The following is a 56,926-nucleotide window of genomic DNA, read 5'->3' as shown; positions in this document are numbered from 1 at the left end:
CCGTGCTCGCGGGTGACGGCGTCGGACGACAGTGTCGTGTCGGTCATGGCGTGGCCCTTCGGGTCGTTCGGTCGCGGGGACGAGTCGATTCTACGCCCGCCTCGTCCCCGCGGAGCCGATCAGACGGTGCGGCGGTTCAGACGTTCCAGTAGCAGGGCCTCGGAGACCAGCGCGTTGCGGAACGTCTCGAGGTGCAGCGACTCGTTCGGGCTGTGGGCACGGGCGTGCGGGTCCTCGACACCGGTCACCAGGATCTGCGCGCCGGGGAACTCCCGCACGAGGTCGGCGATGAACGGGATCGATCCGCCGATGCCGACGTCGACCGCGCCGACGCCGTACCCGTCGGCGAAGGCGGCGCGAGCGTCCTCGACGGCCCATCCCCCGGTATCGACCAGGAACGCGTCGCCGCAGTCCACGTCCGTGAACTCCAGCTGCGCGCCGAAGGGCGCGTGGGCACGTAGGTGCGCCTCGATCGCGGCGAACGCTTCCGCCGCCGGCTGTCCGGGCGCGACGCGCGCGCTGATGACGACACGGGTCTCGGGCGCCAGGGTGTTCGACGCGGCCTCCACGGGCGTGGCATCCCATCCCGTGATGGTGATGGAGGGCTTGTTCCAGATCCGGCTGAGGATGCTGTCGCGGCCGATCGGCGACACACCGTCGAGCAGCCCGGATTCCGCGCGCAGGGTCGCCTCGTCGTACTCCGGCGTCTCGGCGTCGCGCACGGCGAGGCCCTCGACCGCGACCGCGCCCTCGTCGTCCCACAGCGTCGCGAGGAGCTTGACCGTGGCGAGCATGGCATCCGGAACCGCGCCGCCCATCATCCCGGAGTGGGACGCGTGCGCGAGAGTACGGACGGTGAGGGTGAACCGCGCGTTCCCGCGCAGCGACACCGTCAGGCCGGGGGTGCGGTCGTCCCAGTTCCCCGAGTCGGCCACGACGATGACGTCGGAGCGGAGGACGTCGGCGTGGTCCGCGAGGAACTGCGCGAAGGAGCGGGAGCCGTACTCCTCCTCTCCCTCGATGAACACGGCGATGCCGAGGTCGAGGTCGTCGCCGAGAGCATCGGCGAGGGCGCGGATCGCGCCGACGTGCACCATGATGCCGGCCTTGTCGTCGGCGGCTCCGCGTCCGTAGAGACGGCCGTCGCGGACCGTGGGCTCGAACGGGGGCGAGTCCCAGAGCGCCTCGTCGCCCGGCGGCTGGACGTCGTGGTGGGCGTACAGGAGGACGGTGGGGCGGCCGTTGCGGGCCGGACGGGATGCCAGGACCGCGGGCTGTCCGAGTTCGTCGGCGCCGGCGATCGCGGCGCGCGCCACATCGACCCGCTCGAACACACCCGTGCCGCGGAGCAGCTCGGCGACCGCCTCGGCGCTGCGGGCCACCCCCGACTGGTCGAACGCGGGCCAGGCGATGGAGGGGATGCGCACCAGCGCACCGAGGTCGGCGAGGGCTGCGGGGATGCCGTCGGACGCGGTGGCGCGTACGGCATCCTGCCGGGACAGGTCAGGGGTCATGCGGGTAATCTTAAATCTCCGATCCAGTGAGCTCTCGAGGTTATCCGTGGCCAAGTCCCCCGCCCCCGTCCCCAACGACACCCCCGTCGCGTCGGATGCGACCGCCGCGGGCAAGGGGCGCGCGACACCGTCTCGGGCCGAGCAGGAGGCCGCGCGCAAGCGTCCCCTCGTGGCCGACACCAAGGAGGCGAAGGCCCGCGCCCGCGCCGACCTGGCCGCGCAGCGCGAGAAGGCCCGCGTCGGCATGGCCGCCGGCGACGAGCGCTACCTCCCGGTCCGCGACAAGGGTCCGCAGCGCCGCTTCGCGCGCGACTTCGTCGACGCCGGGTGGCACCTCGGCGAGGGCGTGATGCCCTTCATGATCCTCGTCATCGTGCTGACGCTCGTGCCGAACGGTTTCTTCCAGTACTGGTCGTTCGTGGCGCTGTGGATCTTCATCCTCTTCGTCATCGGCGACATGATCATCACCTCGATCCGCGTGAAGCGGGCGGCCAAGGCGAAGTTCGGCGAGGACCGACTCGAGAAGGGTCTCGGCTGGTACTCGGCCATGCGCACCGTGCAGATGCGGTTCATGCGCCTGCCCAAGGCTCAGGTCAAGCGGGGCCAGTACCCGGCCTGACCGCGACTCTTCGACGGCGGCGTGTCCTTCGGGGCGCGCCGCCGTCGTCGTATTCCGCACCGAGGCGGGGGCTACGACCCGCGCACCGCGCGTCCGCTGCGGCCGACCGTGCGAGTCAGCCGCGAGCGGCGAGCCCGCGGTTGATCTGCCGCGCCCACAGGGGGCCGCGGTAGAGGAACGCGGTGTAGCCCTGGACCAGGGTCGCCCCGTGGGCGAGACGCTCACGGACGTCGGAGGCGGTCTCCACTCCCCCGGCCGAGATCACGACGAAGTCCGCCGGGACCGCCGCGCGGACGAGATCCAGGACCTCGAGGGCGCGCTGCTTCAACGGCGCGCCCGACAGCCCGCCGGCACCGGCCGCCTCGACCGTCGAGGCCGGCGTCCGCAGCCCGTCCCGGGCGATGGTCGTGTTGGTGGCGATGATCCCCGACAGACCCACGTCCACGGCGAGTCGGGCGATGTCGCCCACCTCGTCGTCGGCGAGGTCGGGAGCGATCTTCACCAGGAGGGGGGTGGCGCCGGCGGCCTCGAGCACCGCGGTCAGCAAGGGCCGCAGCGTCTCCACCGCCTGCAGCCCGCGAAGACCCGGGGTGTTCGGCGACGAGACGTTGACGACGAGGTAGTCGGCGAGCGGTGCGAGCAGGCGCGCACTCCGGACGTAGTCGGTCGTGGCATCCTCGACCGCCACCGCCCGGCTCTTGCCGATGTTGACACCGATCACCGGACGCCGACGCGATCGGCGGAGAGCCCGTAGACGGCGTGCGGCGACGTCGGCACCTTCGTTGTTGAATCCCATGCGGTTGATCACGGCCCGGTCGGCGACCAGGCGGAACAGGCGCGGCTTCGGATTGCCCGGCTGCGGCAGGGCCGTGATCGTCCCCACCTCGACGTGCCCGAACCCCAGGGCGCGGAGACCGCGCACCATCGTCACGTTCTTGTCGAACCCCGCGGCCACGCCGAAAGGCGACTCGAAGGTCAGGCCCAGAGCCCGCACGCGCTGAGACGGGTCGGCCGCCGTCGCGGTCCGGACCGCGGATGCCACCGGACCCACGCCCGCCGCGCGGATGACGAGAGCACCGAGGTGGTGCGCGAACTCGGGATCGAGGCGGCTCAGGACCGAGCGGAAGAGAAGGGGATACATCCCCGCCAGGCTACTGGACGTCGTCGAGCGCCGCGGGCTCGACCGTCGGCCGGGAGGCGTGGTCGGCGCGCAGCTGGGCGATGGCCGCGTCGAAGTCGTCCAGCGACTCGAACGCCTGGTACACGCTCGCGAAACGGAGGAACGCCACCTCGTCGAGCTCCCGCAACGGCCCCAGGATCGACAGGCCGATCTCGTTGGCCTCGATCTGCGACGACCCCGTCTGCCGGATCGCCTCCTCGACCTGCTGCGCGAGCATGGCGAGATCGGCATCCGTCACCGGCCGCCCCTGGCACGCCTTCCGGACGCCCGACATGACCTTCTCGCGGCTGAAGGGCTCGACGACGCCGGACCGCTTGATCACGTTCAGGCTCGCGGTCTCGACGGTGGAGAATCGGCCGCCGCACTTCGGACACTGCCGGCGCCGACGGATGCTGAGCCCGTCATCGCTCGTACGGGAGTCGATGACGCGGGAATCGGGGTTGCGACAGAACGGGCAATGCATGGGAGACCTCGATCAGTCGGCGAAGCGCGCCGTGACGGCCTCGCCGTGCGCGGGCAGGGCCTCGGCCTCGGCGAGGGTGACGATGGACTCGTGCACCGCCTCCAGGGCGGCCCGGTCGTACTCGACGACCTGCTGCGGCCGGAGGAAGGTGGCGGCCGAGAGACCCGCACCGTAGCGGGCCTGCCCGCCGGTGGGCAGCACGTGATTGCTGCCGGCGAGGTAGTCGCCGAGGCTGACGGGCGTGTACGGGCCGACGAACACCGCGCCGGCGTTGACGTACTCCTCGGGGCGCGGGTCGGCCAGGTGCAGTTCGAGGTGCTCGGGCGCGTAGGCGTTGCTGAACTCGGTGGCCTGGGCGATGTCGTCGACCAGCACGATCGCCGACTGCGGCCCGCCGAAGGCCGCCCGGACCCGCTCGGTGTGGCGGGTACCGGCGACACGGGGCTCGAGCGCGGCGCGGACGGCCTCGGCGAGGTCGGCGGAATCGGTGACGAGGACGGCCGAGGCCTGCTCGTCGTGCTCGGCCTGACTGACGAGGTCTGCGGCGACCAGTGCGGCGTCGGCCGTCCCGTCGGCCACGATGAGGATCTCGGTCGCGCCGGCCTCCGAGTCCGTGCCCACGCGTCCGGCCACGGCCCGCTTCGCCGACGCGACGAAGTTGTTGCCGGGACCGGTCACCACGTCCACCGGGTGCAGATCCAGCGACGGGACCCCCCAGGCGAACGCGCCGATCGCGCCGGCCCCACCCATCGCGTAGACCTCGCTGACCCCGAGCAGCTTCGCCGCGGCCAGGATCACGGGGTGGACGCGACCGCCGAACTCGGACTGCGGCGGCGAAGCGAGCGCCACCTCGCGCACGCCGGCGACCTGGGCGGGCACGACGTTCATCACGACGCTGGACGGGTAGACGGCCTTGCCGCCCGGGACGTAGAGACCGACACGCCGCACCGGCTGCCAGCGCTGCGTGACCCGCGCCCCGGGGCCGATCTCGGTGACCACGGGCGCGGGGACCTGCGCGGCGGACGCGGCGCGCACGCGACGGATCGCCTCATCCAGGGCGGCGCGGATGCCGGGATCCAGATCGGCGAGGGCCTCGTCGAGGTGCGCGGCGGGCACGGCGATGGCGTGACCGCTGACGCGGTCGAACGTCTCGGCCTGCTCGCGGAGGGCCTCTTCGCCCCGGCGGGCGACGTCCTCGACGATGCGCGCCGCCGTCGCGAGCGCCTCATCACGGGCCGCGTCGGCACGGGGAACCACGGCGAGGAACTCGGCCGGCGAGAGCGCGCGACCGCGCAGATCGATGGTGCGGAGCATTCCTCCAGGCTACCGCCCGAAGGCGAGCCGCCCGCCGTGCGGCGGGCGGCTCGCAGACGGTGATCAGCCGCGCGTGATGCCGGTGACGTCGTGCAGGTATCCGATGCGTCCGTCGTCGTGGCGGACGACGAACGTCTCACCGCGGTCCTCGATCACGAGAGCCCACGCCGTGGGACCGACGCGGAAGATCGGGGTGCCGTAGTCGTCGACGACGTCGCGCTCCTCGGGGGCCAGCGCCCAGAACGCCTGGGGCTGCGGGTGCCGCGGAGCGGCCTCGTGCTCGCGCGGGCGATCGGCGGATGCCGGGGATGCCTCCGCACCGATCACGTCGGTGTCGTGGTTGTCGCCGTGCGTCGGGAACACGGAGGTCGCCGGCTCGGCGTCGGTGCGCGGAAGGTCGGTCGATCCCGTGTAGCTCCCGGGCACGGGGCCGTGGTCGTCCTTCGCCTCGTGACCCTCGGGAGCGGGAGCGGGAGCGGGCGCCGACGGCGTCCGCACCGGGCGAGGACGCGCCGGACGCTTCGCCACCCCCCGGACCGGGCGGGCGTTGCGGTGCGCGGGCGCGTCGGGACGCTCCTGGAAGTCCTGCTCGAACGGCGGGATGATCGGCGCGAAGACCGTGAGGACGACACCGGCCAGCGCGAACACGGCACCGACCCAGACGACCCAGGTGCGGGTCCAGAGGCCGGTCTCGGCCGCCACGGACACGGCGTCCCAGACCCACGCGACCCACACGAGAGCGGCGACCGAGAAGGCCACCGAAGCGAACTGGTCGATCCCCAACGACCCGACCCGTCGGATGCCTTGGGGAGACAGCCGGCGGAGCACCAGCAGCCCCACCGCGATCGTCGGGAGGGCGACCGTGGGGATCCACCACACGCCGGACAGCCAGACGTTGTCGCCGCCGCCGAGGACGCGGACGTTCGCGGGCAGGTTGTTGGTCGGGAAGAAGGAGACGAGGAAGATCACGGCCCAGATCCCGAGCAGAGCGATCTCGCGGATCGAGAAGGGGCCGACGCCGTACTGCGGTGCGGTGTCGGCCGGTGCGGACGCGTCGCGCGGAGCGTGTGCGGTGTGCTCGTCGGCGTCGGGCAGCTCGGTGTGCGTCGAGCGGCGGGCGTTGACGTGCGTGCGTGCACCCACCTGCTGCCCAGAGGGCGCGTCGTCGTCCACGTCGCGGTCGACCTCACCGGTGTCGGCGGTGGGGCGCGCGCTCCGCGGCTCGTCCGCGGCATCCGGGGCGACCGCGGGAGCGTGGCCGTTCTCTTGGTACACGGAGTCGTCCTCCGCCGCCGAGCCCGCGTCGTGCGCGGACAGGTCGTCGTAGCGATCGGTCACGATGGTCCTTTCGTTCGGGTGCCTCGGCACCCGTCGTCACTGTGAGACTGGCCGCGTCGTCCCGGGGAGGACCCCGGGTTGACAGCACGGCCGGGGCGTCAGCCCAGGCAGTTCGGGCCGAGCAGGCCCTTGAGCTCTCCGAAGAGATCAGCGGTCACCCGCACCGGCATGGGCACCTCGAAGACCTTGGCGGTGCCACCTTTGTGGAGCTTGAGAGTCACCTCCGTGTCGCCGGCGTGCCGACGCAGCATCTGGGCGAGTTCGCCGACGAGCGTTTCGTTCGCCCGCTGCTCGGGGACGACCAGTGTAAGACCGCTCATCGCGTCGAAGCCCTCGAGGTCGGGGACGAACGCCGACTGCGCGTGGAGGTTCAGACCGTCGTCGCGACGCGACACGCGGCCGCGGACGACGAGAATCGAGTCCGCCTGCAGCACGGGAGCGAACTCGGCGTAGGTCTTGCCCATGAACATCACGGTCACCTCGCCGTTGAAGTCCTCTACGGTGACCATGCCATAGGGGTTGCCGCTCTGCTTCGCGACGCGGTGCTGGACGCTGGTGAGCAGACCCGCGACGGTGACCTGGTCACCGTCCTGCACGTCGTCGGAGGCGAGCAGGTCATGGATCGACGTCGACGCGTGCTTGGCGAGGGGCACCTCGAGCCCGGCCAGCGGGTGGTCCGAGACGTAGAGCCCCAACATCTCCCGCTCGAACGCCAGCTTGTCCTTCTTGGTCCACTCCGGACGTTCGGGGACCTTCGCGTCCTGCTGCGGCTCGTCCCACAGCGAGTCGAAATCGAAGCCCACCTCGCCGTTCGCCTCGCGGCGCTTGTCGAGCACGGCCCCTTCGCAGGCGTCCTCGTGGATCTCGACGAGCGCGCGGCGCGTGGACCCGAGCGAGTCGAACGCCCCCGCCTTGATGAGGGATTCCACCGTGCGCTTGTTGGCCACGTGCAGCGGCACCTTGGACAGGAAGTCGTGGAACGAGGTGTACTTGGCATCCTGACGCGCCGCGACGATCCCGTCGACGACGTTGGTGCCGACGTTGCGGACGGCGCCCAGACCGAAGCGGATGTCTTCGCCGACGGCAGCGAAGAACCGGATCGATTCGTTCACATCGGGCGGGAGCACCTTGATGCCCATGCGGCGGCACTCGTTGAGGTACACCGCCATCTTGTCCTTGGAATCGCCGACGCTCGTGAGCAGGGCGGCCATGTACTCGGCGGGATAGTGGGCCTTCAGATACGCCGTCCAGTACGACACCAGACCGTAGGCGGCGGTGTGTGCCTTGTTGAAGGCGTAGTCGGCGAACGACTCGAGCACCTTCCACAGCGTCTGCTGCGCCACGTCGCCGAAGCCGCGCTCGGTCATGCCGCCGAAGAAGATCTCTTTCTGCTTATCGAGCTCGCTCTTCTTCTTCTTGCCCATCGCGCGCCGGAGGAGGTCGGCTTGACCGAGGGTGTAGCCGGCGACCCGCTGGGCCACGGCCATGACCTGCTCCTGGTAGACGATCAGGCCGTACGTGGTGTCCAGGATGTCGGCGAGCGGCTCTTCCAGCTCGGGGTGGATCGGCTCGATCTCCTGCTGCTTGTTCTTGCGCAGCGCGTAGTTGATGTGCGAGTTCACGCCCATCGGGCCGGGACGGTAGAGCGCCAGGACCGCCGAGATGTCCTCGAAGTTGTCGGGGCGCATGAGGCGCAGCAGCGACCGCATGGGTCCGCCGTCGAGCTGGAAGACGCCGAGCGTGTCGCCGCGCGCGAGGAGTTCGTAGGATGCCGCGTCGTCGAGGTCGAGGTCTTCCAGCACGAGGGGGTGTCCGCGGTTCGCCTCGATGTTGTCGAGCGCGTCGTTGATGATCGTGAGGTTGCGCAGCCCCAGGAAGTCCATCTTGATGAGCCCGAGGGACTCGCACGCGGGGTAGTCGAACTGCGTGACGATCTGGCCGTCCTGCTCGCGGCGCATGATCGGGATGATGTCGATCAGAGGCTCGCTCGACATGATGACGCCGGCGGCGTGCACACCCCACTGGCGCTTGAGGTTCTCGAGTCCCAGGGCGGTGTCGAACACCGTCTTGGCCTCGGGGTCGGTCTCGATCAGCGTGCGGAACTCGCTCGCCTCCTTGTACCGCGGGTGCTCGGGGTTGAACATGCCGTCCAGCGGCATGTCCTTGCCCATCACCGCGGGCGGCATGGCCTTGGTGAGCTTGTCGCCCATGCTGAACGGGAACCCCAGGACGCGGCCCGCGTCCTTGAGCGCCTGCTTGGCCTTGATCGTGCCGTATGTGACGATCTGCGCGACGCGTTCGTCGCCGTACTTCTCGGTCACGTACTGGATGACCTCGCCGCGACGACGGTCGTCGAAGTCGACGTCGAAGTCGGGCATCGACACGCGGTCGGGGTTCAGGAATCGCTCGAAGATGAGGCCGTGCTGCAGCGGGTCGAGGTCGGTGATCTTCATCGCGTACGCGACCATCGAGCCGGCGCCCGAACCGCGGCCCGGTCCCACGCGGATGCCGTGGTCCTTGGCCCAGTTGATGAAGTCGGCGACGACGAGGAAGTATCCCGGGAACCCCATCTGGAGGATGACGCCGGTCTCGTACTCGGCCTGCTTGCGAACCTCGTCGGGGATGCCGCCCGGGTACCGGTCGTGGAGCCCGGTCTCGACCTCCTTGATCATCCAGCTGTCTTCGGTCTCGCCGTCGGGGACCGGGAAGCGGGGCATGTAGTTGGCCGAGGTGTTGAACTCGACGTCGCATCGCTCGGCGATCAGCAGCGTGTTGTCGCACGCTTCGGGGTTGTCGCGGAACACCTGCCGCATCTCGGCGGCGGACTTGACGTAGTAGCCGTCGCCGTCGAACTTGAAGCGCTTGGGGTCGTCGAGCGTCGAGCCGGACTGCACGCACAGCAGAGCCGCATGACTCGTGGCGTCGTGCTGGTGCGTGTAGTGGAGGTCGTTCGTGCCCAGGAGCGGGATGTCGAGCTCTTTGGCGAGCCGCAGCAGATCCGACATGATGCGGCGCTCGATCGACAGACCGTGGTCCATGATCTCGGCGAAATAGTTGTCTTTGCCGAAGATGTCCTGGAACTCGGCGGCGGCCGCCTTGGCCGCGTCGTACTGCCCCAGGCGCAGGCGCGTCTGGACCTCGCCCGAGGGACACCCGGTCGTCGCGATGAGGCCCTTGCTGTACGTCTGCAGCAGCTCGCGGTCCATGCGGGGCTTGAAGTAGTAGCCCTCCATGCTCGACCGCGACGACAGCCGGAACAGGTTGTGCATGCCCTCGGTGGTCTCGGACAGCAGCGTCATGTGCGTGTACGCGCCGGAACCGGATACGTCGTCGCTCTGCTGCTCGGGCGTCCCCCACCGCACGCGCGACTTGTCGGAGCGATGGGTGCCGGGAGTCACGTAGGCCTCGATGCCGATGATCGGCTTGATACCGGCATCCTTCGCCGTCTTGTAGAACTCGTAGGCGGCGAAGGTGTTGCCGTGATCGGTCACCGCGATCGCCGGCATGCCCAGTTTCACGGCCTCCTGCACCATGGGTCCGATGCGCGCGGCCCCATCGAGCATGGAGTACTCGCTGTGCACGTGAAGGTGAACGAAGGAGTCTGCTGCCACCCGTCGAGTGTACGTTCCTCCCCCGACATCGGCCTGGGTTAGCGTGGGCGCGTGCCCACTCCCGACTTCGTCCTGGAACTGCGCCGCCACGTCGGCACGATGCCCCTGCCGCTGGTGGGAGTGACCGCCGTCGTCGTCCGGGGGGACGAGCTCCTCCTGGGCCGCCGCAGCGACACGGGCCGGCTCACGCCCGTCACCGGCATCGTCGATCCCGGCGAGGAACCCGCCGACGCCGCGGTCCGCGAGGCCGAGGAGGAGGCGGGTGTCCGCATCCGTGTCGAGCGGCTCGCCTGGGTGCATCAGATCCCCCGCGTCACCTACGCCAACGGCGACCGGAGCGACTACCTCGACCTGACGTTCGCGTGCACCTGGGTCGACGGCGAGCCCGAGCCCGTGGACGGCGAGATGACCGAGGTCGGGTGGCATCCCGTCGCGGAGATCGACCGGATACTGGATGCCGAGATGGCGGCGCGCGTGCGCGCGGCGCTCACGCCCGGACCGGCCAGGTTCGAGGGCGGCCGCTGACCCGTCGCCTCAGGCGCCGTCGCGCAGCACGTCGAGGGCGTGCTGCAGATCGGCCGGGTAGGGCGACTCGAAGCTCGCCCACTCCCCCGTCGCCGGGTGGGCGAAGGCGAGCCGGTGGGCGTGCAGCCACTGGCGCGTGAGACCGAGCCGGGCCGACAGCGTGGGATCGGCACCGTACAGCGGGTCGCCCGCGCACGGATGCCGGTGAGCAGCCATGTGGACGCGGATCTGGTGCGTCCGTCCCGTCTCGAGGTGGATCTCCAGCAACGACGCCCGCGGGAACGCCTCGAGGGTCTCGTAGTGGGTGACGGAGTCCTTGCCGTCGGGGGTCACGGCGAACTTCCACGAATGATGCGGATGCCGCCCGATCGGGGCGTCGATCGTTCCGGCGAGCGGATCGGGGTGCCCCTGGACGACGGCGTGGTAGATCTTGTCGACGGTCCGGTCCTTGAAGGCCGCCTTCAACACCGTGTAGGCCCGCTCGGTCTTGGCCACGACCATGAGACCGCTCGTGCCCACGTCGAGGCGGTGGACGATTCCCCGCCGCTCGGCGGCACCGCTCGTGGCGATCCGGAATCCCGCGGCGGCCAATGCACCGAGGACGGTCGGCCCCTCCCACCCCACCGACGGATGCGCGGCGACCCCGGACGGCTTGTCGACGACGACGATGTCGTCGTCGTCCCACACGATGCCGAGGTCCGGCACGGCGACGGGGACCACTTCCGGGTCGCGCTTGGGCTCCCACTCGACGCTCAGCCACGTGCCCGCGCGCAACCGATCGGATCGACCGACCGTGCGCCCGTCGACGGTCACTCCGCCGGCGTCGGCCACCTCGGCCGCGAACGTGCGCGAGAAGCCCAGCATCTTGGCGAGGGCCTGGTCGACGCGCGCCCCCTCGAGCCCGTCCGGGACGGGAAGACTCCGCGAGTCCATGTCAGCGGACGCCGGATTCGCCGGACGTCTCGACCGCGTCGTCGGATGCGGCGGCGGACGCGCGCGATGCGCGGGTCTCGCGGGTGCCATCCAGGCGGAGACCGAACAGCACCAGCAGCGCGACGGAGATCATCATCGACACGATGAACACGTCGGCGACGTTGTAGATCGCGGGCATCATCCACGGCGTCGAGATGAAGTCGACCACGTGGCCGACGGGGAACCCGGGCTCGCGCAGGAGGCGGTCGGTGAGGTTTCCGAGGACACCGCCGAGCAGCAACCCGAGCACGATCGCCCACAGACGGGACCGCACGCGCGTCACGGCGAGGAAGACGATGATGACCGCGACGACCGCGAGCGCGATCGTGAAGATCCAGGTCACGCTCTCACCGAGGGAGAACGCCGCCCCCGGGTTTCGAACCAGGTAGAACTGCAGCGCTTCGCCGATCACCGGCACGACACGCTCCGGGGGGAGATTGTCGATGGCGATCGTCTTCGCCAACTGGTCGGCGGCCAGCACCACCGCCGCGAGAATCGCGACGAGGGCGCCGGCCGCCGCCGAACGCAGAGGAGATCGACTGCGCAAAGAGTCGGCCTACAGACCGATCGCCGACACGGGCGTGGAGCCCGACGACGAACCGGCCGTGTCGAGGTCGCGGAGCTGACCCTCGATGTAGGAACGCAGCTGCGAGCGGTAGTCGCGCTCGAAGTTGCGGAGCTCGGTGATGCGACCCTCGAGCGTGGTGCGCTCCTTCTCGAGGCGGGCGCGCTCTTCGCGGCCCTGCTTCTCGGCCTCGGCGACGATGGATGCCGCCTGGGCCTGAGCCTCGGAGATGAGCTGGTCGCGCTGGGCCTTGCCCTCGGCGACGTGCTCGTCGTGCAGACGCTGGGCCAGCTCGATGATTCCGGCGCTCTGGGCGGCGGGTGCCGCGTCGGACTCGGCGGCGGGAGCCGCGGCCGGAGCGGGGGCCGGCACCTCGGTGACGACGGGCTCCTCGGCCTGGGGCGCCTCGGCGGCGGGAGCCGCGGGGGCTGCCTCACCGGACTCGAACGCCGCGAGCTTGGCCTTCAGCTCTTCGTTCTCAGCGATCGTCTTGCGCCATTCGACGACGATCTCGTCGAGGAAGTCGTCGACCTCGTCGGGGTCGAAGCCCTCCTTGAAGCGCACGTGCTGGAACTGCTTGGTGACGACGTCATCGGGGGTCAGTGCCATGGTGTTTCCTCTTTCGAGAGCTCTGAATCGGAACTGGGGGGTGTCGCACCGGGGCACACCGCTTCGGAACAGCATAGCCGTCGCCCTTCTCCAGTGTCGAAGGGCGACGGCTGTGCAGGGGTCAGAGTGCCGCGAGCGACCGCGTGACGCTGAGCAGCAGGAAGCAAGCGAACATCGTGATCGCGAACGCGAAATCGATCGCGATCCCGCCGATGCGAAGCGGAGGGATCACACGCCGAAGGAGTCGGATCGGCGGGTCGGTGACGGTGTAGACGATCTCGGCCACCACCAGCATGGCGCCGCGGGGACGCCATTCACGGTTGAACATCGGGATGTACTCCAGCACGAGACGCGCCAGCAGCAGAACGATGTAGATGAACAGGAGCGCGCTGAGGATGGAGCCGACCAGGCTCAGGACGGCCACGATCGATTACTGGGACGCGAAGGGCGCGGCCTCGGGGTCGGCCTGCGCGATCGCACCGTCGCCGGACACGGCGATGTTCTCGGGCGAGAGCAGGAAGACCTTGCTCGTGACCCGCTCGATGCGTCCGTACAGACCGAGCGACAGGCCGCTCGCGAAATCGATCAGGCGACGCGCGTCGGCATCGCTCATCTGCGACAGGTTGATGATGACCGGGATCCCCTCGCGGAAGTTCTCGGCGATCGTCTGCGCGTCGCGGTACTGCTTGGGGTGCACGGTGAGGATCTCGCTCACCGGGCCGGCGGCGGGCTGACGCACCACGGCCGGGCGGTGGAGCGGCGTCACCGGAGCGGCCTTCTCGACAGCCGCGGGCTGCTTGCGCGCGACCGGCTGCGGAGCGGTCTCCTCATAGGTCTCCTCCTCGTCGGCGAGGCCCAGGTACACCATCGTCTTCTTGAGCGGGTTCGACATCGCATCCTCCGTTCGCTCGTCTGTTTCGAGGCTAGTCGCGCGCGGGGCGCGGACCCGTGATTGCGGAGCCGATCCGCAGGTGTGTCGCGCCCATCGCGACGGCTTCCGGGAAATCCCCCGTCATCCCGGCGGAGATCCACGTCGCGTCGGGGACGACACGCCGGACCTCGTCCGCGCAGGCGCGGAGCCGCGCGAACGCCGGCGCGGGTTCCTCGTCCAGCGGCGCGACCGCCATGACACCACGGAGCCGGAGCGTTCCGAGCGAGGCGACGTGGGCGGCCAGGGCCTCCGCCTCGGCGGGAACGACACCGCCGCGGCCGGGATCGTCCGTCAGATTCACCTGCAGCAGCACGTCGAGGACGGCGCCGTCGCCGGCGGCATCCAGGGCGTCCGCGATGCGCGGCCGGTCGACGGAGTGGACCACGTCGGCGGCGGCGCGGACGGCACGGGCCTTGTTGGTCTGAGCCTGGCCGATGAAATGCCAGCGGAGACCCTCGAGGGCCCCGAGTTCGCGGTGTTTGGCCGTCAGCTCCTGCTGGCGGTTCTCGCCGATGTCGCGCACGCCCAGGGCGTACAGGTCGGTGATGAGCGACGCCGGATGGAACTTGGTGACGACGATGCGCGTGATCTCGGCGGGATCGCGACCGGCGTCTCGGGCCGCGTCGACGATGCGCGCGTCGACGGATGCCAGGCGGTCGGCGAGGGCGGTGTCCATGGGTACTCCTTCGACGACGCAGCGGGCCCGGTGGAGACCGGACCCGCTGCGTCAGCCGTTCGTGCTCACTTGAGGAAGTCGGGCACGTCCAGGTCGTCGTCCGCGAAGCCGGAGTCGTACGACGTGTCGGGCACGCGTGCGGCCACGGGGGCCGGCTCGGGCTTGCGCTCGGGGGCCTGGGCCTTCTGCTCCTCGGCGGCGTCGAGGTCGCGCGCGACGTCGTCGGCGGGGATCGCCGGGACGGCCGGTGCGGCGACGGGACGCTGGGCGCCGACGGGATCGATGCGCAGCGACGGCTCGCCACCGTCGAAACCGGCCGCGATGACCGTGACACGCACCTCGTCGCCGAGCGTGTCGTCGATGACCGTTCCGAAGATGATGTTGGCCTCGGGGTGCGCGGCCTCCTTCACCAGCTGGGCGGCGTCGTTGATCTCGAAGATGCCGAGGTTCGATCCGCCCTGGATCGACAGCAGGACACCGTGCGCTCCCTCGATGGAGGCTTCGAGGAGCGGCGACTCGACGGCGAGCTCCGCGGCCTTGATCGCCCGGTCGGCGCCGCGCGCCGAGCCGATGCCCATGAGCGCGGAGCCCGCGCCCTGCATGACCGACTTGACGTCGGCGAAGTCGAGGTTGATGAGACCGGGGGTGGTGATGAGGTCGGTGATGCCCTGCACACCGGCCAGGAGCACCTGGTCGGCCGTGGCGAAGGCCTCGATCATCGAGATGCCGCGGTCGCTGATCTCCAGCAGGCGGTCGTTCGGCACCACGATGAGGGTGTCGACCTCTTCCTTCAGACGCCCGACACCGGCCTCGGCCTGGCTCTGCCGGCGTCGGCCCTCGAACGAGAACGGCTTGGTGACGACACCGATGGTCAGGGCGCCGATCGACTTGGCGATCTTCGCCACGACGGGCGCGCCGCCCGTGCCGGTTCCGCCGCCCTCGCCCGCGGTCACGAAGACCATGTCAGCGCCGCGCAGCGCCTCCTCGATCTCCTCGGCGTGGTCCTCGGCCGCGCGGCGGCCGACCTCGGGATCCGCACCGGCGCCGAGGCCCCGCGTGAGCTCGCGGCCGACGTCGAGCTTGACGTCGGCGTCGCTCATCAGCAGCGCCTGCGCATCGGTGTTGATCGCGATGAACTCCACGCCGCGCAGGCCGAGCTCGATCATGCGGTTGACGGCGTTGACGCCGCCTCCGCCCACACCGACGACCTTGATGACGGCGAGGTAGTTCTGGTTCTGGCTCATGCCGGCCTCCGTTATCCCCGAACCTGAAACTCTAAACCTCATGTTGAGGGTTAAAGAATTGCCCGGTATGCAATTCCTTAGCTCGAAGGTAGGCGGACGCACCGGCCCAACCCGCCCGACACGCGGCGTGTCGGATTATCGCGCCGCGGATCAGCGGAGCACGCCCGCCTCGGGAGACGTGACGTCGTACTCCTTGGTGCGATCGGGCGGGCTCTTCTGCATCAGCAGGTCGAGCACGCGCGCCTTCTCGGCGGAGCGGTCGGCGCTCCCCCACACGACCTTCGTGCCCGTGGCTCCGAGGGTCAGCGTCACATCGTCGGGGGTGGTCGCGGACACCGCCGTCACCTGCGAACGGATGCCGTCGGGCAGAGCGCGCATGACGCGTCCGACGGCGTGGAACGGCTCCGCATCCGTCCCGCCCGCCGCATCGATCACCGGCTGGCCGTCCGGCGCGGTCGGAGTGGTCGACAGCACGACCCCGGCGGCATCCACGAGGGTGTAGCCCGCGGGCGTCTGAACGACTCCGACGGGGGTGCGCTCGACGATCCGGACGACGAGATCGTGGGGTGGTCGCGCCTCGAGGGTGTACGACTCCACGAGCGGGAAGCGCACCAGCGCCGCCTTCACGGCGCTGTCGTCCACCATCGCCAGCGGCGTACCGACCTGACTGCTCAGAGCGTCCGCGACCGTCGCGGCATCCAACTGGGACGTGCCCACGACGTCGACCCGTTCGACCGCGAAGAGCGGGCTGTAGGCGGCGCCCGCGGTCCCCAGGACCATCACCACGAAGGCGATGCCGACGCCGATCCACACCCGACGACGGCGGCGCTGGCGCACGGTGAAGCGGCGGACCTCCGCGCGCAGCGCGCGACGACGCGCACGCGACGCGCGCCACACGTCGCGGAGCCCCAGCTCCCCGGCATCCGGCTCGGACTCGCCGCCCGCGGGCGGCAGGGGCAGCGCGACGACCTCCGCCTCACGCGTCTCACGACCGGCCGGCGCCGAAGGCTCGGGATCGCGGGGAGCGCCCGACGACGACCCGGGGTTCGGGGGCAGGGGCGAGGGCCGGCGCACGGCTCAGACCGCCGCGGCCTCGGTGCGGGAAAGCGCCTCGAGCACCTGCGGGATGATCTGGTACACGTTGCCGCACCCGAGGGTGATGACGTAGTCGCCGGGTCGGGCGATGGCCGCGGTGTACTCCGCGGCGCTCTGCCAGTCGGGCACGTAGTGCACGTGCGCGGGATCGGCGAACGCGCCGCTGACGAGCTCCCCCGTCACGCCCGGCACGGGGTCTTCGCGCGCGCCGTACACGTCGAGCATGACCGTGTGGTCCGCGAGGGACTCGAGCACCTCGGCGAACTCGCGGTACATCTCCTGCGTGCGGGAGTACGTGTGCGGCTGCTGGATCGCGATGATGCGCCCGTCACCGACGACCGTCCGCGCCGCGGAGAGGGCCGCCGCGACCTCGGTGGGATGGTGGGCGTAGTCGTCGTAGACGCTCACCCCGCGCTGGACACCGTGCAGTTCGAAGCGGCGGACGGTGCCGCCGAACCCCTCCACGGCCTTCGCGGCGTCCGCGAGACCGTAGCCGAGCACGGTGAGCACGGCGACCGCGCCGGCCGCGTTCACCGCGTTGTGCGCCCCGGGCACCCGCAGACGCACGTCGGCGCTCTCCTCGCCCGCGGACACCGTGAAGGACACCGGCCCGTCGGTGCGGACGTCGGTCAGCCGCACGTCGGCCGCGGCATCCTCGCCGAAGGTGACGACGTTCGGGTGGGTGATGCGTTCGCGCACCGCCCGAGCACCGGCGTCGTCGGCCGAGATGACGACCGCTTCGCGGGCCGCGTCGGCGAAGCGGGCGAACGCGGCGTCGAAGGCTTCGCGCGAGCCGTAGTGATCGAGGTGGTCGGGGTCGACGTTCGTGATGAGCGCCACGGAGGTGTCGTACAGCAGGAAGGTGCCGTCGGACTCGTCGGCCTCGATGACGAACAGCTCGTCGGAGCCGGTGCCGCTGGAGGCGCCGAGGTCGGCGATGACCCCGCCGTTGACGAACGTCGGGTCGGCGTCGAGCGCGCGCAGCGCGGTCACGATCATGCCGGTCGAGGTGGTCTTGCCGTGCGCGCCCGCGACCGAGACGAGGCGACGCCCGCCGATGAGCCAGTGCAGCGCCTGCGAGCGGTGGATGACGTGGAGTCCGCGCTGCTTCGCCGTGACGAACTCGGGGTTCTCGGGCCAGATGGCGCCGGTGTGCACGACCGTGTCGGCGTCGCCGAGGTGGGCGGCGTCGTGACCGACGTGGACCGTCGCGCCGCGGGCGGCGAGATCGCGCAACGCCGCACTGTCGGCGCGGTCGGAGCCGGAGACCCGGATGCCGCGGTCGAGGAACATGCGCGCGAGGCCGGACATGCCCGAGCCGCCCACTCCGATGAAGTGCGCGGAGGTGATGGACTCGGGGATGGGGAGGCTCAGGTCGGGTCTGATCATGACCTTGCGATCCTACGTCGCGTGGGCGACGGCTCGGCCCCGGCGCGCCCGGGGGTCAGGGCCTCCGCGGCCGGCGTCCCGGATGCGGCGGGGCCGGCGGGCGAGGGTCAGCGGGCGAGGGCGGCGTCGAGGAGGGCGATGACGTTCTCGGTGCCCGCGCGCGTCCCCGTCCGCGCCGCAGCGGCGCGCATGGCATCCCGCCCGTCGCCGTCGCGGAGGAGCGGGACGATCTCGGCCCGGACGCGGTCGGCGGTGAACTCTGCGTCGGGGATGAGGCGTGCGGCGCCCGCCCGGACGGCGGCCGCGGCGTTCAGGCTCTGCTCGCCGTTGCCGACCGCGTACGGCACGTAGACGGCGGGGATCCCGAGGGCACTGATCTCGCTCACCGTGGCCGCGCCCGAACGGGACACGATGAAATCCGCGAGGGCGAACGCGAGATCCATGCGGTCGACGTAGCGCACGAGCGCGTAGCCGGGCGCGCCCGGATCGGCGAGGTCGGACTTCTCGCCGGTGACGTGCAGCAGCTGCCAGCCGGCGTCGAGCACATCGCGCCACGCACCGCCGAACGCCTCGTTCAGGCGCTGCGCCCCGAGCGACCCGCCGAAGACGAGGAGCGTGGGGGCCGTGGCATCCAGTCCGAAGTGCGCGGCCGCCTCGCCACGCCGGGCAGCGCGGTCGAGGTCGACGATCTCGCGGCGGAGCGGCATGCCGACGACGCGCGCGCCGCGCAACGGCGTCCCCTCGAACGCCACGCCCACCCCGGCCGCCGCCCGGGCGCCCAGCACGTTCGCGAGCCCGGGGCGCGCGTTGGCCTCGTGCACGACGAACGGGATGCGCTCCCAGCGCGCCGCCACGTACGCCGGCGCCGACGCGTACCCGCCGAATCCGACGACGGCGTCGACGCCGCGCTCGCGGATGACGCGCCGCACCTGTGCGATGGCGCGACGGAAGCGGGAGGGGAACGCCGCGGCCGCGCGATCGGGGCGGCGCGGGAACGGCACCTTGTCGACGAAGAGGAGCTCGTACCCGCGCAACGGGACGAGGCGCGCCTCGAGCCCCTCGCGGGTGCCGAGCACGAGCACCTCGCCGTCGGGATCACGGGCGCGGAGTCCGTCGGCCACGGCGAGCAGGGGGTTCACATGGCCGGCGGTACCGCCGCCGGCCAGAAGCGTGGTCGTCACCCTTCGACCCTAACCAGCGGGACGCCACCGGTCGCACCGCACCGGCGGCGCAGAACTCAGCGGCGGCGCCGCGCGGGCGTCCGCGCCGGGGGCGTCGGCATCGCGCGGCGGTCGGGCAGCGTCCGGGCGCACGAGAGCAGCACACCGCACGCGATGAGCACGGACAGCAGCGACGTACCGCCCTGCGACATGAACGGCAGGGGGACGCCCAACACCGGGAAGATGCGCAGGACCACGCCGATGTTCACCAGAGCCTGGCCGACGATCCACAGCGTGATCGCGCCGGCCACGATCCGGACGAAGGAGTCGTCGGTGCGACGGATGATGTGGAACGCGCCGACGGCGAACAACGCGAACAGGGTCAGCACGACGAGGCATCCGATGAGCCCGAGCTCCTCGCCGATGATCGCGAAGATGTAGTCGTTCGCGGCCGCGGGAAGCCAGTCGTACTTCTCTTTCGAGTTGCCCAGGCCCAGGCCCAGCACTCCCCCGCTGGCCAGACCCCACACGCCATGGAGCGACTGGTAGCAGGACGTGTAGTAGCAGGAGGCGTCGTCCGGGTCGAAGAGGCTGGCGATGCGCGCCATGCGGTTCTCGCTGCCGAACGCGGAGGCGAGGACCACGACGACCGACAGCACCGCGGGGACGATGAACATGCGCAGCTTGATCCCCGCGAAGAACAGCGCTCCCAGCACCACGAGCACGAGGATCATCACGGTGCCGAGGTCTTTCCCACCGAGCACGGTGCCGATGACGAGCACCGCGACGGGCACGACGGGGATGAACACGTGCTTCCACGAGGTCAGCAGGCGGCGCTTGCGATAGAGCACCGCGCCCATCCACAACGCCAGGGCCAGCTTGAGGAACTCGGCCGGCTGGAACTGGAACCCGGCGATCTGCACCCAGTTGCGGTTTCCGTACGAGGCGATGCCGAGCCCGGGGACGTACACCAGCAGCTGGAACATCGTGGCCAGGATCAGCGTCGGCCAGGCGATGCGTTTCCAGAACTGCATCGGCGCGCGGCTGAGGACGAACATGAGCGGGATGCCGACGACGGCGAAGATGCCCTGCTTGAGGACGTGGTCGAAAGGGTTCTGACCTCCGTCGAGGGCGGAGGTCGCGGACAGCACCATCACCAGTCCGAATCCGGTGAGCAGCAGCGCCGCGGAGGCGATGAGCAGGAACTCGCTGGGCACCGGCTGGAACGCCCTCCCGAGGGAGACGCGGGCGGCCAGTCCCCTGCGGGCGGGTTCGTCCTCGGGGGCCTGACGGGGCGGGGGTGCGGTGGTGGTCACGCGGTGTTCCCCTCGTCCTACGTTCGGGCCGATCCCTCGTCCTGGCCCGCGATCCACTCCCGCACCGCCCGAGCGAAACGCTCGCCGCGGTCGGAGTAGGAGGCGAACTGATCGAACGACGCCGCCGCGGGAGCCAGGAGCACGGTGTCTCCGTCCCGGGCCACGTCGGCCGCCAGTTCGACGACCCGTGCCATGACGTCTTCAGTCTCGGTGTGGTCCACCTCGAACAGCGGAACCGCGGGCGCGTGTCGCTCGAACGCGGCGACGATCTCGCCCCGCTCCGTGCCGATCACGATCGCGGCGCGCGTACCCGCCCCGCGCGCCCGCACGAGGTCGGCGACGTCGACGCCCTTCAGCAGCCCGCCGACGACCCACACCGCACCGGGGTACGCCGCGAGCGACGACCCCGCGGCGTGCGGGTTCGTCGCCTTGGAGTCGTCGACCCACGTGACACCGCGATGCGCCGCGACGACCTGGATGCGGTGGGGGTCCAGCCGGAAGCGGTCCAGGGCGTCGTGGATGTCGGCGGGAGCCACCCCCAGGGATCGGGCGAGCGCGGACGCCGCGAGGATGTTCGACACGACGTGCGGGGCGGAGAGCCCCTGCTCGGCGAGGTCCGCGACCGTCGTCAGTTCGAGCGCCGAGGTCGCACGCTCCTCGAGGAATGCGCGGTCGACCAGGATGCCGTCGACGACGCCGAGGTCGCTCGGACCCGGGACGCCGAGGTCGAACCCGATGGCTCGCGCCCCTTCCACGACCTCGGCCTCTTCGACCATCTCGCGGGTGGCGACGTCGGCCTTGTTGTAGACGCAGGCGACGCGCGTGCGGGCGTACACGCCGGCCTTGGCGTCGCGGTACGCCGCGAAGCTGCCGTGCCACTCGAGGTGATCGTCGGCGAGGTTGAGGCAGACCGCGGCGTGCGGCGACAGCGCCTCGGGCCCGGACTGGAGGTTGAGGTACCAGAGCTGATGGCTCGAGAGCTCCACGACGAGCACGTCGAACCCCGCGGGGTCGCGGATCGCGTCGAGCACGGGCGTGCCGATGTTGCCGACCGGGACCGCCCGCAGCCCACCGGCGACGAGCATCTCGGCCGTCAACCGCGTGGTCGTGGTCTTGCCGTTGGTCCCCGTGATCAGGACCCAGTCCGCCGGACGCCCGTCGGGCCGCACGACCTTGTCGCGCACGCGCCACGCCAGCTCGACGTCGCCCCACACAGGGATGCCGCTCTCCTGCGCCCAGACGATGAGCGGGTGCGACGGGGGGAAGCCGGGCGAGGCGAGGACGACGTCGGGAGCGAAGCCCGCGAGCGCGTCCGGCACGGTGTCCAGCGGACCCACGTGCAGTTCCGCACCGATGACGGGCAGCAGGCGCGCGTACTCCGGGTCGGCCCTCTCGGTGACGACGAGAACGTCAGCGCCGAGCTCCGCGAGCGTGTCGGCGGCGGAGAAACCGGTCACCGACAGGCCCAGCACGGCGACCTTCAGGCCCCGCCACTCGGCGTACCAGCTGTGCAGGGATGCCACCCGCTCGGCGCTCATACCCGGGCCAGCCATTCGACGTAGAAGAAGCCGACGCCCGACACGGCCAGCAGGCCCGCGATGATCCACATGCGCACGACGATCGTCACCTCGGGCCACCCGCGCATCTCGAGGTGGTGGTGCAGCGGACTCATGAGGAAGAGCCGCTTCCCGCGCGTGATCTTGAAGTAGATGCGCTGGAGGATCACCGATCCGGAGGCGATCACGTACACACCGGCGATGAGGACGAGCAGCAGTTCGGTGCGGGTGAGGATCGCCATCGCGGCGATCACGCCGCCGATCGCCATCGAGCCGCAGTCGCCCATGAAGACCCTCGCCTTGGGAGCGTTCCACCATAGGAACCCGACGAGCGCGCCGACGAACGAGGCCGAGACGATCGCGAGGTCGAACGGGTCGCGGACGGCATAGCATCCGGCCTGGACGGCGGGTTCGAGCACATCGGCGCACATCTGCTTGTTCTGCCAGAAGGCCATGAGGCTGTAGGCGCCCACGACGAAGATGCCCGAGCCGGCGGCGAGGCCGTCGAGTCCGTCGGCGACGTTGACCGAATTGGATGTCGCGGTGCCGATGAGCGAGATCCACGCCAGGTACAGCAGCCATCCGACGATCGGACCCAGCGCGAAGAGCGAGAGCACCTGGATGTCACGGAAGATCGAGACGTACTGCGACGCGGGCGTCTGCCCGAAGGCGTTGGGGAAGTTGAGGGCGACGATCGCGAACGGGACGGTGACGATGACCTGCCCGGCGATCTTGCGCCACCCCGAGAGCCCCAGGCTGTTCTGGAACCGGACCTTCATGTAGTCGTCGATGAATCCGACGACTCCGAAGCCCAGCATGAGCCACAGCACCAGCAGGCCCGACACGGTCGGCGGGTTGTTGCCCGCGTACGCCCCGATGAGGTAGCCGATGATGGTGCCGAGGATGAAGATCGTGCCGCCCATCGTGGGCGTTCCACGCTTGGCCCCGTGCGAGGGGTTGTGCACGTTCTCGGGCGTGCGGATGACCTGTCCCCAGCCCCACTTCCGGAAGCCCCGCAGGAACACCGGAGTGAGGAAGAGCGTGAAGGCCAGAGAGATCCCCGCCGATGTCAGAAGTGATCTCACGCGAACGATTCTCCCAGACGGTCGCCGAGGAACCGGAGCCCGGCGGAGTTGGAGGACTTCACCAGCACGCGATCGCCGTCGCGGAGCTCGTTCCGGAGATAGTCGTAGGCCGAGTCGGCATCCGGGAAGAAGACGGCCTCGCCGTCCCAGGATCCCTGGGCGATCGCCTCGAGGTACATGCGGCGCGCATCCTGGCCGATGACGACGATCCGCTGAATGCGCAGGCGCACCGCCAGCAGCCCGACGCGGTCGTGCTCCTCGTCGGCGTACTCGCCGAGCTCGCTCATCGCGCCGAGCACCGCGACCGTGCGCTCATCGGGTCCGGTGATCTGGGCGAGCGTGCGCAGAGCCGCGGACATCGAGTCGGGGCTGGCGTTGTAGGCGTCGTTGATGATGCGCACGCGCTCGGACCCGAGGGGCTGCATGCGCCACCGCTCGGCGAGCTCGACGGTCGACAGGCGCGCGATCGCTTCCTCCGCCGTGACGCCCAGCGCCGTGGCGGCGGCGATCGCGGCGAGGGCGTTCATGACGTGGTGCTCGCCCAGTACCCGCAGCTCGAGGGTGTGCTCCTCGCCGTCGACGACCAGCTGAGCGCGCGTGCCGGATGCCGAGACCTCGACGTCGAGGGCGCGCACCTGAGCCCGCTCGCCCCGACCGAACCAGCGCACCTCCTGGCCGCGTTCGCGGGCGAGGGGCTCCATCGCGGCGACGCGCGGATCATCCGCGTTGAGCACGGCGAGGCCGCCCTCGCGGGTCGCGCGCACGAGTTCGCTCTTGGCGTGGAAGGTCGATTCGATCCCGCCGAAGCCGCCGGCGTGCGCCATGCCCACCATGAGCACCACCCCGATATCGGGGGTGACGAGACCGGCGAGGCGGGCGATGGCGCCCGGAGCGCTCGCACCGAACTCGCTCACGAGGAAGCGCGTGTCGTCGGTGACGCGCAGCATCGTCAACGGCGCGCCGACCTCGTTGTTGAACGAGGCGCGCGGAGCGACGGTGGAGCCCTCGTCCTCGAGGATGCGCGCGAGGAGGTTCTTCGTCGTCGTCTTGCCGTTGGAGCCGGTGATGCCGACGATGCGGAGGTTCCCGGTGGCGCGCACGCGCGCGACGACGTCGCGGGCGAGCTCGCCCAGGGCCTCGACGACATCCGGCACGACGACCTGGCTGACCGGCTGGTCGAGCTCGCGTTCGACCAGGGCCAGCACCGCGCCCCGCTCGATCGCGGCGGGGACGAAGAGGTGGCCGTCGGTGGTCTCGCCGGGCTTGGCGACGAAGATCCCGCCGGGTTCGATGAGCCGCGAATCGGTGTCGATAAGTCCGCTGACGGTGGTCTCGGGGGTGTCGTCGCCGCGGAGCACGAGGCGGCCGCCGAGCACGGAGGCGATGTGGGAGAGGCTGGTGGAGATCATTGCTGTGTACGGACGCCCTTTCCGTGTCGGGAGGAGACCGGCATCCGGCGTGTCAGCCGAACTTGGGCAGTTCGGGGGAAGTGGTTCCGGACGGGATCACCCGGTAGTTCTTGAGCACCTGGGTGAGTGCCTTCTGGAAGGCGGGGGCCGTGGCCGCAGACGACTTTACCGTCCGCGGTTCGTCGAGGTTGACCGAGACGATGTACTGCGGGTCGTCGGCGGGCGCGAAGCCGATCATGGTGGTGAAGTAGGCGTCGGGCTTGTAGGCACCGGTGGCGGGGTCGGTCTTCTCACCGGTACCGGTCTTGATCGCGACGCGGTACCCGGGGATGCTCACCTGCGAGGCGAGGGTGCCCTGCGTCGCGACGTTCTCGAGCATCTGCGACACCTTCGTGGCGGTGTCGGCCGACACGACGCGCTGGCCCTCGGTCGAGGGCACGTCGGTGACGGTGCCGTCCGCGGCCGTGCAGCTCTCCACGAGCGAGAGCGGCACGCGCACTCCCCCGTTCGCGATCGTCTGGTAGGCGCTGACGAGCTGCGGGATCGTCACGGCGAGGCCCTGACCGAACGCGGTGTTGTAGAACGTCTGGTCGCCCCAGTCGCCCACGGGATGCAGGATGCCGGCGGACTCGCCCGGGAAGTCGATCGCCGTGGTCGAGCCGATGCCGAACTTCTGCAGGTAGTCGAAGCGCGTCTGGGCGGGGATCATCTCGGCGAACTTGGAGATGCCGACGTTCGAAGAGTCGATGAGCACGCCCGTCAGGGTGTAGTTGTTCGCGCCGTGCGCGAAGGCGTCGGTGACCCGGGCACCGCCGCGGAGCGTCTCGCTCGAGGATGCCGTGACGGTGGTCCCCTCGGCGAACGACCCGCTGTCCAGTCCGATCGCCGCGGTGAGCGCCTTGAACGTCGAGCCCGGCTCGACGGGATCGGTGAACGTCCAGCTGCCGCGCTCGTCCTCGGGAGTCGCGGTCGGGTCGTTGGGGTCGACGGTCGGGTACTCGGCGAGGGCCCGGACCTTGCCCGTCTTGGCCTCGACGACGGTGATCGCGCCGCGGACCGCCCCGGTGTTCTGCACCTGCTCGGCGATGAGCTGGCCCATGTACCACTGCAGGTCGCGGTCGATCGTGAGCTTGAGGGTTCCGCCGTCGACGGCGGGCTCGGTCTGCACTTCGGTTCCGGGCAGCACGACGCCGTCGCGGCCCTGCTGGAACACGACCTTGCCGTCCTGGGAGGCAAGGCAGGAATCGTCGGCGAGTTCGAGCCCGGCGAGCGCCTGTCCGTCGCCGCCGACGAACCCGAGCAGGTTGCCGCCGACCGCCCCGTCGGGGTACACCCGACCCGCCTTGGGGGGGAACACCAGGAACGGCAGCCCGAGGTCGGCGAGACCTCGGTACTGCTCGGTGGAGACGTCCTTCGCGATGATCGCGTAGCGCGAGGCGGGGTCGACGGCCACGGCATCCGTCACGACCTTCTCGACCGTGGCGGGATCCTCACCGAGGATGTCGGCGATCTTCGCGGCCAGGTCGGACCATGTGGCCTCGACGCGGGTCGTGCCGTCGTCGTCACGGGAGACGAGCCCCTGAGCGGCGAGCATCGGGTCGACCTGGACGTCGTAGCGGTGCACGCTCGACGCGAGCGTGACGCCGTTCTCGTCGACGATGGATCCCCGCGAGGCGTACTCGACGCGGGAGTTCTGCAGGCCCATGGCCAGCGATTCGTCCACGTGCTCGCGGGCGTTCACGACCTGGATGTCGACCAGTCGGACGACGAAGGCGATGAGCACGATCAGCACGACCGAGAGGGCCACCACCGTGCGACGTCGCGGAGAGCGGGAAAGCGTCGTCGTCATGGGCTTATCGTGTCGCGGGCGTCGGCAGACCGTCGCTGATCGGCGGGGGTGTCGCGGAACCGGTCGCCGGAGCCGTCGCATCGGTGGCCGCGTCAGCGGTGGTCGTGGCGTCGGTGGCGGGCCCCGCGGCCTGCTGCGGGTCGGTCACGAGGGGGACCCCCGCGATCAGGGCGTTGCGAACGGACCCGCGACCGATGGCATCCACGGAGGAGGCGCCCTCGGCGGGCTTGCCGGCGCCGATGACGGCACCGTCGCTCAGTCGCAGGTAGGTCGGCGTCTCGTCGATCACCATCCCGAGCGCGGCGGCGTTCGCGGCGAGGTACTGGGGCGAGTTCAGCCCGGCGACCTCGTCGTAGAGGATCTGCTTCTGGTACGTGAGGTCCCGCTGCTGCTGGGTGAGCGACGAGATCTCGAACGAGCTCTGCGTGGTGAGGATCGACAGACCCATCTGCACGAGCGCGATCAGGACCGCCCCGAGCACCGCGATGACGCCGAAGGCGCGTCGCGGCACACGTCGACGCGCGGGCGCGTCGACCGCGTGGAGCCGTCGGGGCTCGCGGACGGGGACGGGGAACTCCGGGAGGAACGCCGCGTCGATGGTCTGGGGAGCGCTCATGCGTCCTCCTGGATCCTCTCGGCCGCACGCAGACGCACGGGGGTGGCACGCGGGTTGGCGGCGCGTTCTTCGTCGCCGGCGAGTTCGGCGCCGCGCACGAGCAGCCGGAACTTGGGGGCGTGCTCGGGGAGTTCGACCGGCAGGCCGCGGGGAGCGGTGGATGCCGACGCTTCGGCGAACACCCGCTTGACCAGGCGGTCCTCGAGCGACTGGTAGGACAGCACGACGATGCGCCCCCCGACGCCGAGGACGCTCAGGGCCGCGGGGATCGCGCGTTCGAGCACCGACAGTTCGGCGTTGACCTCGATACGCAGGGCCTGGAAGACGCGCTTGGCGGGATGCCGTTCCCGCAGCACCGCGGCCGGCGTCGCCGCCTGGAGCACGTCGACCAACTGGCCCGAACGCTCCAGCGGCGCCTGCTGCCGCGCGGCGATGATCGCGCGGGCGTAGCGGCCCGCCAGCTTCTCTTCTCCGTAGCGCTCGAAGATGCGGCGGAGGTCGCCCTCGCCGTACGTCGCGAGCACCTCGGCGGCGGTGACGCCGGAGGTCTGGTCCATGCGCATGTCCAGCGGGGCGTCCTGCGCGTAGGCGAACCCGCGCGCGGCTTCGTCGAGCTGGAGCGAGGACACTCCCAGGTCGAACAGGATGCCGTCGACCTTGTCGACGCCCGCCGAGGCCACGGCATCCGCGATGCCGTCGTAGACGGTGTGCACGAACGTCGTACGGCCTTCGAACCGGGCCAGGCGCTCCCCCGCGATGCGCAGGGCGTCGGTGTCGCGGTCCAGACCGATCAGACGCGCGGTCGGGAACCGCTCGAGGAACGCTTCGGAGTGGCCGCCCATGCCGAGGGTGGCATCGACGAAGACGGCTCCCTCGCGCTGGAGGGCCGGGCCGAGCAGCTCGGCGCAGCGCTCGAGCAGGACGGGGGTGTGAATGTCGCGGATGTCCATGATGACGGGGGGAGGTCGCGGGCTCTGATCCCCATCCGCTCGACCTGGCGCCGGGGAAGTGCGTCAGGGCGTGCGGCTGGGAATCACAGCCCGCGATCAGAACAGTCCCGGGATCACCTCCTGCTCCATCTCGGCGTAGGTCTCTTCGTTGCTCTCGGCGTAGGCGTTCCAGGCCGTGGCGTCCCAGATCTCGGCGTGGGCGCCGACACCGGTGACGACCAGTTCCCGATCGAGGCCGGCGTACGCGCGCAGCGCCGGGGGGACGGTGATGCGGTTCTGCCCGTCGGGCTTCTCCGCACTGGCCCCGGAGAGGAACATGCGCAGGAAGTCGCGGGCCTGCTTGTTGCTGAGCGGCGCCTCGCGGATCCGCTCGTGCACGCGCTCGAACTCCTCGGTGCTGAACACGTAGAGGCAGCGGTCCTGCCCCCGGGTGATCACCACTCCGGCTCCGAGATCGTCACGGAACTTCGCGGGCAGGATGACGCGCCCTTTGTCGTCGAGCTTGGGAGTGTGCGTGCCGAGCAGCATTCGGGCGTCCACCCCCTTCGTCCGGCCTGCGAAGTTTCCCCCACTTTACTCCACTGGCCTCCACTTCGCCATCAGAATGCGGGTCTTCCGCGGGGAATCCGTGACGTGTAGGGTCTTCCCCCGCTCAACGGCGGGGTCCGACATCCGCGTCGATCCGCGGCATCCGACCGCGCGCGACACGAGCGGGCCCCCGAGTGGAGGGAAAGGGAGCGATTCTCACGCCGCTCGCGGCGGTCACCGCGGACGCAAAAAAACACCGGCTCCGAAGAGCCGGTGTTCAGGTGAAGCGAGGAGGAGGGTCAGCGCCCTTCGTTGCGGCGGTCCCACCGATCGTTCATGCGATCCATGAAGGAGGCACCCGACGCGCGGGGGGCACGCGCACCCGAGGCGGCGCGGGCTGACGGGAGTCGCGAGGAGCTGCGCGTGGGGGTGACGGCGAAGACCACGCCGCCGACCATCACCAGGAAGCCGACCACACCCACCGCGATACCGAGGACGCCCGTGTTGAACCCGATCGAGACGCCCGCGATGAGGGCGCCGAGACCGGCGAGCACGAGGATCGACCCGAGGACGATGTTGCGATAGCTGAGCGCGCGACTCGGAGCGGTGACGACGTCGGCGTCGTTACTCATGAGATGGCGTTCCATCTCGTCCAGCAGACGCTGCTCCTGTTCGGAGAGTGGCATGCGTCCCCCTCTATTGCTCAGTACGTTCGATTCTACGCGGGGCGTGGATCACTAGGCTAGGCCCGTGTCGACCTCCCCGGAACCGATCGAAGCCGTTTCTCAGCGACTCGACAAGTTCGTGTCTGAACAGATATCGTACGCCTCCGCGCTGGGGTCCGAGGCCGAGAAGATGGCCCGTGCCGGGGCCGCTTCCCTGCGGGGCGGCAAGCGTCTGCGCGCCCGCTTCCTGCTGACCGGACGGCGTGCCGTCGACGAGGTCGCCGCGGGCGCCCCGACGGCTCCGGACACCGCCGCCGTCGGGGTCGCGGCGGCCCTCGAGGTGTTCCAGGCGGCGGCCCTCGTCCACGACGACCTGATCGACAATTCGGACACGCGGCGCGGACAGCCCGCGGCCCATCGGGCCCTGCAGGCCGCGCATGTCGACGCGCACTGGGCCGGCGATCCCGAGGCATTCGGCCGTTCCGCGGCGATCCTTCTGGGCGACCTGCTCGTCGCGTGGAGCGACGACCTGCTCGAGGAATCCCTCGCCGACCTCGCCACGGCCCCGGCGACCCGGCGCCAGTACGCGGACATGCGTCGGGATGTCACGATCGGGCAGTTCCTCGACGTCGCGGAGGAGTCCGCGTACGCCGTCCACGACGACGACGACCACGCCGATCGCGCGCTGCGCGTCGCGTCCTACAAGTCGGCGCGTTACAGCATCCAGAAACCGCTGCAGATCGGAGCCGCTCTCGCGGGCGCGGACGACGCCCAGCTCGACGCGCTCGGACGCTTCGGGCACGACATCGGCATGGCGTTCCAGCTGCGCGACGACGTGCTCGGAGTGTTCGGCGACAGCGCGGTGACCGGCAAGCCCTCGGGCGACGATCTGCGCGAAGGCAAGCGCACCGTCCTCGTCGCGTACGCCCGCCAGGCGCTGTCCGTCGAGCGCCGCGCGGAGCTCGACGCCCTGCTCGGCGACAGGACCCTGGATGCCGGGCGCATCAGCGACCTGCAGCAGACGATCGTCGACACGGGTGCGCTCGAACGCACCGAGCAGCTCATCGTCGAGTACGAGCGTCAGGCCGAAGGCGCTCTCGACGGAGCGCACCTGGGCCGGGAAGCCGTCGCGGAGCTCCGGGAACTCGCCCGCGCCGCGACGCGTCGCACGTCCTGACGCGGTCGACGGATCGGGCTCAGGCCAGCGCGGCCGCCACGCGGCGCACTTCGCTCTTGCGTCCGGCCAGGAGCGCCTCGATCGGGGCGACTCCGATGGTCTCCTCCGGCGTGAAGAGCCAGTCGATGGTCTCGTCGGCGTCGAACCCGACGTCGTGGAGCACGATGATCGTGCCGCGCAGCGACGGCAGCGGGCGACCGTCGACGATGAACACCGCCGGCACCCGCAGGACGCCGTCGCGTCGCGTGCCCACCAGGTAGTTGTCGTCCAGCAGTCGGCGGACGCGCCCGAGAGGCTCCCCGAGCACCTCGACGAGGTCGGGAAGGGTCAGCCATTCGGTCGCGAAGCGGGGCGTGTCGGTCACCCTGCCACTATCTCATCCCGGCTCGGGAACGAGCACGCGAACCGCATCCGTCACACCCGTCACAACAACCTCATGCGTTGACATCCGTCACGTCGCGTGCGACGGTGGCGGGCAGTCGGAAGAACGGATCCCCCACCATGCGACGACTCCCTCCCCTGTCCGCGCGCCCGCGCGGCCTGACCGTCTGGCCCGCAGCCGTGGCCGGCACGATCGCGCTCGCCCTCTCCGGCGAGAACGCGGCGCACGCCGCCCCGCCGGCGCCCGCCCTGTCCGCCGTGCCCCCCGCACCCGCGACGCTCGGCTCCCCCGTCCGCGCGAGCGCAGCACCCCCGGTGTCGTACACCGTGCAGCCCGGCGACACCGTCTGGGCGATCGCCCGCGCGCACGGGCTGGACACCGCCGCCGTCCTCGCGGCGAACGGCCTCGAGGCGGGCAGCATCATCCGGCCGGGACAGGTGCTCGCGCTCGTCCCCGCCGCACCGGCGACTCCCCCGGCGGCGACGACGGAGGCACCCCCTGCTCCCGCGCCGAGCGGGCGCACGCACGAGGTGCGCCCCGGCGACACCGTGTCGGCCATCGCCGCCGCCAACGGCGTCTCCATCGACGCGGTCCTGGCGGCGAACGGCCTGACCCGCGCGTCGATCATCTACCCGGGCGAGACGCTCCAGATCCCCTCGGCCGGATCCGCCGCGGCGACCGGGGTCGCGGCATCCGCGGGTCCGGCGACGGCGCCCGGCCTCGACGCCGAACAGGCGGACAACGCCCGGCTCATCATCCGCATCGGCCGGGAGCTGGGCGTGTCGGACCGCGGCATCGCGATCGCCCTCGGCACCGCCATGCAGGAATCGTGGCTCCGCAACCTCGACTGGGGCGACCGCGACTCGCTGGGTCTTTTCCAGCAGCGACCGAGCAGCGGCTGGGGAGCGCCCGATCAGATCCTCGACCGCGAACGCGCGACGCGCGTCTTCTACGGCGGCGCGGGCGACCCCAACGGCTCGGCGACCCGCGGCCTGCTCGACATCCCCGGATGGGAGGGCATGGCCTACGCCGACGCCGCGCAGGCGGTGCAGATCTCGGCGTACCCCGATCGCTACGCGCAGTGGGAGTCCCCGGCGACCACCTGGATCGCGGTTCTCGGCTGATGCGAAGGTGAGCCGCTCCCCGTGCTCCCAGGGGGCGCTCCGTAGACTCGACCCGTGAGCACGAGTCAGCAGGCCGACCCGCTGATCGGCCGTCTCGTCGACGGCCGGTACCGGGTGCGCGCGCGCATCGCGCGCGGCGGCATGGCGACCGTGTACGTCGCGACCGACCTGCGCCTCGAGCGCCGGGTCGCGCTGAAGGTCATGCACGGCCATCTCAGCGACGACACCGTGTTCCAGAGCCGCTTCATCCAGGAGGCGCGGTCGGCTGCGCGACTGTCCGACCCGCACGTCGTCAACGTCTTCGACCAGGGCCAGGACGGCGACATGGCGTACCTCGTCATGGAGTACCTGCCCGGGATCACACTGCGCGAGCTCCTGCGCGAGCACAAACGCCTCACGGTCGATCAGACCCTGACGATCATGGATGCCATCCTGTCGGGCCTCGCGGCCGCGCATCGCGCCGGCATCGTCCACCGCGACGTCAAGCCCGAGAACGTCCTGCTGGCCGAGGACGGCCGGATCAAGATCGGCGACTTCGGACTCGCCCGCGCCACCACCGCCAACACCGCCAGCGGTGCGCAGCTGATGGGCACGATCGCGTATCTGGCGCCCGAGCTCGTCACGCGCGGCACGGCGGACGCCCGCAGCGACATCTACTCGCTCGGCATCGTGCTCTACGAGATGCTCGTCGGCGAGCAGCCCTACAAGGGCGAGCAGCCGATGCAGATCGCCTATCAGCACGCCACGGACTCGGTTCCGCGCCCGAGCGCGAAGAACCCGGGAGTCCCCGAGCAGCTCGACGAGCTGGTCCTGTGGGCCACCGAGCGCGAGCCCGCCGAGCGCCCGCTCGACGCGGGGGCGATGCTCGCCCGTCTGCGCGACATCGAGAAGGAGTTGGGCCTCGCGCCGCAGGTGGCGCGGGCCGTCGCCGTCGGCACCGTGGCGGCCAGCGCCGAGGAATCCCGCGAACTGACCAAGGTGCTGCCGCAGACCGCGGTCGTGCCGTCCACCCCGCACGACGACGTCGACAACGCCACGCGCTTGAGCCAGCGCACGCGTCGCCGCACCACGCGCGGCATCTGGCTCTTCGCGCTCGTGCTGATGCTCGCCGCCGGCGCCGCGACCGCCGGATGGTGGTTCGGGTCGGGACCCGGGTCGCTCGTGGCGGTGCCCGACGTCTCACGGATGAGCTTCGCCCAGGCCGAGGCCCTGCTCACCCAGGAGCAGCTCGGCGCCCAGGCGCAGGAGGTCAACGATCGGGAGATTCCGGCGGGCACCACGGTCGGGTCCGACCCCGAGGTCGACGTCCGGCTCGACAAGGGCACCGTGGTCACGGTCTTCGTCTCGATCGGCCCGGCCTCGCACGACCTGCCCGCCCTCGCCGGCAAGGGGACGGACGAGGTCAACGGCATCCTCGAGTCGGCCTACATCGGAGTGTCCGGCACGACGTCGGAGTTCACGGACGCGGGGGCGGGAACCGTACTCGGGGTCAGCATCACCCCGCGCGCCGGTGGCGACGCGATCGACTGCACCCAGGGCTGCACCGTGCTCGAGGGCGATGCGGCCGCGCTCGTGACGTCGCTGGGCCCGATCCCCGACGTGGTGGGGCTCACCACCGCGCAGGCCGAGCGGGCGATGAGCGACGCGCAGCTGCAGACCACCACGTCCGAGGAGTACAGCAACTCCGTTCCGTCGGGCACGGTCATCGGCATCGGCGATCGCGACGGTGGCGGCAACTGGCGCCCGAATGACACCGTCACCCTCCGCGTGTCGATCGGGCCCCGACCGGTGCAGATCCCCGAGAACGTCGTCGGGATGACGATCCGCGAGGCCGTCACCACGCTGCAAGGCCTGGGCTTCGAGGTCAACGCCGGGATCGACGACGGCACGCTCCCCCTCGGCTTCAAGTACTGGGACATCTACAAGGTCCGTTCGACCAACCCCAAGGCGGGAACGAACGCGCCACAGGGCAGCACCGTCACGCTGACGCCCACGCTGTAGCCCTCACCGCACGAGAGACGCCCCCGATCACACGGATCGGGGGCGTCTGTCGTGCAGCCGGGTCAGCGGTTCTCGAGCTCCTCGGCCACGAGGAACGCGAGCTCGAGGCTCTGACGGTGGTTCAGACGCGGATCGCACAGGCTCTCGTAGCGCGTCGCGAGGGTGGCCTCGTCGATCTGCTCCGAGCCGCCGAGGCACTCGGTGACGTCGTCTCCGGTGAGTTCGACATGGATGCCACCGGGGTGCGTGCCCACGGAGCGGTGCGCCTCGAAGAACCCGCGCACCTCGTCGACGACGTCGTCGAAGCGCCGCGTCTTGTACCCCGTCGGCGTGGTGATGCCGTTGCCGTGCATCGGGTCGGTGACCCACAGGGGCGTCGCGCCCGACGCGCGCACGGCCTCGAGCAGCGGCGGAAGGGCGTCGCGGATCTTGCCCGCGCCCATGCGCGTGATGAACGTGAGCCGACCGGGCTCGCGCTCGGGGTCGAGCTTGTCGATGAGGGCAAGCGCCGTCTCGGGCGTCGTCGTCGGGCCCAGCTTGACCCCGATGGGGTTGCGGATCTTCGAGAAGTAGTCGACGTGCGCGCCGTCGAGCTCGCGGGTGCGCTCGCCGATCCACTGGAAGTGCGACGAGGTGTTGTACGCCAGGCCCGTACGCGAGTCGATGCGGGTCATCGGGCGCTCGTAGTCCATGAGCAGACCCTCGTGGCCGGTGTAGAACTCCACGCGCGTCAGCTCGTCGAAGTCCGCGCCGGCGGCCTCCATGAACTTGATCGCACGGTCGATCTCGGCCGCCATGCTCTCGTACGCCTGGTTGGCGGGATTGGACGCGAAGCCCTTGTTCCAGCTGTGGACCTCGCGGAGGTCGGCGAAGCCGCCCTGCGTGAACGCGCGGATCAGGTTCAGCGTCGAAGCGGCGGTGTGGTACCCCTTCAGCAGGCGCGCGGGATCGGCCTTGCGGGACTCCTCGGTGAAGTCGTACCCGTTGACGATGTCGCCGCGGTAGGCGGGGAGGGTCACGTCGCCGCGGGTCTCGGTGTCGCTGGAGCGGGGCTTGGCGAACTGCCCCGCCATCCGGCCCATCTTCACCACGGGCATCGACGCGCCGTAGGTGAGGACGACCGCCATCTGCAGAACGGTCTTGATGCGGTTGCGGATCTGCTCCGCGGTGGCACCGGCGAAGGTCTCGGCGCAATCACCGCCCTGGAGGAGGAAGGCCTGACCGGCGGCGGCCCGGGCCAGACGGTCGCGGAGGATGTCGACTTCGCCGGCGAAGACGAGCGGCGGAAGGGTGGCCAGTTCGGCGGATGCCGCGGCCACCGCGGCCTCGTCATACCACTGGGGCTGCTGCTTGATGGGCAGGGTCCGCCAGTGGTCGAGGTCGTGGAGCTGCTGATTCACCCCTGAAGTCTAGTGGCGGGCCGACGGCGCCTTCGCCGCCTGCGCACTGGCCAGACGGTCCTTCACCGTGGAGGCGTACACGTCCTCGTACCGCTGCTCGCCGAGCCGTTGGAGGGCCACCATGATCTCGTCCGTGACCGAGCGGAGGATGTAGCGATCGCTCTCCATCCCCTCGAACCGCGAGAAGTCGAGTGGTTCGCCGATGACGATCCCCACCCGCCCGACGCGCGGCAGGCGCTGGCCGATCGGCATGACCGCACCGGTGTCGACCATCACGACGGGGATGACGGGCACGCGCGCTTCGAGCGCCATGCGCGCGATCCCTGTGCGTCCGCGGTACAGGGTGCCGTCGGGGCTGCGGGTGCCCTCGGGGTAGATCCCGAGGAGCTCGCCGCGGCCGAGGACGCCGAGGCCCGTGTTCAGGGAGGCCTCGGAGGCCTTGCCGCCCGAGCGGTCGATCGGAAGCTGCCCCGTGGCCGTGAAGAACAGGCGCGTCGCCCAGCCCTTGAGACCGCGCCCCGTGAAGTAGTCGCTCTTGGCGAGGAAGGCCATGCGCCGGTCGATCATGAGCGGGAGGAAGATCGAGTCCGAGAACGACAGGTGGTTGCTGGCGAGGATCGCCGCGCCGTCGCCGGGGATGTTCCGTCGGCCCACGATCCACGGACGGAACACGGCCTTGATGACCGGTCCGATGACCACGTACTTCATGAGCCAGTAGAACATCGTCAGCGCTCCTTCCCGGCGAGGTCGGCGACCCCGATGAGACCGGCGTCGTTGCCCAGCCGCGCGATCGTGAATTCCGCCACCGGACGTTCACCGTACCCCGGGAGAGAGGTCTCGTACGCGAGCTTCACCGGCACGAGCAGATCGGCGCCCAGCTGCGCCACTCCCCCGCCGATCACGAACAGCTCGGGGTCGAGGACCGCCTGGAAACCACCGCACGCCTCGCCGAGGGCCGTCGCCACGCGCCGCAGCGCCTCGAGCGCACCGGCGTCGCCGGCGAGCACCAGGCGTGAGACCGCGGGCCCCGGGATCGCCCCCTTCTCCGCACGGACGGCGGCCAGTGCCGCTCCGATGCCGCCCTCGTCGGCGATCGCGTTGGCCTCGCGCTGCAGCGCGCGGCCGGAGGCGTACTGCTCGAGGCATCCGTTCTGCCCGCATCCGCACGGGTGCCCGCCGCGGACGAAGCGCAGGTGGCCGAGCTCGGCGCCGATGCCGTGGCCGCCGCGGAACAGCTCGCCGTCGGAGACGACGGCCCCGCCGACGCCGGTGCCCATGGTGAGCATGACCATGTCGCGGACGCCCTGACCGGCACCGAAGCGGTACTCGCCCCACCCGGCGGCGTTGGCGTCGTTCTCGATCGTCACCGGCGTGTCCAGGCGCCCCTCGAGGCGGGCGCGCAACGGCTCGTCGCGCCAGTCGATGTTCGGGGCGTAGATGACGGTGCTGCGGTCGCGGCTGATGAACCCGGCCGCGGCGACGCCGATGGCGTGCACCTCGTACGAGCGACGGAGGTGATCGGCCATGTCGACGACGGCATCCACGAGCGCGGCGGGATCGATCGGGGTGTCCACCCGGAGCTTCTCGACGATCGTGCCGTCCTCGTCGACCACTCCCCCGGCGATCTTCGTGCCGCCGATGTCGATACCGATGTTGCGCACCGCGCTCCCCTCCCGGCAAGCCCCGCGGCTCGGCCCGCAGCAGTCTAGTCATCAGCGCGGAACCGCGCCGACACCGCCGGGGCCGCCGGGGGCGGCGGCGACGTACGACTAGACTCGTCGGACCGATCGACCTTCTTTCCGGTACACAAAGGAGTTGCCGTGATCCAGTTCGACCTTCCTCCCGTCGTTCCCGCCGACCCGTCCGCGAACGCGTCCGACCTGCTCGCCGACCGGGTGGCGGCGACGCCCGACCGGGCGCTGTTCGCCGTTCCCGACGGCTCCGGCTGGCGCGACGTCTCCGCCCGCGACTTCGAGCATCAGGTCGTCGCCCTCGCGAAGGGTTTCGTCGCCGCAGGCATCCAACCCGGCGAGAAGGTGGGGTTCATCGCGCGCACGACCTACGACTGGACGCTCGTGGACTTCGCGCTCTTCTACGCCGGCGCCGTCATGGTGCCCGTGTACGAGACGAGCTCGCCCACGCAGATCTCGTGGATCCTCTCCGACTCCGGCGCGACTGCCGCGATCGTGGAGTCCCCCGAACACGCGCAGCGCCTCGACGAGGTGCGCAGCGACCTCCCGCTGGTGCGCGAGGTGTGGGCAATGCACGCCGGAGACCTCGATGCGCTCGTCTCGCGCGGGAAAGACGTCGAGGATGCCGAGATCGCCCGCCGCCGCGCGATCGCCAACAGCTCCGACATCGCGACGCTGATCTACACCTCGGGCTCGACCGGTCGCCCGAAGGGCTGCGTCCTCACGCACGGCAACTTCGTCGAGCTCGCCCGCAACTCCGCCAAGGCGCTGCACGAGGTCGTCGAGACGCCCGGCGCCTCCACTCTGCTGTTCATCACCACCGCGCACGTGTTCGCCCGCTTCATCTCCCTGCTGAACGTGCACGCCGGCGTGAAGACGGGCCACCAGCCCGACACCAAGCAGCTGCTCCCCGCGCTCGGATCCTTCCAGCCGACGTTCCTCCTGGCCGTTCCGCGCGTGTTCGAGAAGGTCTACAACTCGGCGGAGCAGAAGGCCGAAGCCGGCGGCAAGGGCAAGATCTTCCGCGCCGCCGCTGCGGCGGCCATCGAGCATTCCGAGCGCGAGCAACAGGGCAAGTCGATCCCCCTCCTGCTGAAGATCAAGTTCGCCCTGTTCGACCGGCTGGTGTACTCGAAGCTCCGCGCCGCCATGGGCGGGCGCATCGTCTACGCCGTCTCGGGCTCGGCCCCCCTCGGCCCGCGACTGGGCCACTTCTTCCGCAGTCTCGGCGTGGTGATCCTCGAGGGCTACGGCCTCACCGAGACGACGGCTCCCGCGACCGTGAACCTGGCGACGAAGTCGAAGATCGGCACCGTAGGCCCCGTCCTGCCGGGCGTGGGAGTACGCCTCGCGGACGACGGCGAGATCCAGGTGCGCGGCATCAACGTGTTCGCCGAATACTGGCGCAACCCCGAGGCCACCGCCGAGGCGTTCGACGGCGAATGGTTCAAGACCGGCGACATCGGCGCGTTCGACGCCGACGGCTTCCTCTCGATCACGGGCCGCAAGAAGGAGATCATCGTCACGGCCGGCGGCAAGAACGTCGCCCCCGCCGCGCTCGAGGACCCCATCCGCGCCAACCCGATCGTCGGTCAGGTCGTCGTCGTGGGTGACCACAAGCCGTTCATCTCCGCGCTCGTGACCCTCGACCCCGAGATGCTGCCGACCTGGCTCGCGAACAACGGGCTCCCGGCCGACCTGTCGCTCGCCGACGCGGCGACGAACGAGAAGGTGCGCGCCGAGGTGCAGGGGGCGATCGATCGGGCGAACACGCGGGTCTCCCGTGCGGAGTCGATCCGCAAGTTCACGATCCTCCCCACGGAGTGGACGGAGGCGAGCGGTCACCTCACGCCGAAGATGAGCATCAAGCGCAACGTCATCGTCTCCGACTTCGCCGACGCGATCGAAGACATCTACGCGGTGCCGATCAACACCACGAACGTCTCGCTGCCCTGACGCGAAACACGGAACGGCCCGGCTCCTCACAGGAGCCGGGCCGTTCCGTTGTCGGGGAGACGCGTCAGAACCAGTCGCTCTCGCGGATCTGCCGCATCGCTTCCCGCCGGCTCTCGGCCGGCAGGCGCGAAAGGTAGAGCTTGCCGTCCAGGTGGTCGGTTTCGTGCTGCAACGCTTGAGCGAGGAGACCCTCGCCCTCGAGCACGACCTCGTCACCGTCGAGGTCGATGCCGACGACCTTCGCCCACGGGTAGCGCAGGGCTTCGTGCCAGATGCCGGGGACGGAGAGGCATCCCTCCCCCACCAGCTCCGGCTCGCCGCGCGTCTCGACGAGGACGGGGTTCAGCACGTAGCCGATGTCGCCGTCGATGTTGTAGCTGAACGCCCGGAGGCCGACACCGATCTGCGGGGCGGCGACACCGGCGCGCCCCGGAGGCTCGACCGTGTCGACCAGGTCGCGGACGAGGGCCCGGATGCCGTCGTCGATCGTCTCGATCGGCGCACTGGGCGCGCGCAGGACGGGGTCGCCGAAGAGACGGATGGGACGGACGGTCATGCCACGGCCGCCGGGGTCCGGAGTCCCTCCACCACGGCAGCGGCGAGTTCGCGCGCGGCCTGCCGCGTCGCCGGCTGCAGATCGCGGAAGGCGATCGCGCTCCCGGCGGCGACATGGCTGTCGTACGGCATCCGGATGACGGCGCGCACGCGGCTGCGGAAGTGCGCCTCGAGCTCGCTCTCGCGCACGAGCGGGACGCCCGGTCGGGCGTTGTTGAGCACGACGACGGCGCCGCGCACGCGCTCGGCGTACCCGTTGGTCTCCAGCCAGGTGAGCGTCTCGGAGGCGAGGCGGGCCTCGTCGACGGACAACCCTGCCACCACGACCAGCGAGTCGGCGAGTTCGAGCGTCGCCTCCATGACGGAGTGGACGATTCCCGTGCCGGTGTCCGTGAGCACGATCGAGTAGTAGTGAGCGGCGACGTCGGCGACCCGGCGGTAGTCCTCGTCGCTGAACGCCTCGGAGACGCGGGGATCGGAATCGGATGCCAGGACGTCCAGACGCGTCGAGTCGCGGGCGACGATCGACGACACGTCGCTGTAGCCCTCGACCTCGTCGTGGGCGCGCACGAGATCACGTACGGTACGGCCGTTGGCGCGGCCGACACGGTCGGCGAGGGTACCGCGGTCGGGGTTGGCGTCCACGGCGATCACACGGTCGTCGCGCGCGTCGGCGAGGGCCATGCCCAGGAGCGAGGTGACCGTGGTCTTCCCCACGCCGCCCTTGCGCGACAGGACCGGGACGAAACGGGCCTCGCCCGCCAGCGGCGCGCCGATCCGACGGTCGAGGTCCTTGCGGGCACGGGCGCGACGGCCGTCACCGAGGTTGATGCGGTGGCGCGACACCGAGTACACCAGCTGCTGCCACAGCCCCTCGGGCTCGGGCCGGGCGATCTGGCGCGGGTCGAGGAGACGGTCGGCAGTGAGGAGGTCGGGGCTCTCGCGCGTGTCGTCGATCTCGCCGAGGCGCTTGGAGGCCAGCGTGACGTCGGCACCCGGCGTGCGCACTCGCTCGGTGGCGTGGACGCGGCCGACGCGCGCGGCCTCGTCGGCCTGGTGCACCTCTCGACGCGTGAGGGGAACGGTGCCGATCACTCCCGTGGCGGCCAGTTCGGCGCGGGTACGGGGCACGGGCCCGGTGGACGGCGCGGAGGCGACTCCCTCGTCGGTGGCGGCCGGGGAAGCGGCCTCCGAATCGACGGCGACGGGCTCGGGCTCGGGCTCCGCGGTGACCGGCTCCGAGGCGAGGGCGCTCTCGTGCTCCACCGCCGACTCCGGCTCGTGCAGCGCGACGGGCTCGGCGGCCGGCTCCGGCTCGGTCGCGGGCTCCGCGACGACGGAGGCGCCGGGCTCGTCGTCACGGGTCTCGGCCTGCTGCTCGCGCCCCGCGTCCGTCTCGCGCGCGGTCGGCGATTCGATCGCCTCTCCGGCGTCGTCGGCCTCCGCGAGGTCATGGGGTTCGTCGACGGCGGCGACCTCCGGGGCGTCGTCCGCGTCCGCGACGGCGGGCTCCGGCTCGGCGGCGATCGGCTCCTCTTCGGCGGCGTCGAGGTCGTCGTCGACTCCGTCCGCGGAGAGCACCTCGACGGCATCCTCCTCCGCCGGCGTGACGCCCGAGGCGTCCTCGGCCTCGGCATCCGCCTCCGCGCGCACGGGGAGAGGCTCGACCGAGGCTTCGTCCTCGGCTGCGACGTCGTCATCGTGGACGATCTCGGCCTCGTGGACCTCGGCGTCGTCCGCGGGGCCCTCGTGCGGCTCGAGGACGATGTCGCCGGTCGGCGGTTCCCCGAGCTCCGAGTCATCTGCGGGGGCGGCGACCTCGGGGTCGGGAACGTGCGTGAGAAGCGGGAGCTCGTCGGCGTCGGGCACATGCACGATGCCGACGACCTCGAAGGCGCGGGACTCGGGGTCGATGACCGGCATCTCGTCCTCGACGACGTCGTCGTCGACGTCGTCGTCGTCGGACACCGGGAGGTCGACGTTGACCTGTGCGATGTGCTCGCCGAGGATGCTGATGCTGGTGGTGTCGAGGTTTCCGCTGTCGTCGAGGACACCGTGTTCGGCGCCGTCGTCGGGGGTCTCGTCGGTGCGGTCGGGGGTCACTGCCGTCTCCAAAGAAAAAGAGGGCGCGAACAGCGCCCCCTTTCAGGCTACTGCGAGGGACGGACGACGAGCAAAAGGTCGCCCGCTTCCACCTGCTGCGTGGGCGCGACCGTGAGTCGCTCGACGACGCCGTCGACCGGGCTCGTGATCGCCGCCTCCATCTTCATGGCCTCGATCGAGGCGACCGCCTGCCCGGCGGCGACACGGTCGCCCGCGGCGGCCTTCAGGGTGACCACACCGGAGAACGGGGCGGCCACCTGGCCGGGCTTGGACGTGTCGGCCTTCTCGGCCTGGCGCGCCTGCACGTCGATCGAGCGGTCCCGCACGAACACCGGCCGCAGCTGGCCGTTCAGGGTGGTCATGACGGTGCGCATGCCCTTGTCGTCCGCGTCGCCGATGGCTTCGAGACCGACGAACAACTGCACGCCGCGCTCGATCTCGACCGTGTGCTCCTCGCCGGCACGGAGGCCGTAGAGGTAGTCGGCCGTGTCGAGCACGCTGAGGTCGCCGTACGCCGCCCGCGTCTCGAGGAACGTGCGGGTCGGAGCGGGGAACAGCAGCGCGTTCAGGCGGGCGCGTCGCGTCGCCGCGTCGCCGGCGAGGGCCGCGGTGTCCTCGGGCGTGAGCGGTGTGACACCGGGCTTCACGTCGCGACCGGCGAGCACCTTCGAGCGGAATGGCTCGGGCCAGCCGCCGGGAAGGTCGCCCAGCTCGCCCGCCATGAACGACACCACCGAATCGGGGACGTCGTACTTCTCCGGGTTGCGCTCGAAGTCGTCCGGGTCGGCCTTCACCGCGGCCAGGTGAAGCGCGAGGTCGCCCACGACCTTGGACGAGGGGGTGACCTTCGGGACGCGACCGAGGATGCGGTTCGCCGCCGCGTACATGTCCTCGATGAGCTCGAAGTCGTCGGCGAGACCGAGCGCGATGGCCTGCTGCCGAAGGTTCGAGAGCTGCCCGCCCGGGATCTCGTGGTGGTACACGCGACCGGTGGGGCCGGGCAGACCCGATTCGAACGGGCGGTACAGGTGGCGCACCGCCTCCCAGTACGGCTCGAGGTCGGACACCGCGGCGAGATCGAGACCGGTGTCGCGCTCGGTGTGCGCGAGAGCGGCGACGAGAGCCGACAGGGACGGCTGACTCGTGGTGCCCGACATGGGCGCGGCCGCGGCGTCCACGGCATCCGCCCCCGCCGCCGAGGCGGCCAGCAGGGTCGCGAGCTGACCGCCGGCGGTGTCGTGCGTGTGGACGTGCACGGGCACGTCGAACCGCTCGCGCAGAGCCGTCACCAGGCGGGCCGCCGCCGCAGGACGCAGGAGACCCGCCATGTCCTTGACCGCGAGGATGTGCGCACCCGCCTCGACGATCTGCTCGGCCAGGCGCAGGTAGTAGTCGAGCGTGTAGAGGTCTTCGCCCGGGTCGAGCAGGTCGCCGGTGTAGCAGACGGCGACCTCGGTGACGGCGGTGCCGGTGGCCAGGACCGCGTCGATTGCGGGACGCATCTGCGAGACGTCGTTGAGCGCGTCGAAGATCCGGAAGATGTCGATCCCGGATGCCGCGGCCTCGGCGACGAACGCGTCCGTCACCTCCGTCGGGTACGGGGTGTAGCCGACGGTGTTGCGTCCGCGCAGGAGCATCTGGATGGCCACGTTCGGCAGAGCCTGACGGAGCACGTCGAGACGTTCCCACGGGTCTTCGCCGAGGAAACGGAGGGCGACGTCGTAGGTCGCCCCACCCCACGCCTCCACGGACAGCAGCTGCGGGGTGAGCCGGGCCACGTAGGGGGCGACCCGCGCGAGGTCGCGCGTGCGCACGCGCGTCGCGAGGAGCGACTGGTGCGCGTCGCGGAACGTCGTCTCGGTGACGGCGAGGGCGGTCTGCTCGCGCAGCGCCCGCGCGAAGCCCGCGGGACCCAGCTCCTGGAGGCGCTGACGCGAGCCGGCGGGAGCCGGGGCGGCGAGATCGATGACGGGGAGCTTGCTGCCCGGCTCGACGGAGAGCGGGTTGTCGCCGTTGGGACGGTTGACCGTGGTGTCGACGAGCCACGACAGCACCTTCGTGCCGCGGTCCTTCGATTCGCGGCCGCGGAGCAGCTCGGGGCGCTCGTCGATGAAGGACGTGCTCAGGTCGCCAGCGACGAATGCGGGGTCGTCCAGCACCGCCTGCAGGAACGGGATGTTCGTCGAGACGCCGCGGATGCGGAACTCCGCGAGCGCGCGACGGGCGCGGGCGACCGCGGCCGGGAAGTCGCGTCCGCGGCACGTGAGCTTGGACAGCATGGAGTCGAAGTGGGGGCTGATCTGCGACCCCGCCGCGGTGGTGCCGCCGTCCAGGCGCACACCGGCGCCGCCCGGCGAGCGGTAGGTCGTGATCTTGCCCGTGTCGGGACGGAAGCCCTGCGTCGGGTCCTCCGTCGTGATGCGGCACTGCAGCGCGGCACCACGGAGGCGGATCTGGTCCTGCGTGAGCTGGAGGTCGGCGAGCGTCTGCCCCGCGGCGATGCGCATCTGCGACTGGACGAGATCCACGTCCGTGACCTCCTCGGTCACGGTGTGCTCGACCTGGATGCGCGGGTTCATCTCGATGAAGACGACCTCGCCCGCCCGGGGTCCCGCCGTCTCGAGCAGGAACTCCACGGTGCCGGCGTTCTGGTAGCCGATCGAGCGCGCGAACGCGACGGCGTACCGGTGCAGGTCTGCGCGCACGGTGTCGTCGAGGTTCGGGGCCGGCGCGATCTCGATCACCTTCTGGTGACGGCGCTGCACCGAGCAGTCCCGCTCGAAGAGATGGACCGTCTCGCCCGTGGCATCCGCCAAGATCTGCACCTCGACGTGACGCGGACGCTGCACGGCCTGCTCGAGGAACATCCGCGGGTCGCCGAACGCGCTCTGCGCCTCGCGCATCGCCTCGGCCAGGGCCGGAGCGAGTTCGCCGAGGGACTCCACGCGGCGCATGCCGCGCCCGCCGCCGCCGGCCACGGCCTTCGCGAACAGCGGGAACCCGATCTCGTCCGCCTGGGCGACGAGCGCGTCCACGTCGTCGGAGGCCGGCGTCGAGCGCAGCACCGGCACTTCGGCGGCGACGGCGTGCTCCTTCGCCGTCACCTTGTTGCCGGCCATCGAGAGCACGTCGGCCGGCGGGCCGATGAAGGTGATGCCGTGCGCGGCAGCCTTCTCGGCCAGCTCGGGGTTCTCCGACAGGAATCCGTAGCCGGGGTAGATGGCATCCGCCCCGCACTCGCGGGCGACGCGGATGATCTCATCGACGTCGAGATAGGCGCGCACCGGGTGCCCGCGCTCCCCGATCTGGTACGCCTCGTCGGCTTTCAGTCGGTGCAGCGACGCGCGATCCTCGTAGGGGTAGACCGCGACGGTGCGGGCTCCCACCTCGTAGGCGGCGCGGAACGCGCGGATGGCGATCTCTCCGCGATTGGCGACCAGGATTTTCGAGAACATGCACACCCTCACGTCAATGCGGCGGAGCTGAATGTGCTCACAGCCTAGGGGAAGGTAACGTAGACGCTCGTGCACGTACTCTCCGTCAGCTCATTGAAAGGCGGGGTCGGCAAGACGACCGTGACGCTCGGGCTGGCCTCCGCCGCCTTCGCACGTGGCGTTCGCACTCTCGTCGTCGACCTCGACCCGCAGTCCGATGTGTCCACCGGTATGGACATCCAGGTCGCCGGCCGGCTGAACATCGCCGACGTCCTGGCCAACCCCAAGGAGAAGGTCGTCCGTCAGGCGATCACCTCCAGCGGATGGGCGAAGGTCCACCCCGGCACGATCGACGTGCTCATCGGCAGCCCGTCCGCCATCAACTTCGACGGTCCGCACCCGAGCGTGCGCGACGTCTGGAAGCTCGAGGAGGCCCTCGCGACGATCGAGTCCGAGTACGACCTCGTGCTGATCGACTGCGCGCCGTCGCTGAACGCGCTGACCCGCACGGCGTGGGCTGCCAGCGATCGCGTCATCGTCGTGACCGAGCCGGGCCTCTTCTCGGTCGCCGCCGCCGACCGCGCCCTGCGCGCCATCGAGGAGATCCGTCGCGGCCTCTCCCCGCGCCTCCAGCCGCTCGGCGTCGTGGTCAACCGCGTGCGTCCGCAGTCGATCGAGCACCAGTTCCGCATCAAGGAGCTGCGCGACATGTTCGGGCCGCTCGTGCTGAACCCGCAGCTTCCCGAGCGCACGTCGCTGCAGCAGGCGCAGGGAGCGGCCAAGCCGCTGCACGTCTGGCCCGGCGACTCCGCGCAGGAGCTGGCCGCCGACTTCGACGCCCTGCTGGACCGCATCGTCCGCACCGGCCGCATCCCCGTGGCGTCCGACGCTCCGCAGGCGTAGCGCCGCGCGCGTGAGGGGTCAAGCCTGAGGAAACGAAAGACCCCCGGATGCCGAGGCATCCGGAGATCTTTCGTAAGGGGGGCTGTCAGGCGGTGCGGGCGGCGCGACGGGCTGCGAGTTCGTCGACGGTGTCGGGCTGCGCCTTCTCGAAGTCGACGAGCGTCGACTCGACCTCGCGCAGCACCTTGCCGACGGCGATGCCGAAGACGCCCTGGCCACGGCTCACGAGGTCGATGACCTCGTCGTTCGACGTGCAGAGGTAGACCGACGCGCCGTCGCTCATCAGCGTCGTGCCCGCGAGATCGCGGATGCCGGCCGCGCGGAGCTGATCGACCGCGGTGCGGATCTGCTGCAGCGAGATGCCCGTGTCGAGCAGACGCTTGACGAGCTTCAGGACGAGGATGTCGCGGAAACCGTACAGCCGCTGCGAGCCGGAACCGCTCGCTCCGCGGACGGTCGGGACCACGAGTTCGGTGCGGGCCCAGTAGTCGAGCTGGCGGTAGGTGATGCCGGCGGCCCGGGCAGCCACCGCGCCGCGGTAGCCCGTGTCGTCGTCCATCTCGGGAAGACCGTCGGTGAAGAGGAGATCGGTGGCGAACCGTGGTTCACCGAGTGCGTCGCCAGCGTTCATGCTCGCGTTCCTCCTCATCGGCTCGTTGCTTCCACGCTAGATCAGCCAGGGTCCCCCGGCAACGACATCCGACGCGCGGAGGTCGGCGTGTCGCGATCAGGACAGGATCCGGTCGATCGCTTCGCGCACGAACAGGGTCCGGACCTCGTCCAGACGCGCCGCCAGCTCGGGCGCGAGCTCGCTCGCGCGCGCGCGGGATGCCGCATCCGGTCGCCGCAGCAACGCGGAGAGGGCGGATTCGACGAGCGCCGCCTCGCGCTCGGCACTCTGCCGGAGCGAGCGGACGTGGCGCGGCTCGATGCCGTGCCGGTCGAGGGCGACGAGCGTACGCAGCAGCGACACGGTCTGCTCGGGATAGGTCTCGGCCCCGGTGATCACGCCGGTGCTGATGGCGTCGTTCAGGAGCTGGGGCGCAGCCCCCGCGGCCGAGAGCAGCTCGTCGCGGCGATAGCGTCGCGGGGCGTTCGTCATCGACGCGATCGCGGTCGGGGGTGCGGGGTTGCGGCCCGCGTCGACGTCGGCGAGGTACTCGCGGATGACGGCGAGCGGAAGATAGTGGTCGCGCTGCAGCGTGAGCGCGAGACGCAGGCGCTCGAGGTCGGCCGGCGAGAATTTGCGGTAGCCGGAGTCGGTGCGCGTCGGGGAGACGATCCCCTGCACTTCGAGGAACCGCAGTTTGCTGGAGGACAGCGCGGGGAACTCGGGGGTGAGCCGCGCGAGGACCTGTCCGATGCTCAACAGCCCCGAGGCCGCCGTCCGACCGCGGGCGGGGGCTGCCGCCATCAGTGCTCTGCCGACGGGAGGTCGACGGGCGAACCGAAGAAGTTCAGACGGAACTTGCCGATGCGCACCTCGGCGCCGTTCACCAGCGCGGAGCGGTCGACGCGCTCCCCGTTGACGTAGCTGCCGTTGAGCGAGCGCTGGTCGACGATCTCGAAGGCGGATCCCGCCCGGGTGATCTCGGCGTGACGACGCGAGACGGTGACGTCGTCGAAGAAGATGTCGGCCTCGGGATGGCGACCCACGGTCGTCACATCGGTGTCGAGCAGGTAGCGCGCACCCGTCGTGGGACCGGAGCGGACGATCAGGAGCGCGGCACCCGAGGGCAGCGCCTCGATGGCCTCGAGCTCGGCCTCGTTGAGGTCGGCGCCGAAGGGGACGAACGACAGGTCGGCATCGTGACCGAACGTCTGCGTCGTGTCGTTCGAGCGGTCGGACGCGGAGGCGTCCGCGGCGCGGCGGATGTCGTCGCGCTCGAATCTGCGGGTCTCGTCCACGGCTTCTCCTTCATTTCCACCATAGTCGACCGACTCCGAGCCGGAGTGGCCGTTCGACCCTCGCACAGGCCATGGAATGTATGTGTTCTTCCCACGTCGACGGTGCGGACCGCTTTCGGGTAGCGGCTCGGTGCGACGGGGGACACTCGAACCTATCCACCCCGGGTCGGCCCTGTCGAGTCCAGGTCACCCCGCGCGTCATCCGTCGGCGACGCCCGTTGTCAGGTCTCGCCCGGACGATCTCGCTAGGGTCGGGGGCGTGACCACGACCTCCGCGCCGCGTCGGCGCACTCTGCCCGCCGTCCTCGCCGCGGCCGCCGTCGCGCTCGCGGCGCTTCTCGTCCCGGCATCCCCGGCCTTCGCGCACGACGAACTGGTGTCCTCCGATCCGTCCGCGGACGCGGTGCTGGACGCCCTGCCGGCGCAGATCACCCTGAGCTACAGCGCCGACATCCTCGATTCCGAGGGCGCGACTGTGATCCAGGTGACGGATGCCGCCGGCACCTCTCTCACCGACGGGGCGCCGACGGTGTCGGGCACGGTCGTCACCCAGGGTCTGGCGGGAACGGCGTCCGGCGCCGTGACCGTCGTGTGGCGCGTCGTCTCCAGCGACGGCCACCCCATCGACGGGACCTTCTCGTTCACCGTGCCGGCCGCCCCGACCCCGACCCCGACGGCCACCCCCACCGCGACCCCGTCGGCGACGCCGACGCCCGAGCCCACGGTCACGGTGACGGCCACGAGCGCCCCGACCGAGAACGCCTCGGAGGCCTCTCCCCTGCCGTGGATCCTGCTGGCCGTGGCCCTCCTCGTCGTCGTGGGACTCGTGGTCTGGCTGTTCGTCGTCCGTGGCCGCCGAGGCTCCACGGGAAGCGGCTCCGCGGGGACCGCCGGACGATAGGCTGAGAGCATGCCTCATTACGATCTGGTCATTCTTGGTGCGGGTCCCGGCGGGTACGTCGCAGCCGTGCGCGGCGCGCAGCTGGGGCTGTCGGTCGCGGTCATCGAAGAGAAGTACTGGGGCGGTGTGTGCCTCAACGTCGGCTGCATCCCCTCCAAGGCGCTGCTGCGCAACGCCGACCTCGCCCACACGTTCCACGCGAAGGCCGACCTGTTCGGCATCTCCGGCGACGTGCACTTCGACTTCGGCAAGGCCTTCGACCGCTCGCGCTCGGTCGCGGCCGGCCACGTCAAGGGCATCCACTACCTGATGAAGAAGAACAAGGTCACCGAATACGAGGGCCGCGGACACTTCGTCGACGCGCACACGCTGGATGTGACCAAGGCGGACGGCTCGAAGGAGCAGGTCACCTTCGACAACGTCATCATCGGCACCGGCTCCACGGTGCGCCTCCTCCCCGGTGTGACCCTCTCCGAGAACGTCGTGACCTACGAGGAGCAGATCCTCACCCGCGACCTCCCCGGCTCGATCGTCATCGTCGGCGCCGGCGCGATCGGCATGGAGTTCGCGTACGTCCTGACGAACTACGGCGTGAAGGTCACGATCATCGAGTTCCTCGACCGTGCCCTCCCGAACGAGGACGCCGAGGTCTCCAAGGAGATCCAGAAGCAGTACAAGGGCTACGGCGTCGACATCCTCACCTCCACGAAGGTCGAGTCGGTCACCGACCACGGCGACAAGGTCACCGTCACGTACACCGGCAAGGACGGTGCGCAGGGCTCCATCGACACCGACCGCGTGCTCATGTCGATCGGCTTCGCCCCCAAGGTCGACGGGTTCGGTCTGGAGAACACGGGCGTGAAGCTCACCGAGCGCGGCGCGATCGACATCGACGACCACATGCGCACGAACGTCCCGCACATCTACGCGATCGGCGACGTCACCGCCAAGCTGCAGCTCGCGCACGTCGCCGAGGCGCAGGGCGTGGTCGCGGCCGAGACCATCGCGGGCGCCGAGACGCAGACCCTCGGGGACTACCGCAACATGCCCCGCGCCACCTTCTGCAACCCGCAGGTCGCCTCCTTCGGCCTCACGGAGCAGCAGGCCCGCGACGCCGGTCACGACATCAAGGTCGCGAAGTTCCCCTTCTCGGCCAACGGCAAGGCGAACGGCCTCGGCGAGCCCGTCGGCTTCGTCAAGCTCGTCGCCGACGCCGAGACGCTCGAACTCATCGGCGGCCACCTCATCGGCCCCGACGTGTCCGAGCTCCTGCCCGAGCTGACGCTGGCGCAGAAGTGGGACCTCACCGCCCTCGAGGCGGCCCGCAACGTCCACACGCACCCGACGCTCTCGGAGGGCCTGCAGGAGGCCTTCCACGGCCTCGTCGGCCACATGATCAACCTCTGATCCTCAGAACGACGAAAGCCCGCCCGGTTCGCCGGGCGGGCTTTCGTCGTTCTCGAGCGGTCAGTGGCCGAGTGCGCGGGCCAGCTTCGACCCGGATGCCGCGGGCCGGCCGCCGGCGGCGAAGACGGCGGCATCCACCGCCGTGAACAGCGCCGCGCGACCCGCCTGGTCTGCGGGACCGGCGGGGCCGAGCTCGACCTCCCACTCCCGCCAGGCGGACTCCACGCCGCGGCGTTCGTCCCGGGCGCGGACGCGGTCGTCGACGAACTCCGCGACGACCCCGCCCTCGGCGTCGAGCAGGGCGTAGGCGGTGCGGTGGTTGCGGACGCGGGCGAGCGGCAGGAACGGTCCTCGCGCCCACGCCGCCACGGCATCCTGGATCTCGTCGGGTACGACCGGATCGGCGTCGGGATCGCCGAGGTCGCCGAGCGGCCACTGCGTCTCGGAGCGACCGCCCTCGGCGGGGGCCTTGATGTGCCACCCCTCGTCGGGGCCGCCCTGCCGACGGCGCACGGCGACGCCGTTGCGCGCCAGGTCGGCTCCGGCGGTGTCGACGTACCGCGCGTCGAGGTCGCGCGGCTCGGCCTCACCCACGCGGGCGACGCCGGGAACCCCCGACCAGTCCGGGAGGGGCGTGTCGGTGTCGACGTCGTACTTCGACTCGATCTCGACCGACGACGAACCCGGCGCGCTCTTGCTCAATCGTCGCGTCCGTCGGCGTCCGGGTTGATGTCCTCGGTCTCTTCGACGTAGGCGAAGACGGCCTGCGTGGGTCCGTCGGAATCGCCGGTGTGCTCGAGGCCGCCGTCCCGGCGGTAGACGAGCTGCCCTTCGCTGTAGGGAAGGATCAGCGAGTCGTCGGACTCGTTCTCGAGCGGGATCACCTGCCCGTCGAGCGGGCCTCCGGTCAGTCGTGCAATAGCCATGGCCCCAGCGTAGACCGGCCCCTTCGCCGCGGCCCGCGCCTTGACACCCCTCCCCTAGACTCGCTCGGGTGACGAGCGCGGACCTCCCCGGCGACAAGCCCTTCGTGCTCCTCGCGACCCGCGCGCAGGACGTCCCCGCCGACGAGGAGTACGCGCTCTTCCTCCGTTTCACCGGCCTCCCGCCCGAGCGGTTGCGGCGCGTCCGGCTCGAGCGCGAGCCCCTGCCCGAGTTCGACCTCGACGACGTCGCGGGCATCCTGGTGGGCGGAAGCCCGTTCAACGCCTCCGACCCGTGGGACGAGAAGTCCGCGGTGCAGCGGCGGGTCGAAGCCGAGATGGCGGCGCTCGTCGACGAGGTCGTCGCCCGCGACGCGCCGTTCCTGGGCGCCTGCTACGGCGTCGGTACCCTCGGCACCCACCTGGGCGCGCCGATCGACGGCGTCCACTCGGAGCCGATCAGCGTCGTGGACGTGTCGCTGACCGAAGCCGGGCGCACCGATCCGCTCCTCGCCGGCCTCCCCCCGACCTTCCCCGCCTTCGTCGGACACAAGGAGGCGATCTCGGCCCTACCGGCCACGGCGACGCTCCTCGCCTCCTCCCCCACGTGCCCCGTCCAGATGTTCCGCGTCGGAGAGAACGTCTACGCCACGCAGTTCCACCCCGAGCTCGATCTGGACGGCATCGTCACGCGCATCCACGCGTACGCGTCGTACGGGTACTTCGCGGCGGACGAACTCGACCTCACCCTCGCCGCCGTCCGGCGCTCCCCGGTGACGGCCACCGGACGGATCCTCCGCACGTTCGTGGAGCGCTACGCGCGCTGAACGGCGCCCCGGCGGGAAGCGGCCGGCCCGACCGCCCCACGTCGCGCGGCGCTAGGCCCGCTCGGGCGAGGAGCGCCGCACGACCGGCACGGCCGCCGTGATCGCGGGGTGCACGCGCCGCAGCTGCGGCTCGAGTCCGAGGTCGACCAGCACGAGGCGGCCGGAGAGGCGGGGGCCGTACCCGCGGAGCAGACCCGCCTTGACCGCGCCGAACGTCACCGTGGTCTCGGCGGGGAGGACGGCGGCATCCGCTTCGCCCGAGTCGGGGTGGAGTCCGCTGGGGACGTCCACGGCCACGACCCGCACCCGCCCCGCGACCACCGCCGGCAGCAGGGCCTCGACGACCGCGCGCGCGGTGCCCCGCAGCCGCGGATCGGCGGAGGCCCCGATGCCGAGGATGCCGTCGAGCACCAGGACGTGGTCGGGATCGGACGCGCAGATCTCGGACGCGTCCCGCAGCCGAGCGCCCGCCGCGAGGGCCGTGTCGAGCGCCTCGCGATGCACGCGGTCCCGGGTGAGCACGACGTCGACGCGGGTGCCCGCGCGGGCGATATCCGCGGCGGCGAAGAGCGCGTCGCCGCCGTTGTCACCGGACCCGGCCAGGACGAGGACCGGGCCGGGTGTGCGGGCGAGTTCGTCGGCGACGACGGCGGCCAGGGCCCGCGCCGCCTCGCGCATGAGCGGGCGTCCGGCGGCGAGGAGAGGCGCCTCCGCCGCGCGGATCGCATCGGCGGTGTACGCGACGGTGCGCTCGGTCATGTGGCCACCCTAGACGCGTCCGGCCCGATCACCCGCGAGCGGTACTCTTCGCGATCGTCTCCCGCTCCTTCGCGTCCGCCTCGCGGGCGGCATCCAGTTCGCCGACGGCCGCCTGCACGGCCCGCTCGGCGCGTTGGACGCGGAACTGCACGAGCGTCGTCGCGGCATACTTCGCGCGCACCCGGTCCTCGTCCTCTTCGTGCCCCACGGTCACGTACGCGCCGGCCAGCAGGATCACCTGGCTGGAGAGGTTCAGCCACAGCAGCAGTGCGATGAGGGCCGCGAAGGTCACCAGGAGCGGATTGCTGCCGGCGCCTCCGACGAAGAGTCCCGACAGCTGCTGCAGCGCGACGAGCCCGATGCCGCCGAGCAGCGCGCCGCGGAGCAGCGTCGCACGCCGCACCCGAAGGCCCGACAGCACAGCGAACGCCACCGCGACGACCGCCGTGTCGAGGGCGAGCACGACCACGGTGGAGATGAGCCAGGTCAGGATGCCGGAGATCCACGAGTCCGCCGAGATGCCGAGCCAGTCGCGCACCACCGTGAGGCCCGCGGTGGCGAGGAACGTCACGGCCGCGGCCGCGGCGAGCGCCACGCCGATCCCGATCGCGAGTGCGAGGTTGCGCAGCAGCACCCAGACGATCAGCGTGTCCTCGGTGGTGACGTCGGCGATCTGCCGCAGGGCCGAGCGGAGCGACCCGACGGCGCCGATGGCCGCGCCGAGCAGACCGATGGATCCGAGGATCCCGGCGACCGTGAAGCCGGCGGGGGCCTCGATCTTGTCGACGTCGATGAGACCGCCGGGGCCGACGAGGCCGGGAATGACACTGTCGACCGACCGCACCAGGGCGGCGAGGCCGTCGGGATTGCCCGCGAGCCACAGAGCCGCGAACGAGAATCCGATGAACACGCCGGCGAACACGCTGAAGAGGGTGCGGTAGGTCACGCTGTCGGCGAGCATCGGTCCGCGCCGCCCCGAGTAGACGAGGTAGGCGCGGACGAGACGCCGCTGCAGCGCCCACGCGGTGACACGACGAAGGAGGTCAGCCATCTCCCCAGGCTATGCGGGCTCCGCGGATTCGCGGTGCGGGGTTGACCGGGGGTCGAGGATCGCGGAAAGGCAGGGGCCGGGCACGGGCTCAGGTCACCTCGCCCAGCAGCACCCACCACGTCCCGAGCAGCAGCGGCGGACCGAACGCGATCTCGGCGCGCCGTGCGCCGGCGAGCAGTGCGCCCGCGGCGGCGGCTCCCCCGCACGCGAACCCGAGCACGAGCCCCGCCCCGACGGCCTCCGCGCCGAACCAGCCGAGGTGCGCGCCGACGAGCGCCGCCAGTGTCGCGTCTCCGCCGCCGAAGTCGCCGGGCCGGGCGAGATGGAGCGCGAGGCCGAGGAGGAACGCGGATGCCGCTCCGCCCCACACCCCCGGCGCGCGGTCGGCCTCGCCGGCGACGAACGCCGCCGACGTCAGCAGCGTCAGACCGAGCGCGAGGCCGGGCAGGACGAGCGCATGGGGCAGTCGATGACGACGGACGTCGACGACCGCGAGAGCGACGGAGATCGCCGCGAAGACCGCGAGAGCGACCCCGAGCACGGGGTCACGCGTCGAGGACGGACAGCCGGACCAGGACGATCGCGTCGGGCTCGATGCCCTCGCGGTCGCGGACCGCGCGCTTGAGCGGCAGGACGTACGCGCCGTCGGACTGCGGGAACACCGAGGTCCGCCAGGTCGACGTGCCGATGGTGGCCTCGACCCGGACGCCGCCGAATCCGCGCCGGTACGTCTGGGTCTCGCGCACGGCCTCGCTGAGGTCGAGCGGCAGCGCGGCGAAGTACCAGTCGCTGTCGAGCCGCGCCGCCCACCGGAAGACTTCTCCCTCGAACTCCACGATCATGCGCGTCTCCTTCCGCCGCCGTCACCCTACCCGCGGGCCCGGACACGTCGCCGGCGTTCTCCCCTGGGGAGGAACCGTCACGCGGGGAGGATGCCCGCGGCCCGCGCGGGCGCCGCGTACGCCCGCGCCAGGGACGCGACGGTGTCGTGGGCGTTCAGCCCGCTGGGGTTGGGCAGCACCCACGTCGGCACTCCCCCGATGCTCTCGTCCTGCCGGCCGGCGACGGCCGCGGCGCGGTCGAAGCCCTGGCGGTAGGCGGTGAGCCCGACGACCGCGACCGCGCGCGGCGAGAGCGCCGCCACGCGCGCCTCCAGCGCCTTTGCTCCCGCACGGAGTTCGTCACGGTCGAGCTCGTCGGCGCGCGCCGTCGCCCGGGCCACGAGATTGCTCACGCCCACGCCCGCCGCGAAGATCATCGCGCGGTCGGCGGCATCCAGGGGGCCGGTGTAGGCGGGCAGACGCGGCAGGATCCCCGCCTCGACCAGCGCGGGCCAGAACCGGTTGCCGGGGCGGGAGAACGGCGTCCCGGTCGCCGCCGTCCACAGGCCCGGATTGATCCCGACGAACAGCAGCCGCAGTCCCGGCCCCGTGAGGTCGGGGATCGTGGCATCCCGGAACGACTCCAACTCGGCGCGCGAATACCCCATGCGACCACTATGACCACATTCGGGCGAGGGACGCCCCGCTGTGCCAGGATCGGCGGAATGGATGCCGTGCCCGCGCTCACCGAGGTCCCCCCCGCGCAGTTCGTGATCGTGGGCGACAACATCCGCCTCGCGACGTACTCGTGGGGCGACCACGACGCGCCGCCGGTGCTGTGCGTCCACGGCTTCGGGTCGTCGACGCGGGACAACTGGGTCAACACCGGCTGGGTGCGCGACCTCCTCCGGGCGGGATTCCGGGTGCTCGCGGTCGATCAGCGCGGCCACGGTCTGAGCGAGAAGCCCCACGACGCCGCGTCGTACCGGATGGACGCGCTCGTCGCCGACCTCGTCGCGGTGCTGGACACCTACCTCGTCGACCAGGTGCGCTACCTCGGGTACTCCCTCGGCGGCCGCGTGGGCTGGCAGCTCGCGGTTGATGCCCCCGAGCACGTCGAGCGGGCGGTGCTCGGCGGCATCCCCGACGGTCGTCCCCTCGCGCGACTCCAGGTCGACCAGGCGCGGGCCTTCCTCGATCACGGCGAGCCGGTTCAGGATGCCACCACCCAGCGCTACATGTCGCTCGCCGAGCGCGTGCCCGGCAACGACCTGCGCGCCCTCGTCGCCATCGCGGAGGGCATGCGGCTCGGGCAGACCGATCCGGACCCCGCGTCGCCCCCGCCGCAGCCGGTGCTCATCGCCACCGGCACCGAGGATCCGATCCACGACCAGTCCGCGCGCCTGGCGGGTCTCCTCCCGCAGGGCGAGTTCGTCGACATCCCCGGCCGGCACCACGTCAACGCCCCCGGCGCCCGCACGTTCCGTGAGGCGGGCGTGGCGTTCCTCTCCCGCGACCTCTGAGCGGCCGCCGCTCCACTTCGGCCGCCGCTACGCTCCGGAGCCGCCCGCGACCGTTCCGCAGACGTACACGGTGCTCGGGGCGTCGGCCGCCGTCGTGCAGTTCTGCTCCACCCACGAGCGGATCTGAGCCGACACGGTACCGGTCGACGAGTCGCCCGCACCGACCGACGCTCCCCCGGGGCCGCCCACACGATCCTGTCCGGCGATGACGTAGCGCAGCTGCCCGCTCTCGACCAGCGAGATGAACCGGTCGAGGGTCGGCGCGGCATCCGTTCCGTTGAATCCGCCGATCGGGAGCACGGCCTCGCCGTCCGAGGCGACGATGAGCTGCGCGGCGCTCTGCGCGCCGAAGGTGGCCGCGAGGTACGTCGCGCCGCCGCGATTCTGCTCGAGCCATGACAGCAGCGCGGTCTGATCGCCGCCGAAGCCGCCCGCCCCGGCCGTGAACCCGCCGGTCCCGCCCGGCGCGCCGCCGGTCGCGCCCTGGCCGCCCGTCGTCCCGGATCCGGAGCGAGCGCCGCGACCGTCCCGCGTCCCGTCCTGTGCTCCCGCGCCGCCGTTGGGCGCGGCCATCCCGCCCGCTCCCCCGGCCCCCGGGGCGCCGCCCGGGGCGCCGGCGAACCCGCCCGCGCCACCCGTCTGCGCGCCGCCGGCAGTTCCGCCCCGGCCACCGAACCCGGATGCCATCTCCGACACCCCTCCGGCCACCGGGTTGATCGAGTTGGGGTGCGCGATCGTCACGGCCGACCACACCGCCGGGGTCAGGAGCAGCCCGACGACCATCGCGGCGGTCGTCACCATCCGCGCGCGATGGCGCGAGAGCAGCAGCACGATGGCGACGACCCCGATGAGAGCCTGCACGATCGCGACGGGGATGCTGTACCCGCCGACCGAGAACGCG

General features: G+C 71.1%; 55 protein-coding genes (2 of these 55 running past the window's edge). 11 read left to right on the top strand and 44 right to left on the bottom strand.

What is annotated here, in order from left to right:
* A protein-coding gene (gene erpA / locus P8R59_RS13130) for an iron-sulfur cluster insertion protein ErpA (protein ID WP_076490686.1) crosses the window boundary here: on the bottom strand, positions 1-47 show its beginning. It extends 319 nt beyond the left edge of the window; only the first 47 of its 366 coding nucleotides appear in the window; it begins with the start codon at positions 45-47; the stop codon falls past the left edge of the window.
* Between the two features lie 72 nt (positions 48-119).
* Positions 120-1,514: a dipeptidase gene (locus P8R59_RS13125; RefSeq protein ID WP_278101429.1), complete on the bottom strand. Its 1,395-nt coding sequence runs from the start codon at positions 1,512-1,514 to the stop codon at positions 120-122.
* A 46-nt stretch (positions 1,515-1,560) separates the two neighbouring features.
* Between P8R59_RS13125 and P8R59_RS13120 the strand changes: the two genes are divergently transcribed.
* Entirely contained in the window at positions 1,561-2,133 is a 573-nt protein-coding gene (locus P8R59_RS13120) for a DUF3043 domain-containing protein (protein ID WP_077049904.1), read from the top strand.
* 115 nt (positions 2,134-2,248) lie between these two features.
* Here the strand turns inward: P8R59_RS13120 and P8R59_RS13115 are convergent, their stop codons facing one another.
* From P8R59_RS13115 to dnaE, 5 genes are all read right to left on the bottom strand, one after another.
* Positions 2,249-3,274, bottom strand: a complete 1,026-nt coding sequence (locus P8R59_RS13115) for a quinone-dependent dihydroorotate dehydrogenase (protein WP_278101428.1) — start codon at positions 3,272-3,274, stop codon at positions 2,249-2,251.
* A 10-nt stretch (positions 3,275-3,284) separates the two neighbouring features.
* On the bottom strand, positions 3,285-3,776 hold the full coding sequence (gene nrdR, locus P8R59_RS13110; RefSeq protein ID WP_077049902.1) for a transcriptional regulator NrdR: 492 nt from the start codon (positions 3,774-3,776) through the stop codon (positions 3,285-3,287).
* Positions 3,777-3,788: 12 nt separating this feature from the next.
* Complete coding sequence (gene hisD / locus P8R59_RS13105; RefSeq protein WP_278101427.1) at positions 3,789-5,090, bottom strand: histidinol dehydrogenase; 1,302 nt, start codon at positions 5,088-5,090, stop codon at positions 3,789-3,791.
* 63 nt (positions 5,091-5,153) lie between these two features.
* A complete protein-coding gene (locus P8R59_RS13100) occupies positions 5,154-6,428 on the bottom strand; it encodes a hypothetical protein (protein ID WP_278101426.1) in 1,275 nt (424 codons plus the stop codon).
* A gap of 98 nt (positions 6,429-6,526) precedes the next feature.
* Positions 6,527-9,991 carry a DNA polymerase III subunit alpha gene (dnaE, locus tag P8R59_RS13095; protein WP_391519810.1) on the bottom strand — a complete coding sequence of 1,155 codons (3,465 nt, stop codon included), beginning with the start codon at positions 9,989-9,991 and terminating at the stop codon, positions 6,527-6,529.
* 99 nt (positions 9,992-10,090) lie between these two features.
* On the opposite strand from dnaE, the gene P8R59_RS13090 reads away from it, so the two are divergent.
* Entirely contained in the window at positions 10,091-10,564 is a 474-nt protein-coding gene (locus P8R59_RS13090; protein ID WP_278101424.1) for an NUDIX domain-containing protein, read from the top strand.
* A 9-nt stretch (positions 10,565-10,573) separates the two neighbouring features.
* Here P8R59_RS13090 and P8R59_RS13085 read toward each other — a convergent pair whose 3' ends face one another.
* From P8R59_RS13085 to P8R59_RS12995, 19 genes are all read right to left on the bottom strand, one after another.
* The gene (locus tag P8R59_RS13085) at positions 10,574-11,497 is read right to left on the bottom strand and encodes an RluA family pseudouridine synthase (protein WP_278101423.1); all 924 of its coding nucleotides are present in this window, start codon (positions 11,495-11,497) and stop codon (positions 10,574-10,576) included.
* A gap of 1 nt (position 11,498) precedes the next feature.
* A complete protein-coding gene (gene lspA, locus P8R59_RS13080; protein WP_278101422.1) occupies positions 11,499-12,083 on the bottom strand; it encodes a signal peptidase II in 585 nt (194 codons plus the stop codon).
* A 9-nt stretch (positions 12,084-12,092) separates the two neighbouring features.
* A complete protein-coding gene (locus tag P8R59_RS13075; protein ID WP_077049895.1) occupies positions 12,093-12,710 on the bottom strand; it encodes a DivIVA domain-containing protein in 618 nt (205 codons plus the stop codon).
* 121 nt (positions 12,711-12,831) lie between these two features.
* Entirely contained in the window at positions 12,832-13,134 is a 303-nt protein-coding gene (locus P8R59_RS13070; protein ID WP_022877736.1) for a YggT family protein, read from the bottom strand.
* A 6-nt stretch (positions 13,135-13,140) separates the two neighbouring features.
* Entirely contained in the window at positions 13,141-13,602 is a 462-nt protein-coding gene (locus P8R59_RS13065) for a cell division protein SepF (RefSeq protein ID WP_077049894.1), read from the bottom strand.
* A 31-nt stretch (positions 13,603-13,633) separates the two neighbouring features.
* Positions 13,634-14,317 (bottom strand): YggS family pyridoxal phosphate-dependent enzyme, encoded by a 684-nt coding sequence (locus P8R59_RS13060; protein WP_278101421.1) that lies wholly within the window; start codon positions 14,315-14,317, stop codon positions 13,634-13,636.
* Positions 14,318-14,382: 65 nt separating this feature from the next.
* The gene (ftsZ, locus tag P8R59_RS13055; RefSeq protein WP_077049892.1) at positions 14,383-15,561 is read right to left on the bottom strand and encodes a cell division protein FtsZ; all 1,179 of its coding nucleotides are present in this window, start codon (positions 15,559-15,561) and stop codon (positions 14,383-14,385) included.
* Positions 15,562-15,711: 150 nt separating this feature from the next.
* Entirely contained in the window at positions 15,712-16,635 is a 924-nt protein-coding gene (locus tag P8R59_RS13050) for an FtsQ-type POTRA domain-containing protein (RefSeq protein ID WP_278101420.1), read from the bottom strand.
* A 3-nt stretch (positions 16,636-16,638) separates the two neighbouring features.
* A complete protein-coding gene (murC, locus tag P8R59_RS13045; protein ID WP_278101419.1) occupies positions 16,639-18,045 on the bottom strand; it encodes a UDP-N-acetylmuramate--L-alanine ligase in 1,407 nt (468 codons plus the stop codon).
* A 107-nt stretch (positions 18,046-18,152) separates the two neighbouring features.
* Positions 18,153-19,226 carry a UDP-N-acetylglucosamine--N-acetylmuramyl-(pentapeptide) pyrophosphoryl-undecaprenol N-acetylglucosamine transferase gene (locus tag P8R59_RS13040; RefSeq protein WP_278101418.1) on the bottom strand — a complete coding sequence of 358 codons (1,074 nt, stop codon included), beginning with the start codon at positions 19,224-19,226 and terminating at the stop codon, positions 18,153-18,155.
* A 56-nt stretch (positions 19,227-19,282) separates the two neighbouring features.
* Positions 19,283-20,521: a putative lipid II flippase FtsW gene (gene ftsW / locus P8R59_RS13035; protein WP_077049888.1), complete on the bottom strand. Its 1,239-nt coding sequence runs from the start codon at positions 20,519-20,521 to the stop codon at positions 19,283-19,285.
* A gap of 17 nt (positions 20,522-20,538) precedes the next feature.
* Positions 20,539-22,059: a UDP-N-acetylmuramoyl-L-alanine--D-glutamate ligase gene (gene murD / locus P8R59_RS13030; protein ID WP_278101417.1), complete on the bottom strand. Its 1,521-nt coding sequence runs from the start codon at positions 22,057-22,059 to the stop codon at positions 20,539-20,541.
* A complete protein-coding gene (gene mraY, locus P8R59_RS13025) occupies positions 22,056-23,162 on the bottom strand; it encodes a phospho-N-acetylmuramoyl-pentapeptide-transferase (protein ID WP_278101416.1) in 1,107 nt (368 codons plus the stop codon). The genes murD and mraY overlap by 4 nt, the downstream gene beginning before the upstream one ends.
* On the bottom strand, positions 23,159-24,571 hold the full coding sequence (locus tag P8R59_RS13020; RefSeq protein WP_278101415.1) for a UDP-N-acetylmuramoyl-tripeptide--D-alanyl-D-alanine ligase: 1,413 nt from the start codon (positions 24,569-24,571) through the stop codon (positions 23,159-23,161). Before P8R59_RS13020 ends, mraY begins: the two co-directional genes overlap by 4 nt.
* 52 nt (positions 24,572-24,623) lie before the next feature.
* Positions 24,624-26,420 carry a peptidoglycan D,D-transpeptidase FtsI family protein gene (locus P8R59_RS13015; protein WP_278101414.1) on the bottom strand — a complete coding sequence of 599 codons (1,797 nt, stop codon included), beginning with the start codon at positions 26,418-26,420 and terminating at the stop codon, positions 24,624-24,626.
* Between the two features lie 4 nt (positions 26,421-26,424).
* On the bottom strand, positions 26,425-27,036 hold the full coding sequence (locus P8R59_RS13010) for a hypothetical protein (RefSeq protein ID WP_278101413.1): 612 nt from the start codon (positions 27,034-27,036) through the stop codon (positions 26,425-26,427).
* The gene (gene rsmH, locus P8R59_RS13005; RefSeq protein WP_077049882.1) at positions 27,033-27,986 is read right to left on the bottom strand and encodes a 16S rRNA (cytosine(1402)-N(4))-methyltransferase RsmH; all 954 of its coding nucleotides are present in this window, start codon (positions 27,984-27,986) and stop codon (positions 27,033-27,035) included. The genes P8R59_RS13010 and rsmH overlap by 4 nt, the downstream gene beginning before the upstream one ends.
* 96 nt (positions 27,987-28,082) lie before the next feature.
* The gene (mraZ, locus tag P8R59_RS13000; RefSeq protein WP_076490712.1) at positions 28,083-28,514 is read right to left on the bottom strand and encodes a division/cell wall cluster transcriptional repressor MraZ; all 432 of its coding nucleotides are present in this window, start codon (positions 28,512-28,514) and stop codon (positions 28,083-28,085) included.
* 299 nt (positions 28,515-28,813) lie between these two features.
* Positions 28,814-29,200 (bottom strand): DUF3040 domain-containing protein, encoded by a 387-nt coding sequence (locus P8R59_RS12995; protein WP_278101412.1) that lies wholly within the window; start codon positions 29,198-29,200, stop codon positions 28,814-28,816.
* A gap of 64 nt (positions 29,201-29,264) precedes the next feature.
* Here P8R59_RS12995 and P8R59_RS12990 point away from each other — a divergent pair, with 64 nt between their 5' ends.
* The gene (locus tag P8R59_RS12990; protein ID WP_278101411.1) at positions 29,265-30,356 is read left to right on the top strand and encodes a polyprenyl synthetase family protein; all 1,092 of its coding nucleotides are present in this window, start codon (positions 29,265-29,267) and stop codon (positions 30,354-30,356) included.
* A gap of 19 nt (positions 30,357-30,375) precedes the next feature.
* Here the strand turns inward: P8R59_RS12990 and P8R59_RS12985 are convergent, their stop codons facing one another.
* A complete protein-coding gene (locus P8R59_RS12985; protein WP_278101410.1) occupies positions 30,376-30,720 on the bottom strand; it encodes an Rv2175c family DNA-binding protein in 345 nt (114 codons plus the stop codon).
* 137 nt (positions 30,721-30,857) lie between these two features.
* Between P8R59_RS12985 and P8R59_RS12980 the strand changes: the two genes are divergently transcribed.
* A complete protein-coding gene (locus P8R59_RS12980; RefSeq protein ID WP_278101409.1) occupies positions 30,858-31,862 on the top strand; it encodes a LysM peptidoglycan-binding domain-containing protein in 1,005 nt (334 codons plus the stop codon).
* 54 nt (positions 31,863-31,916) lie between these two features.
* On the top strand, positions 31,917-33,863 hold the full coding sequence (gene pknB / locus P8R59_RS12975; protein WP_278101408.1) for a Stk1 family PASTA domain-containing Ser/Thr kinase: 1,947 nt from the start codon (positions 31,917-31,919) through the stop codon (positions 33,861-33,863).
* Between the two features lie 62 nt (positions 33,864-33,925).
* Here the strand turns inward: pknB and P8R59_RS12970 are convergent, their stop codons facing one another.
* The 3 genes from P8R59_RS12970 to P8R59_RS12960 are packed head-to-tail and all read right to left on the bottom strand — an operon-like array spanning position 33,926 to position 36,924.
* Positions 33,926-35,263: a class II 3-deoxy-7-phosphoheptulonate synthase gene (locus P8R59_RS12970; RefSeq protein WP_077049876.1), complete on the bottom strand. Its 1,338-nt coding sequence runs from the start codon at positions 35,261-35,263 to the stop codon at positions 33,926-33,928.
* A gap of 9 nt (positions 35,264-35,272) precedes the next feature.
* Positions 35,273-35,986 carry a lysophospholipid acyltransferase family protein gene (locus P8R59_RS12965; protein WP_077049875.1) on the bottom strand — a complete coding sequence of 238 codons (714 nt, stop codon included), beginning with the start codon at positions 35,984-35,986 and terminating at the stop codon, positions 35,273-35,275.
* Positions 35,987-35,988: 2 nt separating this feature from the next.
* Positions 35,989-36,924 (bottom strand): ROK family glucokinase, encoded by a 936-nt coding sequence (locus P8R59_RS12960; RefSeq protein WP_278101407.1) that lies wholly within the window; start codon positions 36,922-36,924, stop codon positions 35,989-35,991.
* Between the two features lie 159 nt (positions 36,925-37,083).
* On the opposite strand from P8R59_RS12960, the gene P8R59_RS12955 reads away from it, so the two are divergent.
* Complete coding sequence (locus P8R59_RS12955; RefSeq protein WP_278101406.1) at positions 37,084-38,910, top strand: AMP-dependent synthetase/ligase; 1,827 nt, start codon at positions 37,084-37,086, stop codon at positions 38,908-38,910.
* Between the two features lie 64 nt (positions 38,911-38,974).
* Here P8R59_RS12955 and P8R59_RS12950 read toward each other — a convergent pair whose 3' ends face one another.
* The 3 genes from P8R59_RS12950 to P8R59_RS12940 are packed head-to-tail and all read right to left on the bottom strand — an operon-like array spanning position 38,975 to position 45,023.
* Positions 38,975-39,466 carry a peptide deformylase gene (locus P8R59_RS12950; RefSeq protein WP_278101405.1) on the bottom strand — a complete coding sequence of 164 codons (492 nt, stop codon included), beginning with the start codon at positions 39,464-39,466 and terminating at the stop codon, positions 38,975-38,977.
* On the bottom strand, positions 39,463-41,568 hold the full coding sequence (locus P8R59_RS19230) for an AAA family ATPase (protein ID WP_341210603.1): 2,106 nt from the start codon (positions 41,566-41,568) through the stop codon (positions 39,463-39,465). Before P8R59_RS19230 ends, P8R59_RS12950 begins: the two co-directional genes overlap by 4 nt.
* A 47-nt stretch (positions 41,569-41,615) precedes the next feature.
* Positions 41,616-45,023, bottom strand: a complete 3,408-nt coding sequence (locus P8R59_RS12940; RefSeq protein WP_278101404.1) for a pyruvate carboxylase — start codon at positions 45,021-45,023, stop codon at positions 41,616-41,618.
* A 69-nt stretch (positions 45,024-45,092) separates the two neighbouring features.
* Between P8R59_RS12940 and P8R59_RS12935 the strand changes: the two genes are divergently transcribed.
* Positions 45,093-45,905 (top strand): ParA family protein, encoded by an 813-nt coding sequence (locus P8R59_RS12935; protein ID WP_278101403.1) that lies wholly within the window; start codon positions 45,093-45,095, stop codon positions 45,903-45,905.
* A gap of 85 nt (positions 45,906-45,990) precedes the next feature.
* On the opposite strand, the gene P8R59_RS12930 is transcribed toward P8R59_RS12935, so the two are convergent.
* The 3 genes from P8R59_RS12930 to P8R59_RS12920 form a co-directional block, all read right to left on the bottom strand.
* Positions 45,991-46,536 carry a MerR family transcriptional regulator gene (locus tag P8R59_RS12930; protein ID WP_278101402.1) on the bottom strand — a complete coding sequence of 182 codons (546 nt, stop codon included), beginning with the start codon at positions 46,534-46,536 and terminating at the stop codon, positions 45,991-45,993.
* A 96-nt stretch (positions 46,537-46,632) separates the two neighbouring features.
* A complete protein-coding gene (ftsR, locus tag P8R59_RS12925) occupies positions 46,633-47,319 on the bottom strand; it encodes a transcriptional regulator FtsR (protein ID WP_077049867.1) in 687 nt (228 codons plus the stop codon).
* Positions 47,319-47,813, bottom strand: coding sequence for an FHA domain-containing protein (locus P8R59_RS12920; RefSeq protein WP_077049866.1), 495 nt, complete (start codon positions 47,811-47,813; stop codon positions 47,319-47,321). The genes ftsR and P8R59_RS12920 overlap by 1 nt, the downstream gene beginning before the upstream one ends.
* 259 nt (positions 47,814-48,072) lie before the next feature.
* On the opposite strand from P8R59_RS12920, the gene P8R59_RS12915 reads away from it, so the two are divergent.
* Both P8R59_RS12915 and lpdA read left to right on the top strand, forming a co-directional pair.
* Positions 48,073-48,714, top strand: a complete 642-nt coding sequence (locus P8R59_RS12915) for a copper resistance CopC family protein (RefSeq protein ID WP_278101401.1) — start codon at positions 48,073-48,075, stop codon at positions 48,712-48,714.
* Positions 48,715-48,723: 9 nt separating this feature from the next.
* Positions 48,724-50,121 (top strand): dihydrolipoyl dehydrogenase, encoded by a 1,398-nt coding sequence (gene lpdA, locus P8R59_RS12910; protein WP_278101400.1) that lies wholly within the window; start codon positions 48,724-48,726, stop codon positions 50,119-50,121.
* A 60-nt stretch (positions 50,122-50,181) separates the two neighbouring features.
* On the opposite strand, the gene P8R59_RS12905 is transcribed toward lpdA, so the two are convergent.
* A complete protein-coding gene (locus P8R59_RS12905; RefSeq protein WP_278101399.1) occupies positions 50,182-50,823 on the bottom strand; it encodes a CYTH domain-containing protein in 642 nt (213 codons plus the stop codon).
* A complete protein-coding gene (locus P8R59_RS12900) occupies positions 50,820-51,047 on the bottom strand; it encodes a response regulator (RefSeq protein ID WP_077052528.1) in 228 nt (75 codons plus the stop codon). Before P8R59_RS12900 ends, P8R59_RS12905 begins: the two co-directional genes overlap by 4 nt.
* A 68-nt stretch (positions 51,048-51,115) precedes the next feature.
* Here P8R59_RS12900 and P8R59_RS12895 point away from each other — a divergent pair, with 68 nt between their 5' ends.
* Entirely contained in the window at positions 51,116-51,871 is a 756-nt protein-coding gene (locus P8R59_RS12895; protein WP_278101398.1) for a glutamine amidotransferase, read from the top strand.
* A 51-nt stretch (positions 51,872-51,922) separates the two neighbouring features.
* Here P8R59_RS12895 and P8R59_RS12890 read toward each other — a convergent pair whose 3' ends face one another.
* The 5 genes from P8R59_RS12890 to P8R59_RS12870 form a co-directional block, all read right to left on the bottom strand.
* Positions 51,923-52,630: an NAD(P)H-hydrate epimerase gene (locus P8R59_RS12890; protein ID WP_278101397.1), complete on the bottom strand. Its 708-nt coding sequence runs from the start codon at positions 52,628-52,630 to the stop codon at positions 51,923-51,925.
* Between the two features lie 28 nt (positions 52,631-52,658).
* Positions 52,659-53,681 carry a YhjD/YihY/BrkB family envelope integrity protein gene (locus tag P8R59_RS12885; protein ID WP_278101396.1) on the bottom strand — a complete coding sequence of 341 codons (1,023 nt, stop codon included), beginning with the start codon at positions 53,679-53,681 and terminating at the stop codon, positions 52,659-52,661.
* An 88-nt stretch (positions 53,682-53,769) separates the two neighbouring features.
* Complete coding sequence (locus tag P8R59_RS12880; protein ID WP_278101395.1) at positions 53,770-54,222, bottom strand: prepilin peptidase; 453 nt, start codon at positions 54,220-54,222, stop codon at positions 53,770-53,772.
* 4 nt (positions 54,223-54,226) lie between these two features.
* Positions 54,227-54,523 carry a DUF1905 domain-containing protein gene (locus tag P8R59_RS12875; RefSeq protein ID WP_278101394.1) on the bottom strand — a complete coding sequence of 99 codons (297 nt, stop codon included), beginning with the start codon at positions 54,521-54,523 and terminating at the stop codon, positions 54,227-54,229.
* 77 nt (positions 54,524-54,600) lie between these two features.
* Positions 54,601-55,170 (bottom strand): mismatch-specific DNA-glycosylase, encoded by a 570-nt coding sequence (locus P8R59_RS12870; protein ID WP_278101393.1) that lies wholly within the window; start codon positions 55,168-55,170, stop codon positions 54,601-54,603.
* 57 nt (positions 55,171-55,227) lie between these two features.
* On the opposite strand from P8R59_RS12870, the gene P8R59_RS12865 reads away from it, so the two are divergent.
* On the top strand, positions 55,228-56,025 hold the full coding sequence (locus P8R59_RS12865) for an alpha/beta fold hydrolase (RefSeq protein ID WP_278101392.1): 798 nt from the start codon (positions 55,228-55,230) through the stop codon (positions 56,023-56,025).
* A gap of 27 nt (positions 56,026-56,052) precedes the next feature.
* On the opposite strand, the gene P8R59_RS12860 is transcribed toward P8R59_RS12865, so the two are convergent.
* A protein-coding gene (locus P8R59_RS12860; RefSeq protein WP_278101391.1) for an ArnT family glycosyltransferase crosses the window boundary here: on the bottom strand, positions 56,053-56,926 show its end. It continues 1,196 nt past the right edge of the window; 874 of the gene's 2,070 nt are visible here — the last part of the coding sequence; its start codon lies beyond the right edge, outside the window; the stop codon is at positions 56,053-56,055.

Origin of the sequence: Microbacterium proteolyticum (assembly GCF_029639405.1) — a bacterium.
Lineage (GTDB): Bacteria > Actinomycetota > Actinomycetes > Actinomycetales > Microbacteriaceae > Microbacterium.
The sequence above is the reverse complement of the archived record's forward strand: the minus strand, read 5'-3'. Positions and strand labels throughout refer to the sequence as shown.

What these genes read in the sequence shown, in the direction of transcription:
- P8R59_RS13125 (WP_278101429.1), bottom strand. Translation starts at nt 1,514, where the DNA reads ATGACCCCTGACCTGTCCCGGCAGGATGCCGTACGCGCCACCGCGTCC.
- P8R59_RS13115 (WP_278101428.1), bottom strand. Translation starts at nt 3,274, where the DNA reads ATGTATCCCCTTCTCTTCCGCTCGGTCCTGAGCCGCCTCGATCCCGAG.
- nrdR (WP_077049902.1), bottom strand. Translation starts at nt 3,776, where the DNA reads ATGCATTGCCCGTTCTGTCGCAACCCCGATTCCCGCGTCATCGACTCC.
- hisD (WP_278101427.1), bottom strand. Translation starts at nt 5,090, where the DNA reads ATGCTCCGCACCATCGATCTGCGCGGTCGCGCGCTCTCGCCGGCCGAG.
- dnaE (WP_391519810.1), bottom strand. Translation starts at nt 9,991, where the DNA reads ATGCTCGATGGGGCCGCGCGCATCGGACCCATGGTGCAGGAGGCCGTG.
- P8R59_RS13085 (WP_278101423.1), bottom strand. Translation starts at nt 11,497, where the DNA reads ATGGACTCGCGGAGTCTTCCCGTCCCGGACGGGCTCGAGGGGGCGCGC.
- P8R59_RS13075 (WP_077049895.1), bottom strand. Translation starts at nt 12,710, where the DNA reads ATGGCACTGACCCCCGATGACGTCGTCACCAAGCAGTTCCAGCACGTG.
- P8R59_RS13065 (WP_077049894.1), bottom strand. Translation starts at nt 13,602, where the DNA reads ATGTCGAACCCGCTCAAGAAGACGATGGTGTACCTGGGCCTCGCCGAC.
- P8R59_RS13060 (WP_278101421.1), bottom strand. Translation starts at nt 14,317, where the DNA reads ATGGACACCGCCCTCGCCGACCGCCTGGCATCCGTCGACGCGCGCATC.
- ftsZ (WP_077049892.1), bottom strand. Translation starts at nt 15,561, where the DNA reads ATGAGCCAGAACCAGAACTACCTCGCCGTCATCAAGGTCGTCGGTGTG.
- murC (WP_278101419.1), bottom strand. Translation starts at nt 18,045, where the DNA reads ATGATCAGACCCGACCTGAGCCTCCCCATCCCCGAGTCCATCACCTCC.
- murD (WP_278101417.1), bottom strand. Translation starts at nt 22,059, where the DNA reads ATGAGCGCCGAGCGGGTGGCATCCCTGCACAGCTGGTACGCCGAGTGG.
- P8R59_RS13020 (WP_278101415.1), bottom strand. Translation starts at nt 24,571, where the DNA reads ATGATCTCCACCAGCCTCTCCCACATCGCCTCCGTGCTCGGCGGCCGC.
- P8R59_RS13015 (WP_278101414.1), bottom strand. Translation starts at nt 26,420, where the DNA reads ATGACGACGACGCTTTCCCGCTCTCCGCGACGTCGCACGGTGGTGGCC.
- P8R59_RS13010 (WP_278101413.1), bottom strand. Translation starts at nt 27,036, where the DNA reads ATGAGCGCTCCCCAGACCATCGACGCGGCGTTCCTCCCGGAGTTCCCC.
- rsmH (WP_077049882.1), bottom strand. Translation starts at nt 27,986, where the DNA reads ATGGACATCCGCGACATTCACACCCCCGTCCTGCTCGAGCGCTGCGCC.
- mraZ (WP_076490712.1), bottom strand. Translation starts at nt 28,514, where the DNA reads ATGCTGCTCGGCACGCACACTCCCAAGCTCGACGACAAAGGGCGCGTC.
- P8R59_RS12995 (WP_278101412.1), bottom strand. Translation starts at nt 29,200, where the DNA reads ATGCCACTCTCCGAACAGGAGCAGCGTCTGCTGGACGAGATGGAACGC.
- P8R59_RS12980 (WP_278101409.1), top strand. Translation starts at nt 30,858, where the DNA reads ATGCGACGACTCCCTCCCCTGTCCGCGCGCCCGCGCGGCCTGACCGTC.
- P8R59_RS12965 (WP_077049875.1), bottom strand. Translation starts at nt 35,986, where the DNA reads ATGTTCTACTGGCTCATGAAGTACGTGGTCATCGGACCGGTCATCAAG.
- P8R59_RS12950 (WP_278101405.1), bottom strand. Translation starts at nt 39,466, where the DNA reads ATGACCGTCCGTCCCATCCGTCTCTTCGGCGACCCCGTCCTGCGCGCG.
- P8R59_RS12940 (WP_278101404.1), bottom strand. Translation starts at nt 45,023, where the DNA reads ATGTTCTCGAAAATCCTGGTCGCCAATCGCGGAGAGATCGCCATCCGC.
- P8R59_RS12930 (WP_278101402.1), bottom strand. Translation starts at nt 46,536, where the DNA reads ATGAACGCTGGCGACGCACTCGGTGAACCACGGTTCGCCACCGATCTC.
- ftsR (WP_077049867.1), bottom strand. Translation starts at nt 47,319, where the DNA reads ATGGCGGCAGCCCCCGCCCGCGGTCGGACGGCGGCCTCGGGGCTGTTG.
- lpdA (WP_278101400.1), top strand. Translation starts at nt 48,724, where the DNA reads ATGCCTCATTACGATCTGGTCATTCTTGGTGCGGGTCCCGGCGGGTAC.
- P8R59_RS12900 (WP_077052528.1), bottom strand. Translation starts at nt 51,047, where the DNA reads ATGGCTATTGCACGACTGACCGGAGGCCCGCTCGACGGGCAGGTGATC.
- P8R59_RS12890 (WP_278101397.1), bottom strand. Translation starts at nt 52,630, where the DNA reads ATGACCGAGCGCACCGTCGCGTACACCGCCGATGCGATCCGCGCGGCG.
- P8R59_RS12885 (WP_278101396.1), bottom strand. Translation starts at nt 53,681, where the DNA reads ATGGCTGACCTCCTTCGTCGTGTCACCGCGTGGGCGCTGCAGCGGCGT.
- P8R59_RS12875 (WP_278101394.1), bottom strand. Translation starts at nt 54,523, where the DNA reads ATGATCGTGGAGTTCGAGGGAGAAGTCTTCCGGTGGGCGGCGCGGCTC.
- P8R59_RS12870 (WP_278101393.1), bottom strand. Translation starts at nt 55,170, where the DNA reads ATGGGGTATTCGCGCGCCGAGTTGGAGTCGTTCCGGGATGCCACGATC.
- P8R59_RS12865 (WP_278101392.1), top strand. Translation starts at nt 55,228, where the DNA reads ATGGATGCCGTGCCCGCGCTCACCGAGGTCCCCCCCGCGCAGTTCGTG.